Here is a 57671-nt window from a genome sequence, read left to right as displayed (position 1 = left end):
GCGGAATACGACGCGGCGAAGGAAAAGCAGGGTTTTATCGAAGGCCGTATTGCCGAGATCGAATCGAAGCTGGCCGGCGCGCAGGTCATCGACCCGGCGGCGGTGGAAGCGGATGGTCGGGTAGTGTTCGGCGCCACGCTCGAACTCGAAGACCTCGATTCGGGCGCCAAGGTCAAATACCAGATCGTCGGCGACGACGAAGCGGATATCGACCATGGTCTCATCTCGATCAGCTCGCCCATCGCGCGCGCGCTGATCGGCAAGTCGGAAGGCGACGTGGCGTCGGTGCAGGCACCGGGCGGCGTGCGCGAATACGAAATCATCGCGGTTAGCTACGTTTGAAGGCGGCGCCGGTGTCCTTGCTGCCGCATCGGGTGTTCTCCCTGCTGACGGTCGTGTGGGTCGGTAGTCTGCTGACTATCGGCTATGCCGTAGCACCCGTGCTGTTCATGTCGCTCGACCGGATTGCAGCAGGCGCCGTTGCGGCGCAGTTGTTTCGCATCGAAGGTTTTGTCGGCGTGGTGTGCGGCGTGTTGCTGCTGGGGCTGGCGAACCGTTTCGTTCGTGGCGGCGCCCAGGCTTTCCGGCGTTTGCGCTGGGTGATCGTCGGCATGCTGGTCTGCGTGCTCGTCGGGTACTTTGCGCTGCAACCGTTTATGAATGCCATGCGAGTTGCCGCGCTCGAAGCGGGCAGTGACGTCGGGCATTCTGCTTATGCGACGCGCTTTGGCATTCTGCACGGTGTTTCGAGTCTGTTCTATCTGATCGAGAGCGTGCTGGGCCTGATGCTGGTGTGGAAGCTGCCGGCGCGTATCGAGGCAGCGCGTGCTGGAACTTCTTCAGACGCGGCAAGCGCGGGGAGCGTGGTTCGCTAAGCGGCGCTTCGCCGATCAAGTTCAAGGTGCGGCCCATGGCGCGCACCTCTCATCACCGGTTATTTCGACGACTGATGCCCGCGCTTCGCGCTGGTCTGGCGTTTTTTGGCGCGCTTGATATTGCCGCCCTGCGTGACGCGCTCGTTGCCGCGAACCACGACCGCCTTGGCCTTGGGCTTGCGCATCGGAATTTCGCTCGGCTTGACCACCGTGACCACGCGCGGCGCGCGCCCCTTACCGGGTTTGGCTTCAACCGCGGCTTCGCGTGCGCTCGGCAGGGCGCCGCGCTTGGCCTTCACGGCCGGTTGCGTCGATTCCGGCTTCCAGATGACCAGCAGCTTGCCGATGTGCTGGATGGGCGCGGCGTTCAGCGTGTCGCAAATCTGTTCGTAGATGGCGATGCGCTCTTCGCGCTCGTCGCCGAATACACGGATCTTGATGAGTTGATGCGCACCGAGGTGGACCTTGATCTCGGCGAGCACGGCGTCGGTCAAACCTTCGGCGCCGACGAGCACGACCGGTTTGAGCGCATGTGCCTGGGAGCGCAACTCGGCGCGTTGGTCGGAAGAAACTTTGAGGGCGGGCATGGAAAGTAGAAGACTCGACTAAAATGGCGGCACTGCGTAACCGACCGATCGGAACAATCACTCCGGTTCGGATCGGTTGGCTCAATCGGGTCGAACAGGCTGGCGACTGCAGGCAGTCGCAACCGGCTCCTGATTGGGCTGGATTTACAGGCGGCGCGTCAGAACAACAGAATCGCGGATAAAGCCAATTTGGCGATGGCCGCGCGAATTAACCGCGTATTATCCGCTAAAGCGCGACATCACGCAGCAAGAGTTCAACGTTTAATGGCAAAAAACAAGTTCAATACCGCGTGGCTGCATGACCACATCAACGATCCGTACGTGAAAATGGCGCAGCGGGAAGGCTATCGTGCCCGCGCCGCCTACAAGCTCAAGGAAATCGACGAGCAGGACAAGCTGATCCGCCCGGGCCAGGTCATCGTCGATCTCGGTTCTACGCCAGGCAGCTGGAGCCAGTACGCACGCAACCGGCTCGCCAAAGGCTCGCAGCGCAACGCCGAGCATGCAGGCGGCATCGACGGCACGATCATTGCGCTCGACTTGCTGCCGATGGAGCCGGTCGCCGACGTCCATTTCATTCAGGGCGACTTCCGCGAAGACGCGGTGCTGCATCAGCTGGAAGAATTAGTCGGCGAGCGGCAAGTGGACCTTGTAATTTCGGATATGGCGCCCAACCTGTCGGGAGTCGCGCTGGCCGATGCGGCGCGAATCGAGCATTTGTGCGATATCGCGCTGGAATTTGCACAGAATCACCTGAAACCGGATGGTGCCCTTTTAGTCAAATGTTTTCATGGCAGCGGTTACAGCCAGATTGTCGAAAAGTTCAAGCGTCAGTTCAAGGTGGTGGGCGCCCGCAAGCCCAAGGCTTCGCGGGACAAGTCGTCTGAAACGTTTATTTTGGGTAAGCATCTGAAGCGTCCTGCTTGAAGGGCCTCCGTCAAGCGCCTTCATAAGGGGCACTGCAGAACGGTTCGGCATCTGCCGATATTCTGCTGACGGTGCCGAAAACTGGCGCCGTGGTGGTCGGCCGCACGATTTAAGTGGCCGCGAAACCTTATGGCAGGGGTCTGCGGACTGGATTAGAATGCTTTCGTGGTGCCGCAAGGCAAATGTAGGCGCCCGTCTAAGTGAAGGAGTGGTGCTTTGAACAACAATATGTTTTCGAAGGCGGCAGTGTGGCTGGTTATCGCACTGGTGCTGTTTACGGTGTTCAAGCAGTTCGACAAGCCCCGTGTCCAGGAAGGCGTTTCCTATTCGCAGTTCATGGACGACGCAAAAAGCGGCAAAGTCAAGAACGTCATTGTCCAGGGGCGGAACCTCACGGTCACTCCAGCAGACGGCCAGAAGTACCAGATCGTATCGCCCGGCGACATCTGGATGGTCGGCGACCTGATGAAGTACGGCGTTCAGGTCAGCGGCAAGGCCGACGACGAACCGAATGCGCTGGTATCGGCGTTGTACTACCTGGGACCTACCATCCTGATCATCGGATTCTGGTTCTACATGATGCGACAGATGCAGGGCGGCGGGAAAGGCGGTGCGTTCTCGTTCGGTAAATCCCGTGCTCGTCTCATCGACGAAAATAACAACGCTATCAATTTCACCGACGTCGCCGGTTGCGACGAGGCCAAAGAGGAAGTTTCCGAACTGGTCGACTTTTTGCGCGATCCGCAGAAATTCCAGAAGCTTGGTGGGCGAATCCCTCGCGGTGTGCTGCTGGTCGGGCCGCCGGGAACGGGTAAGACTTTGCTGGCGCGAGCCATCGCAGGCGAAGCCAAGGTCCCGTTCTTCAGCATCTCGGGTTCGGATTTCGTCGAAATGTTCGTCGGCGTGGGCGCGGCACGCGTTCGTGACATGTTCGAGCAGGCGAAGAAGCACGCACCCTGTATCGTGTTCATCGACGAAATCGACGCGGTCGGTCGTCATCGCGGCGCCGGCATGGGCGGTGGTAACGACGAACGCGAACAGACGTTGAATCAGATGCTGGTCGAGATGGACGGTTTCGAAGCGAACTCGGGCGTCATCGTGATCGCTGCAACCAACCGCTCCGACGTGCTCGACAAAGCGCTGCTGCGTCCGGGCCGCTTCGACCGTCAGGTGTACGTCGGTCTGCCGGATATCCGCGGCCGCGAACACATCATGAAGGTTCACCTGCGCAAGGTGCCGATTTCGAACGATGTCGACGCAGCCGTGATTGCACGGGGCACGCCGGGCTTCTCAGGCGCCGACCTCGCGAATCTGGTCAACGAAGCGGCTTTGTTCGCGGCTCGCCGTGGCAAACGCATCGTCGAGATGAACGACTTCGAAGACGCGAAAGACAAGATATTCATGGGTCCGGAGCGTAAATCGGCCGTTATCCGCGAGGAATCCAAGCGAGCGACGGCTTATCACGAGTCGGGCCATGCGGTCATCGCCAAGCTGCTGCCGAAGGCCGATCCGGTTCACAAGGTCACTATCATCCCGCGTGGTCGTGCGTTGGGCGTCACCTGGCAGTTGCCGGAGCACGACAACGAAACGTATTCGAAAGATTACCTGCTGGATCGCCTCGCCATCCTGTTCGGCGGCCGCGTTGCGGAAGAATTGTTCCTGAACCTCATCAGCACGGGTGCATCGGACGACTTCAACAAAGCAACGCAAACGGCGCGTGCGATGGTCGCTCGCTTCGGTATGACGGACGCGTTGGGGCCGATGGTCTACGTCGACGACGAGAACGACGCCACTCCGTTTGGCCGTGGCTTCACTCGCACCATTTCGGAAGCGACGCAGCAGAAGGTCGACGCGGAAATCCGCCGCGTGCTCGACGAGCAGTACAACCTGGCGAAGCGCCTGCTGGACGAAAACCGCGACAAGGTCGAAGCCATGACCGCCGCCTTGATGGAGTGGGAAACGATCGACGCCGATCAGATCAACGACATTATGGCTGGCAAGCCGCCGCGCTCGCCGAAGAGTTCGCCGCCGTCGGCTAGCGACGCCTCCTCGGGCGGTAGCCCGGGCACCGAGGTCAAGCCGGGCAGCGCGACAGCGCCGGCCTGACAGGCGACCTGAAGAAAGTGCGGGCCGGTGTGTTTCACACCGGCCCGTTTTGCATTCTTGCAATTTTTTGCAATTTCCCGTTTTGTGATTGACCGCTCCGTGTCGAACGTCGAATTACCATCCCAATCTTTTCCAGCGCCGCTGCGCTGCGGCCGCTTCACGCTGAGCTTCGAACGTCCGCTGGTCATGGGCATTCTGAACGTCACGCCCGACTCGTTTTCCGATGGCGGTCAGTACGCGATGCATGGCGACGCGCTGCGTCAGGCCGAACTCATGCTGCTCGATGGCGCCGACATCATCGATATCGGCGGCGAATCGACCCGGCCGGGTGCGCCGCCCGTGCCGCTCGACGAAGAACTCGCGCGCATTCTTCCGCTCGTCGAGATATTGCGCGGCGCCAACGTCCCTCTGTCGATCGACACCTACAAGCCCGAAGTCATGCGTCACGCGTTAAGCGCGGGTGCGGACCTGATCAACGATATCTGGGGTTTCCGGATGCCCGGCGCGATCGACGCAGTACGCGACAGCAACTGCGGCCTGTGTGTGATGCATATGCTGGGTGAACCACAGACTATGCAGCTCGGTGAGCCTACTTATGGAGACGTCGTCGGCGCGGTCCGCGAATTTCTTGAAGAGCGGGTAGCAAAGCTTCAGCAGGCGGGCATTGCCCGCGAAAGAATCAGTGTCGATCCCGGTTTCGGCTTCGGCAAAGCGGTGGTCGACCACAACTACGCGCTGCTCGCGCAACTGCGCGACACGGCGCCCAGAGCGGAACCGTCGTACCCGATTCTGGCCGGCATGTCGCGCAAGTCGATGATCGGCGCGGTAGTCGGGCGACCGGCCGGCGAGCGTATCGCCGGCAGTCTCGCGGCGGCTGTGTGCGCGGCCGAACGTGGCGCCGCGATCCTGCGGGTACACGATGTGGCTCAAACGGTAGATGCATTGAAAGTGTGGGCAGCCATGCGCGACGCGGCGAACCTAAGCCGTGCGCGCGGTTGAACCCATTAGCCAAGGAGGAAGATAAAACATGGCACGTCGTTATTTCGGAACGGACGGCATTCGGGGCAAGGTCGGCGAAGGACCCATCACGCCGGAGTTCGTGCTGCGGCTTGGCTACGCGGCCGGCAAAGTGCTCGCGGGTGCGGACCGTTGGGCGCGCACGGGCTCGCGCCCGACCGTCCTGATCGGCAAGGACACGCGCGTCTCGGGCTACATGCTCGAGGCGGCGCTCGAAGCGGGGTTCTCCGCGGCCGGGGTCGACGTAATGCTGGCGGGGCCGATGCCGACGCCCGGCATCGCCTATCTCACCCGCGCGTTGCGGCTGGCGGCGGGCGTCGTGATCAGCGCTTCGCACAATCCGTACTATGACAACGGCATCAAGTTTTTCTCGGCAGACGGCAACAAGCTGCCGGATGAAGTGGAGTCGCAGATCGAAGAGCAGCTCGACCTGCCGCTCGCGTGTGCAGCCTCCGAGCAACTGGGCAAGGCGCGCCGTCTCGACGACGCGGCCGGCCGCTACATCGAGTTCTGCAAGAGCACCTTCCCGGCCGCGTACGATCTGCGCGGCCTGAAGCTGGTGGTCGACTGTGCGCACGGTGCCGCGTACGACGTCGCGCCGCACGTGTTCCACGAACTCGGCGCGGAGGTCATTCCCATCGGCGTGGCGCCAAACGGATTCAACATCAACGACGGCGTCGGCGCCACCGCGCCCGACGCACTGGTGCGCGCGGTGCGCGCAAATCACGCGGACCTCGGCATCGCGCTCGACGGCGACGCCGACCGTCTGCAGGTCGTCGATGCAGCCGGCCGCCTGTATAACGGCGACGAACTGCTGTACGTGCTGGTAAAAGACCGCATCGCCACCGACGGCAAGGTGGACGGGGCAGTCGGCACCTTGATGACCAACATGGCCGTCGAGGTCGCGTTGCACGAAGCCGGCGTGAAATTCATCCGTGCGGCGGTCGGCGACCGTTATGTGCTCGAACAATTGCGCGAGCACGGCTGGCAACTCGGCGCGGAAGGCTCCGGCCATATCCTGTCGCTCGACCGTCATTCGACTGGCGACGGCATCGTATCGGCACTGCTGGTGCTGGCCGCGATGAAGCGCAGCGACAAGACGCTCGCCGAACTGCTCAACGGCGTGACGTTGTTCCCGCAAAAGCTCATCAACGTCCGGATGAAACCGGACGCGGACTGGAAGGGCAGCGACACGATCAAAAAGGCGATTGGCCACGCCGAAGATGCGCTGAAAGGTCGCGGCCGCGTATTGATCCGCGCATCCGGCACGGAGCCCGTGCTGCGGGTGATGGTCGAAGCCGAGCAGGTCGACGACGCCCTGCGTCACGCCGAGGCCATTGCGGGCGCGGTCAAACTGGCAACGGCATAACTGCCTGAATCGAAAACAAAAAGAGCGACGGTGCCCGACACCGTCGCCGTTTCCCCAGCCGTTCACATCCCGATTCAAACCCCGGTTTAAACCCCGCCCCGCCTTTCACTCCGTAACCCCACTGTCACATCAGCTTCACCATCCGTCACGTTACTGTCACATTGAGACTCTAAGCTTCGCGGTGTTCGTGTTAATCGCTCACACCGCTCACACCCTGGAGGTCTCATGAAATTGATGCAAACCGTGTTCGCTGGCGTCGCTGGCGCGCTTTTCGCACTCTCAGCGCAAGCCGCAGACATCACCGGCGCGGGCAGCACCTTCGCAGCACCGATCTACATGAAATGGGCCGATGCCTATCAGAAATCCGGTGGCGGCAAGGTGAACTATCAAGGTATCGGCTCGTCGGGCGGTATCAAGCAGATCGAAGCGAAAACAGTCGATTTCGCCGGTTCGGACGCACCGCTCAAGGACGACGAGCTGGCTAAAGCCGGCCTGTTCCAGTTCCCGACGGTGGTCGGCGGTATCGTGGCCGCGGTCAACGTGCCGGGCGTGAAGCCGGGCGAACTGACGCTGTCGGGCGAAGTGCTCGGCGACATCTATCTGGGTAAGATCAAGAAGTGGAACGACCCGGCAATCGTCGCGTTGAATCCGAAGCTGAAGCTGCCGGATACCGACATCGCCGTGGTTCGCCGCGCCGACGGTTCGGGCACGACGTTCATCTGGACGAACTATTTGTCGAAGGTCAACGCGGACTGGAAGTCGAAGGTCGGTGAAGGCGCAACGGTCAACTGGCCGACGGGCACGGGCGGCAAGGGTAACGACGGCGTCGCGGCATTCGTGCAACGTCTGCCGGGCGCGATCGGCTACGTGGAATGGGCGTACGCGAAGCAAAACCACATGACGTACACCGCATTGAAGAATGCAACGGGCGCCGTGGTCGAGCCGAAGACGGAAACCTTCAAGGCAGCCGCAGCCGGTGCGGACTGGTCGAAGTCGTTCTACCAGATCCTGACGAACGAGCCGGGCAAGGACGCATGGCCGGTCGTCGGCGCAACGTTCGTGCTGCTGCACAAGGCACAGGACAAGCCGGCGCAAGGGACGGAAACGCTGAAGTTCTTCGACTGGGCGTTCAAGAACGGCACGCCGGCCGCGAACGAACTGGACTACATCTCGCTGCCGGAATCGGTGACGGCTGAAATCCGCACGCAGTGGAAGTCGGCCGTGAAGGACGCATCGGGCAAGTCGGTCGCGGAATAAATCCGGCCGTATCGTCGCGAGTTGCATCATGTAACGCGCCGGCCGTCCTCGTGTGAGGATGGCCGGCGGCATTGCTGCCGCAGGACAACGGTCTTGCGGTTACTGGCACCCGCCAGCAGGCACCGTCCGGTTCCTCTGGTTCATCAGGTCCATCAGGCTCTCATGTCCGATATTCAATTAGCGTCTGGCGCGCGCAAGTCGACACCGCCGGGCCGCGCATCGCAGCAGAAAGCGCCTGGCCGCGCCGGCGATGTCATCTTCGGCGGTCTCGCGCGTCTGGCCGCCATCATTACGCTGTTACTGCTGGGCGGCATCATCGTGTCGCTGATCGTGGCCTCGTTGCCGTCGATCGAGCAGTTCGGCCTCAGTTTTCTGTGGACCGCCGAATGGGATCCACCTAGCAAACACTTCGGCGCGCTGGTGCCGATCTACGGCACGATCGCCACCTCGCTCATCGCGCTCATCATCGCCGTGCCGGTCAGTTTCGGCATCGCACTGTTTTTGACCGAACTCGCGCCCGCGTGGCTGCGTCGGCCGCTCGGCATCGCCATCGAACTGCTCGCGGCAATCCCGTCGATCGTCTACGGCATGTGGGGCCTGCTGGTGTTCGCACCGATCTTCGCGACGTGGTTCGAAAAGCCGCTCGGCACCGTGCTCGGCGGCATTCCGTTCGTGGGCGCGCTGTTTCAGGGCGCGCCGATCGGCATCGGCATTCTGTGCGCCGGCGTCATTCTCGCGATCATGATCATTCCGTACATCGCCTCGGTGATGCGCGACGTGTTCGAAGTCACGCCGGTTCTGCTGAAGGAATCGGCCTATGGCATCGGCTGCACGACGTGGGAAGTGATGTGGAAGATCGTGCTGCCGTTCACCCGCAGCGGTGTGATCGGCGGCGTGATGCTCGGCCTCGGCCGCGCGCTCGGCGAGACGATGGCGGTCACCTTCGTGATCGGCAATACGAATCTGCTCGACAACGTGTCGCTGTTCTCGCCGGGTAACAGCATTACCTCGGCGCTCGCCAACGAGTTCGCCGAAGCCGATCCGGGCCTGCACACGTCGGCGCTGATGGAGCTCGGCCTGATCCTGTTCGTGATTACCTTCATCGTGCTGGCGATTTCGAAAGTCATGCTGCTGCGCCTCGAAAAAGGGGAGGGCGCGAAATGAACCAGTCCATGCTGAACATGCCGGGGTCGAACGATCCGGCTGCACTCGAAGCCATGCGCGTGCGTCTGCAAGGACGCCGCCGCACGAAGAACGCCATCGCGTTGACGATGTCGCTCGCCGCGATGGCCTTCGGCCTGATCTGGCTCGTGTGGATTCTCTATACGACGCTGCGCCTCGGTCTCGGTGGCCTGTCGATCGCGTTGTTCACGCAATCGACGCCGCCGCCGAACACCGATGGCGGCGGTCTCGCGAATGCGATCGTCGGCAGCGGCATGCTGATCGGCCTCGCCACTTTCGTCGGTACGCCGATCGGCATTCTGGCCGGCGTGTACCTCGCCGAGTATGGCCAGAAGGGCTGGCTCGCCGGTCTCACGCGCTTCATCAACGACATCCTGCTGTCGGCGCCGTCGATCGTCGTCGGTCTGTTCGTCTATGCGCTCGTGGTTGCGAAGATGGGTCACTTCAGCGGCTGGGCCGGCGTGTTCGCGCTCGCGTTGCTGCAGATTCCCATCGTGATCCGCACGACGGAAAACATGCTGAAACTGGTGCCGAACGCGCTGCGCGAAGCGGCCTTCGCCCTCGGCACGCCGAAGTGGAAGATGGTGCTGTCGATCACGTTGAAGGCCTCCGTCGCCGGTATCGTCACCGGTGTGCTGCTCGGCGTTGCGCGCATTGCCGGCGAAACGGCGCCGCTGCTGTTCACCGCGCTGTCGAATCAGTTTTTCTCGCTGGACATGGGTCAGCCGGTCGCCAATCTGCCGGTCACGATCTACAAGTTTGCGATGAGCCCGTTCGCGCAATGGCAGTCGCTCGCCTGGGCCGGCGTCTTTCTGATCACGCTCGCGGTGTTGGGACTCAACATCGTCGCGCGCACGATCTTCTCGAACAAGTAAGGGCGGAGTGTAATCCGATGAATATGGCAGAAACTCAACTGAATACGATCGAGCGCCCGAGCGCGCCCGCCGGCTTCGAACCCGCCCAGAACGGTCCGGCCGCCGAGGCGTCGCGTCCGAAGATCGAGGTCAACGACCTGAACTTCTTCTACGGCAAGTATCACGCGCTGAAGAACATCAACCTGCGTATTCCGGAAGGTAAGGTGACGGCGTTCATCGGCCCGTCGGGTTGCGGCAAGTCCACGCTGCTGCGCACCTTCAACAAGATGTACGCGCTGTATCCCGAGCAGCGCGCCGAAGGCGAGATCCTGATGGACGGCGAAAACCTGCTCACGTCGAAGCGGGATATTTCGCTGCTGCGTGCGCGCATCGGCATGGTGTTCCAGAAGCCGACGCCGTTCCCGATGTCGATCTACGACAACATCGCATTCGGCGTGAAGATGTTCGAAACGCTGCCGCGTTCGGAAATGGACGACCGCGTGGAATGGGCGCTGACCAAAGCCGCCTTGTGGAACGAAGTGAAGGACAAGCTCGGGCAGAGCGGTTACGGTTTGTCCGGCGGTCAGCAGCAACGTTTGTGTATCGCACGCGGCATCGCGATCCGTCCTGAAGTGCTGCTGCTCGACGAGCCGTGCTCCGCGCTCGACCCGATTTCGACGGGCCGTATCGAAGAGCTGATTGCCGAGCTGAAGAGCGATTACACCGTCGTGATCGTCACGCACAACATGCAACAGGCGGCACGCTGTTCGGACTACACTGCGTACATGTATCTCGGCGAACTGATCGAATTCGGCGACACGGAAAAGATCTTCATCAAGCCGGTCCGCAAGGAAACCGAAGACTACATTACCGGCCGCTTCGGCTGAGTCGACGAGCACAATAACGGAGTACGTCATGTCCGATAAACATTTGTCCAGCCAGTTCGATGCCGACCTGAACCTCGTTTCGTCGAAGGTCCTCGAAATGGGCGGCCTCGTCGAATCGCAGATCGTCAATGCCATGCAGGCGCTCAACGAGTTCGACCTCGACATCGCCGAGCAGGTGATTCTCGCCGAAGACCGTCTGAACAAGATGGAAGTGGAAATCGACGAAGAGTGCAGCAACATCATCGCGCGCCGTCAGCCGGCGGCACGCGACCTGCGTCTGCTCATCGCGATTTCGAAGACCATCACGAATCTCGAACGCGCCGGCGACGAAGCCGAAAAAATCGCCAAGCGCACCAAGCGTCTGATGGAAGACGGCGCGTCGCGCACCATCAACATCGCCGAGATCAAGCTCTCCGGCGAAATGGCCGTATCGATCCTGCGCCGTGCACTCGATGCGTTTGCGCGCCTCGACACGGTGGCCGCCGCGCAGATCGTGCGCGACGACAAAGCCATCGACGAAGAATTTCGCGCGTTCGTGCGCAAGCTGATTTCGTACATGACTGAAGATCCGCGCTCGATTTCCGTGGGCCTCGACTTTCTGTTCATCGCCAAAGCGATCGAACGGATCGGCGACCACGCGAAGAACATCGCCGAGTTCATCATCTACATCGTCAAGGGCACGGACGTGCGGCACAAGTCGCGCGACGCGCTCGAACGCGAAGCACTCAGCTAACTCCATCAGAATAAGGACTAGAGGTGCCGATGCCCAGCAGCATTCTCGTCATTGAAGATGAGCCCGCCATTTCCGAACTCATTTCGGTCAATCTTCAACACGCCGGACACTGCCCGATTCGCGCGTACAACGCGGAGCAGGCGCAGAACCTGATCAGCGACGTGTTGCCCGATCTGGTCCTGCTCGACTGGATGTTGCCGGGCAAATCCGGCATTGCGTTCGCGCGCGACCTGCGCAACAACGAGCGCACCAAGCACATCCCGATTATCATGCTGACCGCGCGTGGCGACGAACAGGACAAGGTGCTCGGCCTCGAAATCGGCGCGGACGACTACGTCACCAAACCGTTTTCGCCGAAAGAACTGATGGCGCGTATCAAGGCGGTGCTGCGCCGCCGCGCGCCGCAGCTCACCGAAGATCTGGTCGCGATCAACGGCCTCAAGCTCGATCCGGCCACGCATCGCGTCGCCGCGAACAACGAAGGCAGCGAGATCAAGCTCGATCTCGGTCCGACCGAATTCCGTCTGCTGCATTTCTTCATGACGCATCCGGAGCGCGTGCATAGCCGCACGCAACTGCTCGATCAGGTGTGGGGCGATCACGTGTTCGTCGAAGAACGGACGGTCGACGTGCATATCAAGCGCCTGCGCGCGGCGCTCAAGCCCGCCGGGTGCGATGCTATGATCGAGACGGTGCGCGGTAGCGGCTACCGGCTCGCCAAGAGCGCCTGAACCGCGGCGGCGCTCGCGCCGCCCGCGTTTGTTTTCCTCTTCGATCGCTAGACCATGAACATCATCTGGGCGCGCTCCATCGTGTCGGTCGTGCTGCTGGGCGTTCTGTGCGTGGTGGTCGGCGCACTCGTCAACGTCGAAACAGGACTGTCGCTTGCGGTCGTTCTGTTACTGGCGCAAAGCCTGTTCGGCACGTTTCATAAACAGCGGTTGTGGCGTCTGCTCGACGCACCGGTCTACGGCGAAGTGCCGAGTGCTCCCGGCATCTGGGGCGAAATCTACTACCGTTTGCACAAGCTCGCGAAGCGCTGGCATGCGCAGGTGCGTCAGGTGGAGCAGCAACATTCGCGTTTCATACAGGCGATTCAGGCGTCGCCGAACGGCGTCGCGATGCTCGACGATCACGACCAGATCGAGTGGTGCAACGCGATCTCCGAGGTGCACTTCGGCCTCGATGCGAAGCGTGATTTACGTCAGCACATCACGCATCTGGTGCGTCAGCCGGACTTCGTGCGCTACCTGAATTCGCATCGCTATGAAGAGATGCTGATCATGCGCGGTATGGGCGAGAAGCGGCAGAACGTGTTGTCCGTGCAGGTGTTTCCGTACGGCGAAAATCGCAAGCTGGTGCTCTCGCAGGACATCACCGAACTCGAGCGCACCGACGCGATGCGGCGCGACTTCGTCGCCAATGTTTCGCATGAACTCAAAACGCCGCTGACCGTACTGTCGGGTTTTCTCGAGACCATGCGCGAGCTGCCGTTAAGCGAAGCGGAGCGCGCGCGCTATCTCGATCTGATGGAGCAGCAGTCGTCGCGCATGCGCCACATCGTCAACGATCTGCTGGTGCTCGCGAAACTGGAGGGCGACAACAAGCCGGCCAGCGATCAGATGATCGACATGCGCGCAGTGCTGCGGCATTTGCAGGACGATGCGGAGAGCCTGTCGAGTCAGCATCACCGGATCGTGTTCGATGCCGACGAGGGGCTCACCGTGACCGGCGTTGAAACGGAGATTCTCAGCGCGTTCGGCAATCTCGTGACCAATGCCATCCGCTATACGCCGGACGGCGGCGCCATCAAGGTCGTGTGGCAACTGCAGGGCGGCAGTGCGATGTTCGCCGTGACCGATAGCGGCCTCGGCATTCCGGCTGCGGATATTCCCCGGCTCACCGAACGCTTCTATCGCGTGGATCGTAGCCGCTCGCGCGATACCGGCGGAACCGGGTTGGGCCTCGCGATCGTCAAGCACGTGTTGCAACGGCACGATGCGCAACTCGAAGTGACGAGCGAAGAGGGACGCGGCAGTACGTTCACGGTGCGGTTCCCGGCGGTGCGCACGGCGCGGCGACTGCCTGCGCCGGCTTGATGTCACGCATAAAAAAGCCCGCCGGTCGCATGACCTGGCGGGCTTTTCAGCATCGAGTGCGAATTCCTACGAGCAGTACTTTCCCAATAGACTCATCTGCGCATTGCGCGACGATTTTCCGGGACGCCTGCGCCGGTAATGACCGTCGCTCTGCATCAGCCAGGCGGCCTGGTTATCGCCGAGAAACGCCGACAGACCTTCGGCGATCACGCGCCGTTTGAGTCGCCGGTTGTTGATGGGAAACGCCACCTCTACGCGCCGGAACAGATTGCGATCCATCCAGTCCGCGCTCGACAGATACACCTGCTCCTTACCGCCGTCGTAGAAGTAGTAAATGCGATGATGTTCGAGAAAGCGCCCGACGATGGAGCGCACCGTGATGTTCTCCGACAGTCCCGGCACACCGGGCTGCAACGAACACACGCCGCGCACGATCAGATCGATTTTCACACCCGCTTGCGACGCCTCGTACAACTCGGCGATCACCGTCGGTTCGAGCAGCGCGTTCATCTTCGCGACGATGCGGGCCTTCTTGCCGGCGCGCGCATTGTCGGCTTCCACGCGAATGGCTTCGACCAGCTTCGGGTGCAACGTGAACGGCGACTGCCACAACTCGTGCAACCGCAATTCGCCGCCGATGCCGGTGAGTTGCTGAAACACGTGATGCACGTCCTCGCAAATTTTCTGGTCGGCGGTCATCAGGCCGAAGTCGGAATACAGACGTGCGGTGCGCGGATGGTAATTGCCCGTGCCCAGATGCACATAGCGTTTGAGCGTGCTCTTGCCGCCCGCCGACACGCGCCGCACGATCAGCATCATCTTCGCGTGGCATTTGTGACCCACCACGCCATACACGACGTGCGCGCCGACGGCTTCGAGTTGCGAAGCCCAGTTGATATTGGTTTCTTCGTCGAAGCGTGCCAGCAGTTCGACCACGACCGTGACTTCCTTGCCGTTGCGCGCGGCCTGCATCAGCGCGTCCATGAGCGGCGAGTCGGTGCCGGTCCGGTAAATGGTCTGCTTGATCGCGACGACGTGCGGATCTTTGGCCGCCTGCAGCAGCAACTCGAGCACCGGCTGAAAACTTTCGTACGGATGATGCAGCAGCACGTCGCCCTGATCGATCACGTCGAACATGCTCGCACTATTGGCGATCTGCGCGGGAATCGACGGAATGTGCGGCACGAATTTGAGGTCGGGCCGGTCGACCATCTCCGGCAACTGCATGAGCCGTACTAGATTGACCGGACCGTCCGCGTAATAGCAGTCCTTGTCGCTCAGACCGCTTTCGTCGAGCAGGCGCCGCACGACGTGAATCGGCGTTTCCGCGGACACTTCGAGACGCACCGCATTGCCGAGATGGCGCGCGGGCAACTCGCCCTGCAACGCGACGCGCAGGTTGGTGATTTCGTCTTCATCGACGAACAGTTCGCTATTACGCGTGATACGAAACTGGTTGCAACTGCGCACCACGAGATTCGGAAACAACTCGCCGACGAAGCGTTGCAACAGCGAGCTAAGCAGAACGAAGCCGTGCGGATAACCCGACAACGCTTGCGGCATGCGCACCAGTCGCGGCAACGCGCGCGGCGCCTGGACGATGCCCATCATCGCCTGCCGGCCGAAGGCGTCCTTGCCTTCGAGTTCGACCACGAAGTTCAGGCTCTTGTTGAGCACGCGCGGAAACGGATGGGCCGGATCGAGGCCGATGGGCGTGAGCACCGGAAGCAGTTCGTCGAAAAAATAGTTGCGCGCCCAATCGCTTTGCGCTTCGTTCCACGCTTCGGTGCCGTGAAAATAGATGCCTTCTGCTTCGAGCGCCGTGAGCACGGTGTCGTGCAGCATCGTGTACTGACGATGCACGAGCTTCTGCGCCCGCTCGACCACGAGGTCGTACACGTGTTGCAGCGACATGCCGTCCGGCGCCAGCGCGCCAGGATTGTCGCGCATCTGCTCCTGCAGACCGGCCATGCGGACTTCGAAGAATTCGTCCAGATTGCTACTGGTAATACAGATGAAGCGCAGGCGCTCGAGTAACGGCACAGCGGGGTCGGCGGCTTGCGCCAGGACCCGCTCGTTGAAACCAAGAATGCCCAGTTCGCGATTCAATAACGGGTAGCGGATGGACATCGGCAGCGAGAAGGGAGTGTCGGAAAGAGAGGCGTAAAGGCCTTCTGAAATTCTCACAGTATGATGACGTTGTTATGACAATCCTGAATTTTCGATTCTACGCCGTATTCGTTGCGTGTCGTCAACATGACGCAGTGCGTATGGGACCATAGCGCTTCCCCTTACTGCAAGGTGACATCGTGAGCCACGGTACGCTTAGAATGCAGTCTTTGAACAGCAGCGCGGCCGGGCCGAAGTCACCCAGGGAACCCAAGGTTCCCAAGCCACCCAGGCCGGAGACAGTGCCCGGTGCATCCTCCGGGTCCACCGTTTCCACCGCATCCACCGCCGCCGCGCTTCGCCGCATGGAGTCCGCCTACCCGATGGTCAACACCCCACAACTCCTCGCCGCCGTCGATCTCGGCTCGAACAGCTTCCGGCTGATCGTAGGCCGTGTCGAGGAAACCGACGCGGGCAGCCAGATTTTTCAGGTCGACGCCCTACGTGAACCCGTGCGCCTCGCCGCAGGTCTGTCGCGCGACAAGATGCTCGATCGTGCTTCACAGGTGCGCGGTTGGGACGCATTGAAGCGCTTCGGCGAACGGCTGCGCGACTTCGACCCCGAGCATGTCCGGGCCGTCGCCACTAACACGTTGCGCATCGCCAAGAACGCTCACGAGTTCCTCGGTGAGGCGCAAGCAGCGCTCGGTTTTCCGATCGAAGTGATCGCCGGACGCGAAGAAGCACGGCTCATCTATGCCGGTGCAGCACACTCCGTGCCCGCGAGCGCGGGCAAGCGCCTGGTGGTGGATATCGGCGGCGGCTCGACGGAATTCATCATCGGGTCGCACTACACGCCGCTCAAGATGGAAAGTCTGTATATCGGCTGCGTGAGCCATAGCCGTGCGTTCTTCCCGGCCGGCAATGTCGACGAGTACACGATGCGGCAAGCCGAACTCGCTGCGGGCCGCGAAATCCAGATCATTTCCGCCGAGTACAAGAAGACCGGCTGGGAGCAGGCCATCGGTTCGTCGGGCACCGCGCGCGCGTTGGCGGAACTGGTCGAAGCGAACGGCTTCAACGATCCGGGCATCACGCATGGCATCTCGCGCGGCGGGCTGGAGCGACTCAAGCGCGCGTTGATCAAAGCCGAAAACGTCAATCGTCTGAAGCTGGTCGCGTTGAAGGGCGATCGCATTCCGGTGCTGGCGGGCGGCCTGTCGATCATGATCGCGGTGTTCGACGAACTCGGCGTCGATTATGTCGATACGACGGACGGCGCGTTGCGTCTGGGCGTGCTGTACGACCTGCTCGGGCGCTCGCAACACGAAGACATGCGCACGGTCACGGTGGAAGGTTTCATGCGCCGCTATGGGGTCGATCGCGCGCAGGCGGGGCGTATCGGCGAACTCGCGGTGAGCTTCTACGATCAGTTCGCCGAGCCCGACAACGACCGTCGCGTCGAAGATCACATGTTCCTCGGCTGGGCGGCGGCGTTGCACGAAATCGGTCTGTCGATTTCGCACAGCGCCTATCACAAGCATTCGGCGTATATAGCAAGCAATGCGGATATGCCGGGCTTTTCCCGCACGGATCAGGCGCGCCTCGCGGCGCTCGTGCTCGGCCATGCGGGCAAGCTCGGCAAGCTGTCGCAAACCCGCGAAGTGGAGTGGCCTTTGCTGTTTTGCGTGCGGCTGGCGGCATTGTTGAGCCGGCGGCGTACGGATGTCGGTTTGCCTGGTATCGCGGTGTCGCGGGTCAATGGCGGCTACGAAGTACGCTTGCCCAACGAGTGGGTCGCTAACAATCCGCTGACCGATTACAGCCTGATCCAGGAAGCGGCGGAGTGGGAGAAGGTCGGGATTCCGTATCGCGTCGTGTATACGGATTGAAGCGCGGATTGAAGCGCGGATAGAGAAGCGCGGATAGAGAAGCGCGGATTGAAGCGCGAATCGAAGCGCGGATTGAAGCGCGCCGCAAAGCATCGACAGTGAAGCAGAAAGCCCGGCTATGCGCCGGGCTTTTTTATGCGCCGCGTCTTCTCAGCGCGGCAGTGCGTCGCCGAGAAAATGTTTGGCGTAGCGCGCGTTGATATCGGCGAGACGGAACAGCGTCAGGAAATCCGCCGTATTGAAGTCGGGATCCCATGCCGGTGCGCCGCAGATTTTCGCACCGAGCCGCAGATAACCTTTGACGAGCGGCGGCGGCGCGACATCGGCGCCGGTTTGCAATTCGTCGATCGGCAGGGGCGTGTGCGCGAACGCGCGATACTCCGGCGGGGTCAGCGCATGCTCGCGCAGCGCGCAGTACAGGTTCGCCGCGTAGTGTCCGCCGTCGGCCATCGCGACGCTCGCGCAGCCGAGCATCGTGTCGTAGCCGTTGTGTTTCATGTAGGCGGCAAGGCCGGCCCACAGCGACATGATCACCGAGCCACTGCGATAGTCGGGATGCACGCAGGAGCGTCCCACTTCCACCATCCGCGCGCGCAGATGCGTGAGCCGCGACACGTCGAATTCGCTCTCCGCATACAGACGGCCAATGCGCGCAGCCTGATGCGGCGGCAACGCGCGGTACGTGCCGACCACTTTCAGCGTATCCAGATCGCGCACCAGCAGATGGTCGCAGTAAGCATCGAATGCATCGACGTCGAGACCGGCGGGGCCGGTCAGACGCGCGCCCATTTCATCGGCGAACACGCGATAGCGCAGGCGTTGCGCCTCGCGGAGTTCTTCATCGGTCCGTGCCCAGGTGACCTGCAGGCGATGCTGTGCGGTGACCGTTTCCTCGGCGCGTGGCAGACGACGTGCTTCGTGGTTCGAAGCGGGGCTGGCGGCGAGGTTCGAAGTGGGCGTCGGCAGATCTCGCATGGGGGGTCCTGGTCGAAGAAAGAATGGTTTCTTTTTTCGCCAATGTAGTAACGCCCGGTGACGCTCGCATGGCACGGCCATGACGATTGGATGACGGGTCGTAAGCCCGCCACGTGCCGCTTGTAATGTCGATGAGAGATTCGCGCAATATTTTTTGCGCCTGCGCGGAGCAGGGTGGAGCGATTCAGGCCTTCACACCAGATCAGGCGTGATCGCTGCGCGCAGCACCGCATGGTCGTCGCCGTCGTCCCCGCGCTCGCGGCCGGCAATCCACACGACGCCGGCCTTCTTCACTGGCCAGCTACCTTCGCTGTTGCCGAGCAGCCGTGCCGCCACGTGACCGAGCGTCGGTTGATGACCCACGATCACCACCGTTTGCGCGATGCCCTTAGGCCAGCCGGCGGCAGCGAGCACGTCGTTCGCGCTCGCGTTCGGCGCGAGTTCGCGCATCACGCGGTATTGGTCGCTCAAGGTTTCCGCGGTCTGAATGGTGCGGACCGCCGGGCTCGCCAGCACGACGGCATGCTCGGGCAAACGCGTGCGCAGCCACTTGGCCACGTTCTGCGCCTGCTTGCGGCCGCGCGTGGTGAGGGCGCGGGCAAGGTCGCTCGCGGCGAAGTCTTCGGCTTCGGCGTGACGCCAGAGGATCAGATCCATACGTGTCTCCTGATTCCGGTCGTGGCCGTGCGACGAACGGCCACTCCCGGCGATTTGACCTATCGTTCACGGCACCTTGGGGCATGCGACTGCGGTGTGCGTCGGCCAAAAAGCAAAAACCCGCGAAGCCGATGGCGACGCGGGTTCCGTACTGCTTTTTTCGTGGTCGGAGCGATAGGATTCGAACCTACGACCCTCTGATCCCAAATCAGATGCGCTACCAGGCTGCGCTACGCTCCGACGAATCCGAGATTCTAAGGGGCATAGGGTGCCAGAGTCAATCGCGATTTGTCTGGCGATCAAAGCGCGCTCGAAAAAAACGTGCGGACGCAGTGCGAACGCTGTCTGAACGCGCGGCGTTATATGCGACCCATCAACAGCAGAATGATCACGATGATCAGCACCACGCCGACCAGCCCCGTCGGTCGATAACCCCAGCCGCTGCTATACGGCCAGCTCGGCAAAGCGCCGATCAACAGCAGGATGAGCACGATAAGCAGGATGGTTCCGATAGTCATTCGAGTTCTCCTGGCTGCCCCGCGCGGAGCCGGGGCGCATAGTTGGTAAATTGGGCCGCACTTCAGCCTCGAGACAATCGACGCGACCGGTGCACCCAGTGCATGACGTGCATCGCTTGCGTCGAGCAATCAGCAAGGCATGTGCCCGTCAGGCTGTCGAAGATGTAGGGGAAAGCGCTTTGCGGTTAGACTTCCGGCGCTTCGAGGCAGGTGTGCACGGCGATTCGTGAAAAGCGCGAATCGTGAACACGCCGGCCTCGCGTTTCGACCTCAACCGTTTCGAGAGACCTTTGCGATGATTCGTGTTCTATTGACTGTGTCGTTCGTGCTTGCCGGCGTAGCAGGGATTGCCGGCTGTGCCGACACGCCATCCGGCCATCATGGCGGACCGCCGCCGCAAGACCCCGCGGATTACCACGGTGTCCCGACCGATACTCATCCGCCGGCTATGGTTCCTGCTCCGGTCACGCCATGAGGTTGGCGATGAAGATATCGAGGCGGGAAGGCGAAGCGTCGACGCGGGCACGCCAACGCTTCTGACCCGCACACACTGTTCGCGCGGAGCGTGCGGGCTGCGCTCATTCTAGGGAACTGCGCATAGCGCATCTGTATGCGCTTGTATCAAGCCGTAACCGGCATACCCTCCATGCCACGCGATACGCGCGGCAGATAGCACGCCAGCGCGACGCCTCGCGCGGCCATGAAGGCCAGCATCGCGGCCCACAAACCGTGATTGCCGTACATCGCCGAGAGAATCCACGCGGCGCTCATGAACACCGCGAACGACGCCACCATCGACGTCATCAATTCGCGCGTGCGAGTGGCGCCGATGAACACGCCGTCCAGCACGAAGCCGCCCACCGAAGCGATCGGCAGGATGGCGGCCCATGGCAGATAAATCTCGGCGGCCGCGCGGATGCCGGGCTGATCGGTCAGCCGCTCGACGATCCACGCGCCCGTGCCGAAGTAGATCAGTGAGAAACCCAGCGCACCGATGGCGGACCACAGCGCCGTTATCTTGACCGCCTGAGTAAAAGCATGCCGGTTGCGCGCGCCGATCGCCGCGCCGACCAGCGCCTCGGCGGCGTGGGCGAAGCCATCGAGTCCATAGGACATGAAGGTCTGAAAATTCAGCAGCAGCGCATTGGCGGCGAGAATCGCGTCGCTCTGCCGCGCGCCCAGATGCGCGAACCAGCCGAACGATGCCAGCAGACACAGCGTGCGCACGAAGATATCGCGATTGAGCGTGAACAGTCGCCTGAGCGCCGCCGGGTCGAGCAACGCGGCGCGGTTCAGCTTCGGCAGACCACGCGGCCAGCCATGCCACAACAGGAAAGCGCCGAGCACGAAGCCGAGCGCATCGGCGGTGGCGGTGGCCGCACCAATGCCCGCTATGCCCCACCCGAAGCCATACACGTAAAGCAGTACAGCGACGATATTCACGCTATTGATAAACACCTGCGAGACCAGCGCGAGCCGCACGCGTTGGGTGCCGAGCAGCCAGCCCAGCACGACATAGTTGCCCAGCGCCGCCGGCGCGGCCCAGATGCGCGCATCGCAATAGGCTCGTCCCTGGCGTTGCACCTCGGCGCTGCCGCCGATGGCGCGCAACGCATAGTCGATCAACGGAATTTGCAACGTCAGCACGAGCGCGCCGATGAAGGCGGCGAGCAACAGCGCGCGCACTACGTCGTTACGCAAGCGGGCGTGATCGCTTGCGCCATGCGCCTGCGCGACGAGGCCCGTGGTTCCCATGCGCAGGAAGCCGAAGCCCCAGAACACGAAGTTGAAAAACAGTCCGCCGAGCGCGACGCCGCCGAGATAGGACGGCCCGTCGAGGTGGCCCGCGACGGCAGTGTCGACCACGCTGAGAATCGGCTGGGTGAGGTTGGCGAGGACGATGGGAAACGCCAGCGTCAATACGCGCCGGTGCCAGTGAACGGGCAGGGCAACTGTCTCTGCCACGCCGGGTGTCGCGTCGTTCAACTGCGTTCCTGCACGCATACCCACGGCGATACCACGACCGCCCACAGGTCGGGATCCCGCGCGGCGAAGTCCGCGGCGGTTTCCGCCTGCACCCGTTCAACGAGTCCCGCGGACAGCCATTGCGTGACCTGCGCGGTGTCGTCGCTGGCAATCGCCTCGGCGACGCTCACGAGGTCGAGGTCGCGCGCCACGCGCAGCAGAATGCCGCGCGCAAAAAAACGTTCGAGTTCCGACCAGCCGATCTTGGCGGTTTCGGCGAGCAGCTTGGTGTACAGCGGGCCGGGAGTGGCGTCGGGGGCGTCTGGGGAAGTCATCGTAAGCAGATTCTGACGGGGGAGCTACTATAAACCATCGGCGCTTGCCGCCGTGGCGGCGCGCGTTCCGGTACGCTTCGGGTCTTTCGACATCATTTCCGAATTGTCATTCATGTCACAGGATTCAACGACCCCGGGCTCGCACGCGAATCGCGTGAGCGAAGCGACTCTCACGCGCGCCGACGTGGAGCGACTCGTCGCGGCCAACGCTCAGGGCCGGCAGGAAGCGCTGCATTTTACCGACTGCGATTTCGAAGGTGCGGATCTCTCGCGACTCGACTTGCGCGGCGCCGAGTTTCATCGCTGCACGATTGCCGAGACGTCGTTTTTCGCCGCGACGCTCACGCATTCGCGTTGGGTCCGTTGCCGCGGACGTCAGGCGGATTTCGCATCGGCCGATCTGGTCGACGCGTCGTTCGAATCGAGCGATCTGAACAATACCGGATGGCGCCGCGCGAAGCTCGCGTCGGCATCGTTCCGCGGATGCAAACTGACGGGCGCGAATTTCGAGGCTTGCACGGCGCTCGGTTTGAGCTTTGTCGAGACCTTGCTGGTCGGCGCGCATTTGCGCGGCCTGTCGTTTCGCAAAGCCACGCTGCAGCAACTGGACTTCTCCGACGCCGATCTCGCAGGCGTCGATTTTCGTGAAGCCGTGTTCGACGGTGGCAGCCTGAAGGACGCCAATCTGAAGGGCGCGCGCTTCGACGGCGCGGATTTGCGTGAAGCCGATCTGAGCGGCGTGCGCCTCGTCGACGCGGCGCTGTTCAAGGGCGCGACGATTTCGCATCAGCAGGCCGCTGTGCTGGTGACCGAACTCGGTTTGCTGGTCAGGTGAATGCAAACCAGCCGAAGTTAATTGTCTATCCAGCAGGCTGGAAATAATTCGTAAGCGTGCTTATCATGTGATTTGTCGAATCAATCAAATAAGCCGCAGAAATTCCGTCATTCGCCAATTGCGAATTTTAATCAGTCGAATTGGAAAATAATTTATTCCGGTCGATATTGGTTAATGTGTTCCCAATGTGTGTTGGCACACTAAACTTATTTCTCTGGTCGGACGTATTGTTTATGCGGAATCGGGCTAGAGGAAATCGGCCAGTCGAACCGGGGCGCCTGTTTCAGGCGGGTTTCACGCAGAACCACGCCCCATGCGGCGGCGCGCTAGCGCATCGATTACGGCTTGCGCTCATCTAGCGTTTAATTGAGCGTAATGCCGTGCAATTTTCGCCAGCTAAATTCCGCCAATCCGGCGCGTTTCGATGCGGAATCGGTGCGCCGGATCACACTGACTACGCAATTAATAGATTGCGCTCGTATAAGCGGGTTGTTAGATTCCGTTCTGGCGCATGGTGAACCGGTCCTTTGCCGATATGCGCCGAACCCCCGTTAGCCCGGCCTCGTGCCGGGCTTTTTTTTTGATCGACGGATATCGAGCGGGCGCGAATCGACTGCGGATTGAAATGCGCATTTCGAAGCGGGAATTACGCCGTCTTTGCTGGCGATTTCACTTCGGCGTCACTGCCGATTCACACGTCAAGCGGATGATGAAGCACGATTTTCACTTTCCGCCGACCATGAACTGGCTGCTCGTATTTCTCGGCGTCTGGCCGATTGCGTTCGGTGTGCTGCTGGCGTTCGCCGCGCGCATCGACCCGCGTTCCGGCCAATGGGCGGCGCGAACCGACACTCCCGCGGGCTGGGCGCGCCAGTGCGCCGCTTACTGCTTGCAGCGAACCACCATCGAGCGGTTCTTGACGTTCGCGCCGAAGATGCCCGCCACCGTGCCGCCCGAGGTCGCGCCGTTGTCGACATCCTTCGACACGACGTCGTAGCCGTAATTGCCGCATACCTGACCGGCCTGCTTGTAGCATTCGGCCCAACTGGAGCTGGCGTCGCTGCCGCTGCAGTTGATGGCGAAGCCGGTGTCGCCGCTCGGCAGATAGGTCATGGTCGTCGTGCTGGAGCAGCCGCCCAGGCTGCCGAGTGCCAGCAAACCGAGGCCGATCGTGGTGGCGGTCGCGATGGACGCAAATGCGCTCTTCATTGCAGGTTCCTTACAGATGCGAAAAGAGTGGCGATGCCACGTCGGGTTCCGGATGGTGCGGGTTATAGCACGCCGGGCTGTCGCAACGCGGTTGCAGGCGGCGTGCCCGCTGTCGCCGAACGCCTGGACCGTGGCGTGCGGCGCCTGAGCGCCGGGCGGCCGAACAGCCTGACGCCGGACTCAACGCGGCGGCAGCGCCCGTGACGGGTCGATCGAGCGGCCTTCATAGCGCAATTCGAAATGCAGCATCACGCGGTCGGTGTCGGTGTCGCCCATCTCGGCGATTTTCTGGCCGCGCGCGACCGATTGACCTTCCTTCACCATCAGCGCGCGGTTGTGCGCATAGGCCGTCAGATAGTCGCTGTTGTGTTTGAGGATCAGCAGATTGCCGTAGCCGCGCAGTCCGTTGCCCGCATAGACCACGGTGCCCGCCGCCGCGGCGACCACCGGCGTGCCGGCCGCCGCCGAGATATCGATTCCCTTCGAGTTGCCGCCGTCGAAACGCCGGATCACGGTGCCGTCGGCGGGCCATACCAGCGAAATGGTCGAAGCCGGCGGAGCGCTCGGCGCGGTGTCGGCCGGGGCGGGGCGCGGTGCGGCGGGTGTGTTCTGAGCCCCGCTGCTGCGGATCGCGCCGCTGGTCGAGCCGTTGGCCGAAGCAGCCCCACCCGGCGGCGCGACTCGCAGCACCTGACCGACTTCGATGCTGTCCGGATTCGTGAGATTGTTCCAGCGGACGATGCTTGGCACCGACTGCCGGTTGCTGCGCGCGATCTTCGAAAGCGTATCGCCCCGTTCGACGCGATAAAAGCCCGGCCCCACCGGCGCGGACCCGCACGCGGCGAGTACGGCCAGCAACGACGCGCAGGCGAGTCGTTTGATCATTCTTGTCGTTCCCAGCATGGGACCCCGTAAAGCGCTGCCGCCTCGCCGTTGCGGCAAGGCGGCAGATGGCTGCAAAGCGTCCGATTCTAACGGTTTTGCGCTGCACCATCGGAAAACGCGGTAGTCCGGTGCCACTCCGCCTTCTAGTCGCCCAGTCACTGTCCCCGGCAATCAGGCGACGCGCTCAAGCCAGCGCACTCACGCTGATGCGCAACGTCGCCGTTTCGCTCTGACCGGGTTCGACCCAGCGCAGGCCCATGCCGTTGTGAATCGCATCCGGCAGGCCGAGCCACGGCTCCACGCAATAGAAGTCCGACTCCGGGGCTTCGGTCCACGTCGTGACCGCGTACCAGGGTAGCGAGCCGGGGCGTTGCAGATCGATGCTGATCAGCCGGTTCAGCGCCGGCACACTCAGCCGTACGGGTTGATCCGGTTCGCCGACCAGACAATGGAAACGGTCGAGGATGCGCGCCTCGTCGAGCGTGTAGCGCGGTTCGCCCGGCTCCGCTGCGCTGATCGAGCCATCTGCCTGCTGGAAGCGGCGCTCCGTGGGCGGCAGGTCCAGCGTCGTCGACGCGCGCTGGGTATGCGGCAGCGTGAAATAGAAATGATGGCCAGCGTAATAAGGCAGACGCGTGTCGCCCGTATTGGTCGTGCTCAGCGACACCTCTAGCGTGTGCGTATCGACCAGACGATAAGTCGCTTCGAAGCGGAAGCCGAACGGATAACCGCCGCGCGTCGCCTCGCTGTCTGTCAGCACCATCCGCAAGCCGGCGCCTTCGACGTCGGCATGGGCTTCAAAGGGCAGGTCGCGCGCGAAGCCGTGCATCGGCAATTCGCGCACCGTGCCCGCCGCGTCGCGCCAGTAGCCGATCTTGCCGTCGACGCGATGTCGGCCGAGGAACGGAAACAGCAGCGGGTTACCGCCGCGAATGCGGGCCGGTTGACTCCAGTCGGCGTGCTCGGGCCAGTGGATCACTTCTTCGCCGTCGATGGTCCACGACAGCAAACGGCCACCGGTTTGCGGCGCGAAACGCAGCACGGAGTTGTCCTGGGCGATTTCGAGAATGTCCGGTTGCGGGGAGAGGGGCATGGGCGCTCGCAGATGAGTGAGAAGTGGAGGGAAAGCGCCCCGAAGAAAGGGGTCGGCTTGCGCAAGACGACGATTTTGCGCTGCTTTGTGCTACGGGGAAACCCTTCTCGGGAAATTGCGGGTGTTCAGCAGGCGCCATCGTTGCCGATAATTCTTTCAACGGCTCGATCAATTCGCGATTCCCTCGCGACCGGTAGCTCGCTCAGGAGGCTTTATGGATCTCGCAATGGCAATGGGTGTGGCGTTGTTCGGCATGTTTGGCGCGAGCACCGTGTATTTCTTCTACAAGCTCGACCGCTGACCAGACACTTGGCCTTGCGCCGCGCGGCCGACCGGTCGAGTCGACCCGAACTATCTTTCACTGCATGAAGCCGCCGTTCCGGGCGGCTTTTTTCTTTACTGCGTCCGCCGTTCTGCGCGGGTTGGCCCACAGTCACCCGCGATGACGCGGCGCACAATATTTCCCCTGTGGCGATTCAAACGCTTGGCGCTGACATTGCAGCCAGGCATAATCGGTGCGCCTTCGACGCGCCGCAGGCCTGCCTGCGGCGCGCTTTTCCCCGACATTTCCCTTACGAGGACGCCGCGTGAACCTGTCGTTTCTGATCTTCCTGAGCGTGCTGCAAGGCGTCACCGAACTGTTTCCGGTGAGCAGTCTTGGCCACACCCTGCTGGTTCCCGCCTTGTTCGACATGCATATCGACAAGCACGCGCCGCAACTGCTGCCGTTCCTCGTCGCCTTGCATCTCGGTACGGCCATCGCGCTGCTGTGGTACTTCCGCAAGCGCTGGTGCGAACTGGTCCGGGGCTTCTTCGCTTCGCTCGGCGGACGCCGCAACGACGACGCGCACATGATGTGGGCGGTGATCATCGGGACCATTCCGGCGGGCATCGTTGGGCTGCTGCTGGAAAAGCGGCTCGAGTTGCTGTTTCACGACCTGCGGATCGTCGCCATCGCGCTGATCGTCAACGGCGTGCTGCTGTGGTTCGGCGACCGCCTGCAACGCTCGCGCGTGCATCTGACGCCCGAGAAACTGAGCTTTCGTCAGGCGTTTTTCGTCGGCCTCGCGCAGATCGGCGCCTTGATTCCGGGTTTCTCGCGCAGCGGTTTGACGATGATCGCCGGTAATGCGGCGGGACTCACGTCCGAGAAGGCCGCTGAGTTTTCGTTCCTGCTCGGCACGCCGATCATTCTCGCCGCCGGTGTGCTCGAATTGCCGAAACTGCTTCACGCGCCGGGACAACTCGGCGATGCCGTGCTCGGCGGCGTGCTGACGGCGATTGCCGCGTATCTGAGCGTGCGCTTCCTGATGCGTTATTTCGAAGGCCGCGGCCGGCTGGCTTCGTTCGGCGTTTACTGCGTGATCGCCGGCATCCTGTTCCTCGGCTGGTTCATGCTGCATCCGCAACCGGTCTGAGGGCTTTCTTCCGGGCGCCGCTGGCTGGCGCACGGGGACCGATCGGTTATAATCCGGGCCCGGCAGCGATTGCCGGGCCCGTCTGTTTTGGCGCTTGCAGTAAAATTCCTGCTTTCTGCCCTTAGCTCAACTGGATAGAGCACGCGCCTTCTAAGCGCGAGGTTACTGGTTCGATTCCAGTAGGGCAGGCCATCAAAGCGCCTGCGTCAAAGCGGGTAGCACCTCGAACAGATCACCCACGAGACCGTAGTCGGCAACGCCGAAGATAGGTGCATCCGCATCCTTGTTCACGGCGACGATCACCTTCGAATCCTTCATACCCGCCAGATGCTGGATCGCCCCCGAGATGCCGAAGGCGAGATAGACATCCGGCGCGACGATCTTGCCGGTCTGGCCGACTTGCCAGTCGTTCGGCGCAAAGCCCGAATCGACGGCGGCGCGCGATGCGCCCAACGCCGCGCCGAGTTTCTCTGCCAGAGGATCGAGCAGTGCGAAATTTTCCCTGCTGCCCAGCCCGCGTCCTCCCGACACCACCACGCGTGCGCCGGTGAGTTCGGGCCGCTCGCTCGTCGCGACTTCGCGGCGGATGAAGGTCGATAGCCCGGAATCGCCGACTGCCGGCAGCGTTTCGATCGGCGCAATGCTGCCGTCGGGTTTGGCCTCGGCCACGGCCGCCTCGAACGCCGTCGTGCGGATGGTCGCCACTTTCACCGCATCGGCCGACTGCACGGTAGCGATCGCGTTGCCCGCATAGATAGGGCGCTGGAACGTGTCGGCAGACTCGATAGCGATCACATCCGATATCTGCGAGGCATCCAGCTTTGCGGCCACGCGCGGCGCCGTATTCTTGCCGGCCGCCGTCGCGGCAAAGAAGATATGCGTGTAGCCGTTCGCGATGGACAGCACCTGGGCGGCGACGTTTTCCGCCAGCCCATCGGCGAGATGCGGTGCGTCGACGTAGATGACCTTGTCCACGCCCGCGACCCGGCGCGCGGCCTCGGCCGCCGACTGCGCGCCGCTGCCGGCGACCAGCACGTGCACCCCGTTCGAGAGTTGCAGCGCGGCGGCAATCGTATTGAGCGTCGAATTCCGCAGCCGCGCGGTTCCGCCTGAAGGCGCCTGACCGGCGGCATCGTGTTCGGCAATCACCAGCGTCGTCATTGAATCACCTTGGCTTCGTTCCTGAGTTTGTCGATCAGCGTCGCGACGTCCGGAACCCGAACGCCTGCGTTGCGCACGGGCGGCTCCGCGACCCTCAGCGTTCTGAGACGCGGCGTGGGGTCGATGCCGAAGTCCGAGGGCCTCACCACGTCGATCGGCTTTTTCTTCGCCTTCATGATGTTCGGCAAGGTGACGTAGCGCGGCTCGTTCAGGCGCAGATCCGTCGTCACGACAGCCGGCAAACGCAGCGACACGACTTCGAGACCGCCGTCGACTTCACGCGTGACCGTCGCGCGGCCTGCAGCGGCGTCGATGTCGATGCTGCTGGCGAACGTCGCCTGCGGCCAGTCGAGCAGCGCTGCGAGCAACTGGCCGGTCTGCGCGGCATCGTCGTCGATGGCCTGCTTGCCGAGAATGACCAGTTGCGGCTGTTCGCTGGCGATCACCGCCGCAAGCAGTCTGGCGACCGCGAGCGGCTGCAACCCGGCGTCCGTTTCCACCAGCACGCCACGATCCGCACCGATCGCAAGCGCGGTCCGCAAGGTTTCCTGGCATTGCGGACCGCCGCACGACACCGCGACGACCTCGCTCGCTATGCCCGCTTCTTTCAGACGGGTGGCCGCTTCGACGGCGATCTCGTCGAACGGGTTCATCGACATCTTGACGTTGCCGAGATCCACGCCGCTGCCGTCGGCCTTCACGCGCACCTTCACGTTGTAGTCGACCACGCGCTTCACCGCGGTGAGCACTTTCATTGACTGTTCCTCTTGATTGACGGGCGACGCGTCTCAGGACACCGCACCGAGACCATATTTGCCGACCAGCAATTCGCCGGTCGAAAAACGTTCGATGGAATAGGGCTTGAGCGACACGTCGGTCGGCAGGCCGAGTGCTTCCTGCGCCAGCACGCGGCCGACGGTCGGCGAGAGTTTGAACCCGTGACCGGAGAAGCCATAGCCGACCACCAGTCCTTCGATGCCGGGCAGTTTGCCGAGCACGGGATTCCAGTCGGGCGTCACGTCATAGACACCGGTCCACGACGACGCGATGCCGGCCGTTTCGTATTCGGGGAAGCGCTCGGCGACCTGGGCGCCGACTTCGACGACATAGTCCATCGGAATGTCGCCTTGCTCGACTTCGTTGGTGTTGAGTTTTTCGCCCACTACGCCTTCGCTGACGAGCATCTGCGTGCCGCCGTAGCTGCGGTAATAGAGCATGCCCGGCGAGGCGAGGTCCTTGAAGACCGGCATCGAGAACGTGTACTTCGCGGCCGCGCATTCGAGCGCGAGCACCGCGTGGCGCTCGGGGACGACCGGCAGCGAGCGGCCCGTCCAGCCGGCGAGTTCCGGCGTCCAGATGTTCTGCGTGCTGATGACGGTCGAGGTCCTGAATTCGCCGATGCTGGTGGCCACGCCGACCACCTTGCCGTGCTCGATGAGCAGCCGCTCGACCGACACGTTCTCGCGAATCGTCACGCCGCCGCGGCGTGCCGCGCGGGCGAAACTCGTCGCGACCAGATAGGCATCGGCGAAACCCGCTTCGGGTTCATAACCGATCAGCGCGGCATCGTCGAAGCGGGCGATCGGGAGCAGTTCGGCTGCCTGTTTCGCGTCGAGCAGTTCGAGCGGGATGCCTTGCTCTTTCTGCTGCGCGAGCGACGCGCGCAGCGGCTCCAGCTTGTCGCCTTCGGCGGCGGCAATCATGTAGCCGCACTTGACGAGCCCGCAGGAGGCTTCCTCGTCTTCGAGCGCGGCGGCGAAATGATTGAACACGTCCCATGATTTGCGCGCCAGCTCGACGTTTTCCTTCACCGAGTAGTGCGTGCGCAAAATGCCCGACGACTGCGAAGTCGTACCGGCGCCGATCGTGCCGCGCTCCAGCACCAGCACGTTTTTCGCGCCCAGCCTGGCGAGCTGGAACGCGACCGAGCTGCCGATCACGCCCGCGCCAATCACGACCACATCGTATGTTTTCACTGTCAGCTTCCTGTCGAACAAGGTGTGGCTGAAGTGTGCGGTGGCAAAAAGCGGAGTCGCGCAATATAAGCGACTCCGATTCTTAGCAGAAGCGATTGCGGAGACGGGAGGCGGGAGTTTGCTCTTACGCGCCCGGTTGCACCTCGATCGACACCCGGTCCGGATAGAACGCCAGATATTGCGCGATCTCCTTGACGGCGGAGTACGGCGATTCATACGTCCACACCGCATTGATTCCCTGCTCCCCGGCCAGCGCAATGCTGTAGTACGCGCAGTTGCCTTTGTACGGACAGTAGGTGGTGTGGCTCGTGCGCGCGAGCAGCGTCATTTCGACGTCGTTGCGCGGGATGTAATACACCGGCGGATAGGACGCTTCGCGCAGCACGAGGGCCTTGCGGGTATCGGCGATCACCTGGCCGGCAACGGTCACGACGACGTGCGCGTCGTCGGGTTCGACGGTGATCGGATGATCGGGACCGGGCACCTTGATGGTTTTTTCAGTCATGCTGTCGAACTCCTGTGAGTGGGCAGGCTTGCAGTACCAGGTCGCGGTGCCCGGCGGTATCGACGGAAACGGGCGCGACCTGTCGGTGGAAGCATACGCTGCTCGTGTGAACGTGTCGTATCGCTGCTTCGTCGGCTCGTGCCGTGGATCGCCTGAGAATGGCGAAAGGGCGGCCGAAGCCGCCCTCACTGGGTGGTCGACTGGTGCGGTCGACCTCCATGGTCATCTGCCCGCGCTCACTGCCTGATGTCGAGCGCGGCCGTCAGGTCGCCCATCGGCTTGCTGCCGTTGCTGACCAGCGCGGCGTCGCGCGCGGCGATGCCCGGCAGCGTCGGCAGCGAGAAGCGATGCGTGATGAAACGCAGAATCGACGTGGTGTCGTACTGCGTGTGATCGACGAAACCCTTCTTCGCGAATGGCGACACGATCAGCGCCGGAATGCGCGTGCCCGGACCCCAGCGGTCGGCTTTCGGCGGCGCGACGTGATCCCAGAAGCCGCCGTTTTCGTCGTAAGTCACGACCACCAGCATGTTGTTCCACTGCGGGCTCTTCTGCAGATGCGAGATGAGGTCGGCAATGTGCTGGTCGCCCGATGCGACGTCGGTATAGCCGGCGTGCTCGTTCAGGTTGCCCTGCGGCTTGTAGAACGACACTTGCGGCAGCGTGCCGCTGTCGATCGCTTTGATGAACTCGGCGCCCGCGAGACCGCCGTCGAGCAGATGCTGCGAGCGGTTCGTGCTGCCCGGCGCGAGGTCGGCGAAGTAGTTGAACGGCTGGTGATGCGGCTGGAAGTTAGGCGCCGTGAGGTTCGCGCCGTAAATCACGTTGGTCGCACCCGTTTGCGCCGCCGACACCGCCGCGCCCCATGCGCCGCCGTACCATGCCCACGAGACTTTCGCGTTGTTCAGCAGGTCGCCGATATGCGTCTGCGTTTGCGCGGGCAGCGTGGTGGCCTGGGTCGGATCGGCGAGATTCGCGTCGCCGCCGCTGGCCGCCTTGTTGCCGCTCGGCTGATACGGCGGCTGCATCGTGTTGATCGCGTAGAAGTCCGGCGTCAGGTTGCCCGACAGCACGTACTTCGGCGGTCCGCTCAGCGCCGAAGCCGGCGAGTTGGTAGCCAGCTTCAGGGTCTTGCCGTCGCTTTCCACCGAAGATATCGACCCCGCCGCCGGGCTCTTGTCCGCGTTCGGATAAGTCGGCGTGCACGCGCACACCAGCCACTGGTGGTTCAGGAACGAGCCGCCGAAAGCGCCCATGAAGAAGTTGTCGGCAAGTGTGTATTGCTGGGCGATCTTCCACAGCGGCAGCTTGTCGGCGTCCAGCGTGTAATGGCCCATGACCAGGCCACCCGAATCCGCCCACGCGGCAAACTTGTCGTTCTTGCCGCCGTTGATCTGCATCTGGTTCTCGTAGAACCGGTGATACAGATCGCGCGTCGTTGCCGTGATCGGCGTATTGAAGCCTTTCGGATCGTCGATGGCGAACGGGCTGTTCGGCAGATTCGCCGTCATCGCCTCGGTAATCACCGGCGTCACGCCCGTTTGCGTGAGGCCGTTCCAGACCTTCGGCAGCGTCGCAAGCGTCGAGCCGTCTCGATCCACCTGCGTGGAACTGGCCGCCGTCACGTTCTGCAAACCGTTCGCGCCGGGGAAGTTGCCATACAGATTATCGAAGCTGCGGTTTTCCGCGTAGATCACGACGACGGTCTTGATCGACGAAATGTCCGGCTGGTTGACCTCGCTGCCACCGCAGGCATACAGGGTGAGCGCTGCGGCGATCGCGATGGGCGTCGCGCAGATCAGTTTTTTGTTCATTGGGTGTGGGTTCTCTCTGTCGCGTTGAGGACGGGCCGCGTGCTTTGCCTCGCACATCCGGCCGCGATGAAAGTTTGGAGAAGGAATTTGACAGAAAGATGTAATAACTTACGAATTGCCTGTTTCTTCGATTTTTAGGTATGGCAACTGTCATTTAACCGACATGCAAATGAAATACGCTCGCGGACTTCACTATGGCAAGCACAGATCATTCATATGCAGGGTTTGACGGAAATTCGGACGGCGGCGCTGGCGCTCATCGCGCTCACCACTTTTATGCTCGCGGCTTGCGATGGCGGCAAGCCGGAGGCGGTGGCTGCGGGAGCTGCCGCTGCCGCCAGCCCTGGCTCGGGCAGCGCCGCGCAAGCCGTCAAGGCGCCCGCCAGTAGTCCGGTCCAGCATCAGGGCGGGCAGACGCGCGCGGAGGTCTATGAGTCCGTGCGGCAGATGTCGGCGCTCGGCAAGCAGTTGTTTTTCGACGCGTCGTTATCCGGTTCGGGCAAGCTCGCCTGTGCGTCGTGCCATAACCCCGAGCATGGGTTCTCGCCCGCTAATTCGCTGGCGGTGCAACTCGGCGGCAGCGACATGCACCGCACCGGCATGCGCGCCGCGCCGACGCTCAAGTATCTGCAATCGGTGCCGGCGTTCGCCGAGCACTTCCACGAGTCCGACGACGAAGGCGACGAAAGCGTCGATGCCGGTCCCACCGGCGGCCTCACGTGGGACGGCCGGGTCGATCGCGGCGCGGATCAGGCGCGGATTCCGCTGTTGTCGTCGTTCGAGATGGGCAGCACGCCGGCGAAAGTCTCGCGCGCGGTGCAGGCCGCGCCCTATGCGAACGCGTTTCGTGTGGCGTTCGGCGAGCACATTTTCGAGAACGACGATGCGACCTTCAAGGCCGTGCTGCAGGCGCTCGAAACGTTCGAGCAGACGCCCGAAGTCTTCTATCCGTACAGCAGCAAATACGACGCTTATCTGGCGGGCAAAGCGCAGTTGACGCCCGCCGAACGCCACGGGCTCGAAGTGTTCAACGACGAGAAGAAGGGCAATTGTGCGAGCTGTCACATCAGCCAGCGAACGATGGACGGCGCGCCGCCGCAGTTCAGCGACTTCGGTTTGATTGCGATCGGCGTGCCGCGCAATCGCGCGTTGCCGGTGAATCGCGATCCGCATTTCTACGATCTCGGCGCTTGCGGACCGGAGCGCACGGATCTACAGGGACGCGCGGAGTTTTGCGGCATCTTCCGTACGCCGACCCTGCGCAACATCGCGTTGAAGAAACGCTTTTTTCACAATGGGATTTACGCGTCGCTGGCGGAAGTGCTGCACTTTTACGCCGAGCGGGATACGAATCCGGAAAAGTTTTATCCGGTCGTGCACGGCAAGGTCCAGAAATTCGACGATCTGCCGCAGCAATACTGGGTCAATCTGAATACCGATCCGCCGTTCGACCGGAAGCCGGGAGAGAAGCCTGCGCTCGACGAGGCCGAGATCAAGGACGTGATTGCGTTCCTGAATACGCTGACCGATGGTTACCAGACCAAGGTGGTCGCGGCGAAGTGATGGAAGGGTGGTGTAGGGCAGTTGGGCCCGGGATGATTCAAAGACCGGCGCCGGTGAGAATCGCGTAGCAGGCGCCCAGCAGCAACGCGAAAGACAGTAGCAGGCACGCGAAGCCTGCGCGTGTCAGCCAGTTGGGCCAGCGGGTGAGAGGGAGTTTGTCGAGTTGCACGATGCGCCGTGCAAAGCCGGGATCGATATGGATGGAAACCGGCACGAGCGCGATACACAGCAGCGCAAGGGCGACGGCCAGGGTTTCGAGGGCGAGGTAAAGGTTCATGAGCGCAGGGTGTCGAAGTTGGCGTTGAGCTTGTAGGGCGCTTGGCACGCAGTACGACGATCTTAGGAATATAGACTGCGCAGACATATGAGATAAGTCCTAAAGATCGGACGGCATGGCGGTCAGCCCCTGTTTGCGTTGGACGGATCGGCGGGACGGGGCGAGCGGCATGCTATGCTTTTGGGGTCCAGATCATTAGCCGCGGCTGGCGGGCGCCACGCCCTGCGAGACCGCCGGAAACCCTTCTCGAGGAGCACTTCATGTCGATGCGAACGCACGTCCTGTGTCAACTTGCCGCCGGTAGCCTGCTGCTCGGCGCGGCGCTCGGCGCGCAAGCCGCGAATCTCGGATTCCTGAACGACACGCCCATCAGCTACCTGAAGCAACGCGACACCGATTCCATCAAGAAGGCCGTGTTTGGCGCGCTGGACAACAAGCAGGACGGCGAGAGCACCAGCTGGGACAACACCGGCACGGGCAATAGCGTAAAGATCGACGCGACCATCACGGTCGCCAGCACGGCCAAGGACGGCGCGCGCACCTGTCGCGACGTCGGTGTCGTGTTGAATGCGAAAGGACAGTCGATGAACCTGCGGCCGCAATTCTGCAAACAGGGTAGCGGCAGCTGGCAATTGCAGAAACGGCATTGATCGTGCAGCGCGGCTCGATTGGCGACGGGTGTCCCGGCGGCCGGCGTCCCGGCAGCGGGAGCCAGACGCGATGAGCGGGCGCGTCGTTTCCTGCGGCGTGGTGCTGCTCGATCCGTCCGGGCGCGTTTTGCTCGCTCACGCCACCGAGACATCGCATTGGGACGTCCCGAAAGGGCATGGCGAAGAGGGCGAAGCGCCGCATGTGACGGCGCTGCGCGAGATGGTCGAGGAGACCGGCATCGTGATCGAACCCGAGCGGTTGAAAGATCTCGGCCGCTTCGTCTACCGGCGCGACAAGGACTTGCATCTGTTTGCCGCGCGCGCCGGGGACCATGAGCTCGACCTCAGTTCGTGCACCTGCACGTCGCTATTCCCGCGCCGCTCGGACGGCACGATGATCCCCGAAATGGATGCGTACCGGTGGGTGGCGCCCGATGAAGTCGAGCGCTATGCGAGCCGCAGTCTCGCGCGCCTTTTCGAGACCGTGTTGTCGCTCGAAGACTTGCATCGCACGTTGTAACCACCACGCGCGTGCGAGGCGCGGTCAGTCCAGCGCGGCGTCGTTCGGATGGGCGAACAATGCGCGGTTCTCCTGCGACATTGGAAAATTCAGGTTGATGTTGCGCGGTGGAATCGGCTGCATGAACCATTGCTGGTAGAGACGCTCCGCATCGCCGGACGTCTGGCCGCGCGCGATGACGCCGTTCACCAGGTCGCGCAGCGCGGGGTCGCCTTTGCGAAACATGCACGCATAGACTTCGTGACCGATCGGCGTGCCGGTCACCACGAAATCTTCCGGGTGCGCCGTGGATGCCTTGAACCCGTAGACGATCGGCTCGTCCATCAGAAAAGCCACGCCGCGCGCATTCGCAAACGCGGCAAATGCATCCGCGTGATCAGGGGCGCTCGTGATCCGCATATTCAGATTGTGCTCGGCGTTCAGGCGACGCAGTTGACGTTCGACGGACGTGCCAGCCGTGGTCACCACGGGTTTGCCGGTCAGTTCCGCGAAATCTTTAACGCCGCTGTTTTTGCGCGTGATCATGCCCACGTCGTAGACGAAGATGCTGTCGGAGAACGCCGATTTCTGCTCCCGGTCGCGCGTGTGCGTGGTCGAGCCGCATTCCAGATCGATCTGGTTATTGAGCAGCATCGGCGTGCGGTTCGACGAGGTGACGGTGACTTCGCGGACCCGCAGGTTAGGGAGATCGAGCGTTCTTCTGATCTCGTCGACAATCTGCAGCGCAATGGTTTGCGAATAGCCGACCGTGTGATGGCCGTCGAAATACGAGAACGGCGCCGAGGCCTCGCGTACGCCGAGCACGATCACGCCGTCGTCGTGAATTTTCTTGAGCGTGCCCGAGAGTTCGTTCGCGTGAGCCGGGGCGAACACCGCCGCGGAGGCTGCGGCGAGTGTGATGAGCAGAGCGCGCAGCCAGCGAGGCTTGCGCTCTTCGTGCCGCACGGCTGCTTTGACCGAAGCTCTGGGGCGAGACATGCTCAGGCCGGCTTGCCCCAACTGTCGCGCAGGCTCACGATCCGGTTGAACACCGGTTTGCCCGGCTGCGAATCGACACGGTCGGCGACGAAGTAGCCATGACGTTCGAACTGATAGCGCTGTTCCGGCAGCGCGTCGCGGGCGCCCGGTTCCAGATAGGCCTGTACTACACGCTTCGAATCCGGATTCAGCGCGTCGAGGAATTCACGGCCGCCCGCATCCGGTTGCGGTTCCTTGAACAGACGGTCGTAGATGCGAACTTCCGCCTGGTACGCGGCAGCCGCGCTGACCCAGTGGATGTTGCCCTTCACCTTGTAGTTGTTCGCGCCTTCGGTGCCCGATTTGCTGTCGGGGAAATAGGTGCAGTGGACGGCCACGATGTTGCCGTTCTCGTCCTTGTCCGCGCCGGTGCACTCGACCACGTAGCCATAACGCAAGCGCACCTTGTTGCCCGGGAACAGTCTGAAATAGCCCTTCGGCGGCGTTTCGCGATAGTCGTCGCGCTCGATCCACAATTCGCGCGAAATCGGAAACTCGCGCACGCCGTGTTCCGGATGATGCGGATGAACTGGCGCACTGCACGGCTCGCTCAGGTCTTCCGGGTAGTTGTCGATGATCAGCTTGACCGGGTCGAGCACGGCTGCGGTGCGCGGCGCTTTCTCATCCAGATCGTCGCGCAGCGCGCCTTCGAACACACTCATGTCGATCCACGAATCGACCTTCGTGACGCCGATGCGTTCGCAGAACAGTTGAATCGCTTCCGGCGTGAAACCGCGCCGGCGCACGCCGACGATGGTCGGCATGCGCGGGTCGTCCCAACCGTCGACATGGCCTTCGTTCACCAGTTGCAACAGCTTGCGCTTGCTGGTGATCGCGTACGTGAGGTTAAGACGCGAGAACTCGATTTGCTGCGGCAACGGACGCGTGAAAATGCCGGCCTCGGCGAGCTCGTTCAGAATCCAGTCGTACAACGGACGATGGTCTTCGAATTCGAGCGTACACAGCGAGTGCGTGATGTTTTCCAGCGCGTCAGAAATGCAGTGCGTGTAGTCGTACATCGGGTACACGCACCACGTGTCGCCCGTGCGGTAGTGATGCGCGAAGCGGATGCGATAGATGACGGGGTCGCGCATGTTGAAGTTCGGCGAGGCCATGTCGATCTTCGCGCGCAGTACGTGCTCGCCTTCCTTGAACTGGCCCGCCTTCATGCCGCGGAACAGGTCCAGATTTTCCTGCACGGAGCGTTCGCGGAAGCGCGACGGCGTGCCGACTTCGGTGGCCGAGCCGCGGTTGGCGCGCATTTCTTCGGCCGACTGGCTGTCGACGTAGGCCTTGCCGCGCTGGATCAGCAGTTCGGCGAATTCGTACAGCTTGTCGTAGTAGTTGCTGGCGTAGTACAGATGGTCGCGGCCGTCTTTGTCCCACTCGAAGCCGAGCCAGCGGACCGCGTCGATGATCGAGTCGACGTATTCGACGCTTTCCTTCTCGGGGTTGGTGTCGTCGAAACGCAGGTGGCACACGCCGCCGTAACTGCGCGCCACACCGAAGTTCAGACAGATGCTCTTGGCGTGGCCGATATGCAAATAGCCGTTCGGCTCGGGCGGAAAGCGCGTTTCGACGCGCTGGCCCCACTTGCCGGTGCGGTTGTCGTCGTCAATGATGTTGCGGATGAAATTGGATGCCGCTGGCGCGTCGTTGCGTTCGGTAGTCATGCGAGAAGATGAGTGTCTGTCCGGGGCGCGCAGTGCGCCCACTTATCTGACAATTCTACCTGACGCGTTCTCTCCCGACAGCCCGGGTGCGGCGCACAGCCAACGTTCAAGCGGTTTTAGCGGAAGTTTCCGGCTGAGATTCAGCCGCGGCTCAATGGTTAGTAGCGCGGTGGGAAGCCTGCCTGAAAGCCCGCCTGAAAGCCGGGCGAATGCGCTGTAACAGGAGGTAAAACGCTTTGTCCGCAGCGCGGCCGCCGACTTACGATGCGCGACGGCGCGCCAGTTGCCGCCCCTCTTTTGTCGTGTTGCACGATGCGCCTGCGCTCGTGCAACATGGCGCCCTCGGTTCCCGGAGTTCGTCGGATGTTCGTCTCGAAGCAGGCCGCGCCGCGCGCGTTTTTCACCTTGTCGTTTTTCGACTCGTCTTTAACCTCGTTGCTTGCTACCCGGCTCGTCATGGTCTGCGCGCTTGCGCTCGGCGGGGGGGTGCTGGTTTGTGCGCCGATTCCCGTGCTGGCGAAGACGCCGCCGCCCAAAGCCGTGTTCGATGCGTCCGCGGTAGCCGTGGCAGATCGCTACGGTGCCGACGCCGCGCAGCAGATCTTCGCCGCCGGCGGCAACGCGGTGGACGCCGCCGTGGCGATTGCGTTCACGCTCGCCGTGACGGACCCGGATGCCGGCAATATCGGCGGCGGCGGGTTCATGACGGTGTTCATGGACGGCAAGCCGTATTTTCTCGACTATCGCGAGCGCGCGCCGCAGCAGGCGACCCGCGATATGTACGTGGACGACAAGGGCAACCCGGTTGCCGGCATGAGCACGATCGGCCACCGCGCGGTCGGCGTGCCGGGTACCGTCGAAGGCATGTGGGAGGCGCAGCAGCGCTTCGGCAAGCTCAAGTGGAAGCAGGTGCTGGCCCCCGCGATCCGCTACGCCACCGAGGGTTTCCAGGTGCAACCCGGGCTGCAGCAGCGCCGCGATACGGCGGCGAAGAGCTTTACCGGCAAGACCAACTTCGACGCTTACTTCTCGAATCTGAAAGCGGGCGTGACCTACCGTCAGCCGGAACTCGCGCAGACGCTCACGCGTATTGCCGGCGACGGCGGCCGCGAGTTTTACGAAGGCCAGACCGCCGACCTGATCGCCCAGCAGATGTATGGCCACGGTCTGATCACCAAACAGGATCTGGTGCAGTACAAGGCGGTGTGGCGCCAGCCGTTGACCGCGGACTGGAACGGCTACCAGGTGGTGACGGCGCCGCCGCCCAGTTCGGGCGGTGTCGGCCTGATCCAGATGCTGAAGATGAAGGCCGATCTCAAGCAGGCGTTCGATGGCCTCGAGTTGAACTCCGCACCGTATATCCATCTGGTCGCGCAGATCGAAGACCGCGTGTTCGCCGACCGGCAGCAGTATCTGGACGATCCGGACGCAGTGAAGGTGCCGGTCGACAGACTGATCGACGACGCCTATCTCGCGCCGCGTGCCGACGAAGTGAAGCCCGACGAAGTGCCGGGCGCGACACCGGTCAAACCCGGACTCGGCGATGCCGCAGCGGAGAAAGCGCAGACCACGCATTTCTCGGTGGTGGACAAGTGGGGTAACGTGGTGTCCAACACCTACACGCTGAACGGGTCGTTCGGCTCCGGGGTCGTCGTGGATGGTGCCGGTTTCCTGCTCAACGACGCGATGGACGACTTCGTGACGAAGCCCGGTGTCGTTGCCGCGAGCGCTGGCGCAGCCACTGGAGCGGATGACGCTGGCGGCGAACTGAACACCATCGCGCCGGGGCGCCGCCCGCTCTCGTCGATGACGCCGACCATCGTGCTCAAGGACGGCAAGGTATCGCTAGTCATCGGCACGCCCGGCGGCTCGCGCATTCTCACGACGATCTTCCAGGTGATGACGGACCTGTACGACTTCAACATGCCGCCCGCCGACGCGCTGGCTGCGATGCGGGTTCACCACCAGTTGCTGCCGCAGAAGACGCTTTACTTCGAACCCTTCCACCCGGCGCCGGCCGATCTGGCCGAGCAGTTGAAGGCCAAGGGCTACACGCTGGAGACGCAGTCGTTCAATGGCGACGTGCAGATGATCCGCGTGCAGGGCACGACGCCCGAGCCGGCCGCGGACCCGCGCGGCGTGGGGGTGGGGCGGGTGATTCGTTGAGTCGGCGTTGAGGCGGCGTTGAGGCGGTGTTGAGGCGGTTGAGTCAGCGTTGAGTCGGCGTCGACCCGGCGTTAATCCCGCAAGGTCGGCAACACCCCGACCCTCACCCCTCACTTCAAATCACCGACTGCGCTCGTAACGCCGCAATACGTTCTTCGTCATAGCCGAGCACATCGCGTAGCACGCTGTCGGTGTGCTCGCCGAGCGTGGGCGGATGCTTCAGCGCTTCGGGTGGCGTCGCGCTCATGTTGATCGGGTTGCGCACCAGCTTGACCGTCCCGCCCGAAGGATGCGGCAGATCCACCTGCAGGCCGCGCGCCACCACCTGCTCGTTCTCGAACACTTCGCCGAGGTCGTTGATCGGTCCGCACGGCACGCCCGCCGCTTCGAGCGCGGCAATCCAGGTCTGCTTGCCCTGCAGTCGCACCATCGCGGCGAGCAGCGGCACGAGAGTCTCGCGGTTGCGCACGCGCGCCGGGTTGGTGGCAAAACGGTCGTCGGCCGCGAGTTCCGGCTGACCGCCCACCTCGACGAATTTGCGGAACTGGCCGTCGTTGCCCACGGCGACGATGATCCAGCCGTCGCTCGTCTGGAAGGTCTGGTAGGGCACGATGTTCGGATGCGCGTTGCCCCAGCGCACCGGCGGCTGTCCGCTCGCCAGATAATTCGAATTCATGTTCGCGAGCATGGCCACCTGTACGTCGAGCAACGCCATGTCGATGTACTGGCCTTCGCCGGTCCGGTCGCGGTGCGTGAGCGCGGTAAGCACGGCGACCGTCGAATACATGCCGGTCATCAGGTCGGCGATAGCGACGCCGGCTTTTTGCGGGCCACCGCCGGGCTGGCCGTCGCGTTCGCCGGTAATGCTCATGAAGCCGCCGATTCCCTGCACGATGAAGTCGTAACCGGCCCGCTGCGAGTACGGTCCGGTTTGTCCGAAGCCGGTGACCGAGCAGTAGATCAAGTCGGGCTTCACTTCTTTGAGCGACGCGTAATCGAGCCCGTACTTCCTGAGTTGCCCGACCTTGTAGTTCTCCAGCACCACGTCGCTTTGCGCGGCCAGTTCGCGAACGATTCTCTGGCCTTCGGGCGATGCGATGTCGAGCGTGACCGAGCGCTTGTTGCGATTTGCCGCGAGGTAGTAGGCGGCTTCGCGGGTGTCTTCGCCCTGCTGCGTTTTCAGATAGGGCGGCCCCCAGTGACGCGTATCGTCGCCGACCTCGGGACGCTCGACCTTGATCACGTCGGCGCCGAAGTCGGCAAGTGTCTGGCCGCACCACGGTCCGGCGAGTACGCGCGTCAGATCCAGCACGCGAATATGACTGAGAGCGCCCATATTCTTCGAAGTCTCCTTGTTGGTTGTGGCAGCGCGGGGGAGCCGCGAACTGGAGGCATCTTAAGCGATTCCCGCGGACCGGTGCAGTCGGCCGAACGGCATAGGACAAGCTTAGGACGGTGCCTGGGTCGACGCCTGCGCCATCCCGTGTCCCGTCGTGCGCGTGCAAACCTGGCCGAACGGCCAACGCCACAGGCCGCGCCGTCGCGGGTTTGCCGATCCCGTATAATCAGTCGTTTAAGAAACAAACAGTTGGCGCATCTCACGATGCTGCCGGTAACAGCCAGGGAACTGGCAAACCCCGTCCCCCGCACGCTATGAAAGCCGCCGAAATCCGCGAGAAATTCCTTAAATTCTTCGAATCGAAGGGCCATACGATCGTTCGCTCGTCGAGCCTCGTGCCCGGCAACGACCCGACGCTGCTCTTCACCAATTCGGGAATGGTGCAGTTCAAAGATGTCTTCCTCGGCGCGGAATCGCGCCCGTATTCGCGTGCCACGACCGCGCAGCGCAGCGTGCGTGCGGGCGGCAAGCACAACGACCTGGAAAACGTCGGCTACACCGCGCGTCACCACACGTTCTTCGAAATGCTGGGCAATTTCTCGTTCGGCGACTACTTCAAGCGCGACGCCATCCATTACTGCTGGGAATTGCTGACCAAGGTCTATCAACTGCCGGCCGACAAGCTGACGGTCACGGTCTATCAGGAAGACGACGAGGCGTTCGCCATCTGGGAAAACGAAATCGGCGTGCCGAAAGAGCGGATCATCCGCATCGGCGACAACAAGGGTGCACGCTACGCCTCCGACAATTTCTGGACCATGGGCGACACCGGCCCGTGCGGACCGTGTTCCGAAGTGTTCTACGACCACGGCCCGGAAATCTGGGGTGGCCCGCCCGGGTCGCCGGAAGAAGACGGCGACCGCTTCATCGAGATCTGGAATCTCGTGTTCATGCAGTTCAATCGCGACCCGCAAGGCAACATGACGAAGTTGCCCAAGCAGAGCGTCGACACCGGCATGGGTCTCGAGCGTCTGGCGGCCGTGCTGCAGCACGTGCATAGCAACTACGAAATCGACCTGTTCCAGTCGCTCATCAAGGCTGCGGCTCGCGAAACGGCAACGTCGGACCTCACGAACAATTCGCTGAAGGTCATCGCCGACCACATCCGCGCGTGCTCGTTCCTGATCGTCGACGGCGTGATTCCGGGCAACGAAGGCCGCGGCTACGTGCTGCGCCGTATCGTGCGGCGCGCCATCCGTCATGGCTACAAGCTCGGCAAGAAGGGCTCGTTCTTCCATCGCATGGTGCCCGACCTCGTCGAGCAGATGGGCGCGGCGTATCCGGAACTGAAGGAAGCCGAGCAACGCGTGACCGACGTGCTGCGTCAGGAAGAAGAGCGCTTCTTCGAGACCATCGAGCACGGCATGTCGATTCTCGACAGCGCGCTGGCCGACCTCGACGCCAAAGGCAGCAAGACGCTCGACGGTGAACTCGCGTTCAAGCTGCACGACACATACGGCTTCCCGCTCGACCTGACCGCCGACGTCTGCCGCGAACGCGAAGTCACGGTCGACGAAGCCGCGTTCGACGAAGCCATGGCGCGGCAGCGCGAACAGGCGCGTGCGGCCGGCAAGTTCAAGAGTGCGCAAGGGCTCGAATACTCGGGCGCGAAGACCACGTTCCACGGTTACGAAAAAATCGCGTTCGACGACGCGAAAGTCGTCTCGCTGTATGTGGACGGCTCGTCGGTGAATGAAGTGCAAGCCGGCCAGCAGGCCGTCGTCGTGCTCGACCACACGCCGTTCTACGCGGAGTCGGGCGGTCAGGTCGGCGACCAGGGTGTGCTCGGCAACGCGAGCGTGCGCTTCGCGGTGGCGGACACGCTCAAGGTGCAGGCCGACGTAGTCGGTCATCACGGCACGCTCGAGCAGGGCACGCTGAAAGTGGGCGATGTCGTGAAAGCGGAGATCGACACGGTGCGCCGCGCGCGCACACAGCGCAATCACTCGGCCACGCATCTGATGCACAAGGCGTTGCGCGAAGTGCTCGGCTCGCACGTGCAGCAAAAGGGTTCGCTCGTCGACGCCGACAAGACCCGCTTCGACTTCGCGCACAACGCGCCCATGACCGACGAGCAGATCCGCCGGGTCGAAGAAATCGTCAATGCCGAAGTGCTGGCGAACTCGCCGGGCGTGGTCCGTGTGATGTCGTTCGACGACGCGGTGAAGGGCGGCGCCATGGCGCTGTTCGGCGAGAAGTACGGCGACGAAGTCCGTGTGCTCGACCTCGGCTTCTCGCGCGAACTGTGCGGCGGAACGCACGTGCAGCGTACCGGCGACATCGGCCTGTTCAAGATCGTAATGGAAGGCGGCGTGGCCGCCGGTATCCGCCGGGTGGAAGCCATCACCGGCGACAATGCCGTGCGCTTCGTGCAGGACCTCGATGCGCGCATCAATGCGGCGGCAGCGGTGCTGAAGGCGCAACCTTCGGAACTGACGCAACGCATCACCCAGGTTCAGGACCAGGTGAAGTCGCTCGAAAAGGAATTGAGCGCGTTGAAGTCGAAGATGGCGTCGAGTCAGGGCGACGAACTCGTTGGTCAGGCAATCGACGTGGCCGGCGTGCAGGTGCTGGCGGCAACGCTCGAAGGCGCGGACGTGAAGACGCTGCGCGAGACTGTCGACAAGCTGAAGGACAAGCTCAGGAGTGCCGCCATCGTGCTGGCTTCGGTCGAAGGCGGCAAGGTCAGCCTGATTGCCGGTGTCACGGCGGATGCGAGCAAGAAGGTCAAGGCCGGCGAACTCGTCAACTTCGTCGCGCAACAGGTGGGCGGCAAGGGCGGTGGCCGGCCGGACATGGCGCAAGCGGGCGGCACCGAACCGGCGAATCTGCCGGCCGCTCTCGCCGGCGTGAAGGCCTGGGTCGAAGCACAGCTTTGATCCGGCAGTAAGCCGGAATCGTTCCTCCAGAAGCGCTTCGAGACCGGTTCAGATCGAAGCAGAAAAGGCCCCGCGGGATGCTGAAAATTTCAGCATCCCGCGGGGCCTTCCCGCGTGGCCTTCCCATTTGCGAACCGTGAACGCGACCGGCGAACGCCCGGAGCATCAATTCACACCCACGGCCGCCGTCGCGACACCCGGCGATCCAACCGCCTCACTCCCCGCCAGCAAACTCTGCTTCAACGCATTCAGCGCAGAAGAAAAATGTCCACGCCGCCAGACGAGCAGCGTCTCGATCGGCGCGACGTCGGGCAGTTCGTGCACGGCGATATTGCTCGTATCGGTTTGCATGTTCATCACCGAGCGGGGCGCTACCGCCACGCCCGCACCCGCGGCCACACACGCCACGATCGCGTGATACGAACCGAGTTCCAGCACGCGGGCCGGCCTCACGCCATGCTCGACGTACCACTTCTCGATGTATGAGCGGTAAGCGCAGCCATGCTCGAACGCGATCAGCGTCGACAACGCGATGTCGCGGACTGCCTTGATCGGCCGATGCCCGCGCGGTGTCAGCATCACCAGTTCTTCGCGGAATACCGGCACCGTTTCGAACAGGTCGCCGAACGCACCGACGATGTCCAGCGGCGTCGCAATCAGCGCGGCGTCCACTTCGAATTCGCGAACCCGTTCGATCAGCTTGTCGGTCGTGCCGGTTTCCAGTTCGAGCGCGACGTCCGGCCATTGCTGATGGTATTGCGCGAGCACGCCGGGTAGACGGGCGGCCGCGACGCTCTCCATTGCGCCGAGCCGCAAGCGGCCGCTGGGACGATCTTCGCGCACTGCGTGACGGGCTTCGTCGGCGAGGGCGAGCAGGCGTTCGGCGTAGGGCAGCAGGGTTTCGCCCGCGGGCGTCAGCACGAGACGCCGTCCGTCGCGGATGAACAGGTCCGTGCCCAACTGTTCTTCGAGCTGCTTGATACGCGTCGTCACGTTCGACTGCACGCGGTTGAGCTTCGCCGCGGCACGCGTGACACCGTTTTCGCGCACCACGGCGCGAAAAATAGCCAGAGCGGCCAGATCCATAGTTCTCTCCTGACGATGGATAGCATCCGAATTATTCATTTTAAGTGATTGAAAGGTCAAGCTAAGATCCAACGTATCGCCGGGGTATGCCGTTCCGGCAACCGGCCATCACCTCGAATCGGACCGATCATGAACGATCTCACTTCCACCGCACACGTCGTCGCCGTCGACCGGCATGCCGCCCGCCGCGCCGCCCTGGCCTGTATGGTCACGCTGGCTGTGGCGCTCGGTATCGGACGCTTCGCCTTCACGCCGCTTTTACCGCTGATGCTGCATGGCGGTGCGGCCGGCAGGCCCCTGCTGGACATTCAGCACGGCGGCTGGCTCGCCTCGTTCAACTACGCGGGCTATTTCGTCGGCGCCGTGGCCTGCGCGGCGCTGCGGGTCAGCGCGGCGCGAATGGTCCGGCTGGGTCTCGTCCTGACGGTTCTGCTCACGCTCGCAATGGGCGTCACGAACCAGTTCTGGGTCTGGGCGATGGTGCGTTTCGTCGCCGGTGCGGTCAGCGCGTGGACCTTCGTGTTCGCGTCGCAATGGGGTTTGCAGCGCCTCGCGGAACTCGGCGCGCATGGCTGGAGCGGACTGATTTACACGGGGCCGGGATTCGGCATCGTCGGGACGGGCTTGCTGGTCAGCGCCGCGGGTAGCTATGGCGCGCGCGCCGGGTGGATCGGTTTCGGGATCATCGGGGCGGTGTTGGCCATTATGGTGTGGCCGCTTTTCGGCGGGCACGCCGGCACCGCGAGCAGCGCAGCAACCAGCGCAACGAGCCCGACCAACGCCACCCACGCCACCCACGCCACCCACGCCACCCACGCCACCCACGCCACCCACGCAGCAAAAGCACCCACGCCATCCAAACCACGCCACAACGCCGACACCATCTGGCTCATCCTGCTCTATGGCGTGCCGGGCTTTGGCTACATCATCACCGCGACCTTTTTGCCGGTGATCGCCCGTCACGCGTTGCCCGGCTCGGCCTGGCCCGATCTGTTCTGGCCGATGTTCGGTGCGGCGCTGGTGGTCGGCGCGTTGCTGGCGGCGCGACTGCCGACCTATTGGGATAACCGGCTGCTGCTCGCCGGCTGCTACGTGCTGCAAGCGGCGGGCATCGCGCTCGGCATCATCTGGCCGACGGCCGGTGGGTTCTCGCTCGGCAGCATGCTGATCGGGTTACCGTTCACCGCCATCACGATGTTCGCCATGCGCGAGGCGCGGCGTCATCACGGCGATTCCGCCGCCGGGCTCATGGGCTACGCGACGGCCGCCTACGGCGTCGGGCAGATTCTGGGTCCGCTGGTCGCCGCACCGATCGCGAGCCACACCGGCTCGTTCTCGCCCGCGTTGTGGCTGGCGTCAGGGGCGTTGCTCGCGGGTGCATTCGGTTTGATCGCCGTGAGCGTGCCGCGTGGCCGAGGACGACACCGAGGCGAACCTCAAGACCAACCCCAAAACCAACCCAAAAACCAACCCCAACGCTGAACCCGAACCCGCATGCCCGACTGCGGCTGCCAGTAACCGGTTTTCACGGGCCCAACCCAAGCCCAACCCAAGCCCAACCCAAGCCCAACCCAAGCCCAACCCAAGCCCAACCCAAGCCCAACCCAAGCCCCGCCGAACCCCCAGCCCCGTCCCGCGAAAACCCAAACCTCCCACCGGCACACTAGAATGACCGCTTTCCCGTCATCCCAGCGCGCCGGTCGACGGCCGCGCCGCCCGCCATGCAACATTTCGCGTCCGATAACTACGCCGGCATCTGTCCCGAAGCGCTCGAGGCGCTCATCACCGCCAACAACAGCGGCCACGAGCCCGCTTACGGCGACGACTCGTGGACCCATCAGGTTTGCGACCGGCTGCGCGATCTGTTCCAGACCGACTGCGAAGTGTTCTTCGTCTTCAACGGCACGGCGGCCAACTCGCTCGCGCTGGCGTCGTTGTGCCAGTCGTATCACTCGGTCATCTGCCACGAACTCGCGCATATCGAAACCGACGAATGCGGCGGTCCCGAGTTTTTCTCCGGCGGCTCGAAACTGCTGACCGCGCCGGGCGTCGGCGGCAAGCTCACGCCCGATGCGATCGAAGCGGTGGTCACGCGCCGTGCCGACATCCACTATCCGAAGCCGAAGGTCGTCACGCTGACGCAATCGACGGAAGTGGGCACCGTCTACAGCGTCGATGAAATCCGCGCGATCGCGGCCATCGCCAAGCGGCGGCATCTGAAAGTCCATATGGATGGCGCGCGTTTCGCGAACGCGGTCGCGGCGCTCGACGTGCATCCGTCGGAGATCACGTGGCGCGCGGGCGTGGACGTGCTGTGTTTCGGCGGTACCAAGAACGGCTTGCCGGTCGGCGAAGCGGTGGTGTTCTTCGACCGCGCGCTCGCCGACGACTTCGCCTATCGCCTCAAGCAGGCCGGCCAGCTCGCCTCGAAAATGCGCTTTATTTCCGCGCCCTGGCTGGGTCTGCTCGACAACGACGTCTGGTTGCGCAACGCCCGCCACGCCAACGCGATGGCCGAACTCCTGCAAACCCGCTTGCAGGAGATTCCTGGCGTCGGCATCATGTTTCCGCGCGAATCCAACGCGGTGTTTGCGCAGTTGCCCGCAGCGGCGGCCAAAGTTATGCGAGCGCGCGGCTGGAAGTTCTACGAGTTCATCGGCGCGGGCGGTTGCCGGTTGATGTGCGCGTGGGACACGCAACCGGAAACGGTCGAGCGCTTCGCCGCCGAAGTGCGCGCCTTGTGCGCGGCCTGACGCGTGCTCGCCGTAGCCGCATCGCAACCGCAACCGCAACCGCAACCGCAACCGCAACCGCAACCGCAACCGCAACCGCAACCGCAACCGCAACCGCAACCGCAACCGCAACCGCAACCGCACCGACCGATATAAACAAAAGACCGCCGCAGCGCGAGCCTCGCTCGACGGACGACGCCCCTCACGACCCCGCTCCAATAAAAACGTCCCAACGCCATGACCGACTACCGATTTTGCCCACGCTGCGCCACGCCGCTGATCGAGCGCGCCGACGCCGAACACGAGGGCGGCCGCATCCGCCAGACCTGTCCCGATCCCGAATGCGGCTACGTGCACTGGAACAATCCGCTGCCGGTGGTGGCGGCGATCGTCGAATACGAAGGCAAGATTCTGCTCGCGCGCAACGCCGCGTGGCCCGAAGGCATGTTCGCGCTGATCACCGGTTTCCTCGAAAACGGCGAGACGCCGGAAGAGGGCATCGCGCGCGAAGTGCTCGAAGAGACCTCGCTGCATGCGGACAGCGTCGAGCTGATCGGCGTGTACGAGTTCATCCGCAAGAACGAGTTGATCATCGCGTATCACGTGAAGGCGCACGGCACCGTGGCGCTGTCGCCGGAGTTGCTCGAATACCGGCTGATCGAGCCGGCCAAGTTGCGGCCGTGGCGCGCGGGCACCGGCCAGGCGCTCGGCGAATGGATGCGCCGGCGCGGCTTGCCGTTCGAATTCGTTGAACGGCCAGGACAGTAAAACCGGTTTTCACCTTCGCCTCAAAGCCACTTCACGACGCCCAGCCAGGCCACGATGAACAAACCTGCTCCCGCCGCGCGCGCGGCTTACCCGCATTTCCTGTCGATCCCCACCCGCTGGATGGACAACGATGTCTACGGTCACGTGAACAACGTCGTCTACTACAGCTACTTCGACACTGTGGTGAACGAGTACCTGATCCGTGCCGGCGTGCTCGACTACGACCGCGGCGCGACTATCGGACTGGTGATCGAAACGCAGTGCAACTACTTTGCGCCGCTGGCCTTTCCGGAACGGATCGATGCGGGTTTGCGGGTCGTGCGGCTCGGCAATTCGAGTGTGCGCTACGAAGTCGGCCTGTTCCGCGAAGGGGCGTCGCAACCCGCCGCTCAGGGTCATTTCGTGCATGTGTACGTGGATCGCGCCACCCGCCGTCCGGTGAGCTTGCCGGAAGCGCTGCGCGCCGCGCTCGCCCCGCTGGTCGCGCCGGACAACGCGCCGGACAACGCGCCGGACAACGCGCCGGGCGATGCAGCGACCGACGCGCCTGCGCAGACGGACTAGCCGCGTGCAATCCGTCGTCGTCAATCTGCTCAACGGCGTCAGTTACGGCCTGCTGCTATTCATGCTATCGGCCGGACTGACGTTGATTTTCAGCATGCTCGGCGTGCTGAACTTCGCGCATGCGAGCTTCTACATGCTCGGCGCTTACGTGGGCTTGTCGGTCGCGAAGTACGCGGGATTCTGGAGCGCGCTGGTGCTCGCGCCGCTGCTCGTCGGCGCGCTCGGCGCGGCGCTCGAACGCTGGCTGTTGCGCCGCGTGCGCAGGCACGGGCATGGCCATCTCGCCGAGTTGCTGCTGACTTTCGGCGCGGCGTATCTGCTCGGCGAACTGGTCAAGCTCGGCTGGGGTCTGGGGCCGTTGAGCGCCAGCGTGCCCGCCCTGCTCGACGGGCCGTTGTTCACGATCTACGGCGCGGCGTTCGCGCGCTATCGGGTGTTCATGATGGCCGTCTCGCTCGCCATGCTGGGTATTCTCTACGCGGTATTGCGGGTGTCGAAGGCGGGGCTGATCGTGCGGGCCGCGCTCACGCACGCGAGCGCCGTCGAAGCGCTCGGTCACGACGTGCCACGTGTGTTCACCGGCGTGTTCGCGGCCGGCACGGCGCTCGCGGCGCTGGCCGGGGTGATCGGCGCACCGCTGTTCGTGATCGAGCCGGCCATGGCGGACTCGCTCGGGTCGATCGTCTTCGTGGTGGTCGTCATCGGTGGACTGGGCTCGCTGGGCGGCGCGCTGGCAGCGTCGCTGCTGGTGGGATGCGTGCAAACCTTTGCGGTAGCGAGCGAGCTGTCGCTAGGCGAACTCTGGCCGACCTTCGGCGGCGCGTTGCCGCCCGAGTGGGACGCGCTCACGCTCGCGCAACTCGCACCGCTGATTCCCTACGTGCTGCTGGTGGCGATGCTCGCGGTGCGTCCGCGCGGCCTGTTCGGGCAGCGTGACGACCATGCGTGAGCCCGCGTGGCGGCGTGCTGCGCCATGGCTCGCGCTGATCGCGTGGCTCGTGGTGCCGCCTTCGATCTGGCCGCAAAGCTGGCTGCTCGCCTGGCTGTCGCAAACCGCGGCGATGATCGTCTTTGCGCTGTCGTACAACTTGCTGCTCGGCGAAACCGGGCTGCTGTCGTTCGGCCACGCGGCGTACGCCGGACTCGGCGCGCTGATCGCCGCGCAGATTTTCAACCGGTTCGCCGTGCCGCTCGTGCTGCTGCCTTTGATCGGCGGACTGGGCGCTGCGTTGTGCGGTGTCGTGTTCGGCTTCGTCTCGACCCGCCGGGCCGGCACGGCCTTCGCGATGATCACGCTCGGCATCGGTGAACTGATCTCGGCGGCCGCGTGGACGCTGCCCGACTGGTTCGGCGGCGAGGCGGGCGTCGCCATCGATCGAACCCATGCAGCGGCGCTCGCAGGCTGGACGTTTGGCCCGGCGCGCGAAGCGTATGGGCTGATCGCGTCGTGGTGTCTGCTGGCGAGCGTCGCGATGTTCGGTCTGTCCCGCACGGCCTTCATGCGGCTCGCGAATGCGGTGCGCGACAACCCGGCACGGGCCGCGGCGATCGGCTGCTATCCGCGCCGCGTGCGCCATGGCGTCGTGGTGCTGGCGGCGTTTTTTGCGGGCATCGCGGGGACGTTGGGGCTGATCGACGTCGAACTGGTATCCACCGAAAGCGTTGGCATGATGCGCTCGGGCGCCGTGCTGATTGCAACGGTGATCGGCGGCACGGCTTCGTTTTTTGGGCCGGTGGCGGGCGCCATCGTGCTCACCTTTTTCAGCGTGGTGGTGGGCAGCATGACGCGGGCGTGGCTGTTTTATCTGGGACTGCTGTTCATCGTCATCGTGATGGCTTCGCCGGATGGACTCGCCGGCTTCGCGCGACGCCACGGTGCTCGAATCGATGCATGGGGATGGCGCGGGTGCCGCGGCTTTTATCTGTGGGCTTCGGCTGCCGTGCTGTTGCTCGGCGCGGCAGTGGTGGTCGCGGTGCAGTGGGCGTATGCCGTGCAGTTCGGCGCGGACGACGGCACGGTGGTCGCCGGGCTGTTCACGTTGCCTGCGTTGCCTGCATTACCCACATTGCCCGCGTCTGCACAGTCGATCGCCTCAGGCTCCGGCGCATGGACACTCGGCCTCACACTGACGGCACTCGCCGCGTCGGGCGCCTTCGCGGCGCATGCCGCGCTGCGCGCACGCGCCCGACTCCATGCTTCCACGGGCTTACGCGCACACGCATCGCAATCCACCGACGGGGACGCGCCATGACCCCCGCGCTCGCGCTCTATGGCATCGAAAAGCGCTTCGGCGCCACGCAGATCCTGCGCGGCGTCGATCTCACGATCGAACCCGGCGAACGTCATGCGTTGATCGGACCGAACGGCGCGGGCAAATCCACGTTGTTCAATCTGATTGCCGGCGGTGCGCGGCCGGACGCCGGGCGCATCGATCTGTTCGGCGCGGAGATCACGCGGCTCGCGCCGTCGACGATCGCGCGTCGCGGGCTGGCGCGCAGCTTCCAGACCACCAGTGTGTTCGCCCGGCTGAGTGTGCGCGACAACCTGCGTTGCGCGGCGCTGCTTGCAGAGCGTGACCGGCTGCGCTGGTGGCAACGGTTGAGCGCTTCGCGCGCCGTCGATGCGCGCGCGGACCAGGTGCTCGACGCCGTCGGTCTGAGCGGGCGCCGGCATGCCGCGGCCGGCGCCCTGAGCTACGCCGAACAACGCGCGCTGGACCTCGGACTCGCCCTCGCGGGCGGCGCGCACACCTTGCTGCTCGACGAGCCGACGGCGGGCATGAACCGCGCCGAAGCAGCGCGGGCGATCGAGCTGATCCGCGAGGCCACCGCGGGCCGCACGCTGCTGATGGTCGAGCACGACATGGACGCGGTATTCGCGCTCGCCGATCGCATTTCAGTGCTGGTGCAGGGCAGGGTGATTGCGAGCGGCACGCCCGCCGAGATTCGCGCGGATGCGGCCGTGCGCGCCGCCTATCTCGGCGAAGGGTTCGACGCATGAGCGCCTTGCTCGACATTCGCGGACTGAACGCGTGGTACGGCGCGAGCCAGGTCTTGCACGGCGTGACGCTCGGCGTCGCAGCGGGCGAGGTGCTCGCGCTGGTCGGCCGCAACGGTTCGGGTCGCTCGACGCTGGCGCGTGCCGTCATGGGACTCGTGCGCAGCGAGGGCGAGCTGCGTTTCGCGGGCACGGCGCTCGGCGGCCTGCGGACCTTCGAGATCGCGCGGCTCGGGCTCGGCTACGTGCCGGAACATCGCGATGTGTTTCCGACGCTTACCGTTCACGAGAATCTGCAGCTCGGCGTCGCGCCGCATGGGCGTGCGAGTGTGCGTGGTCGTGCGCCGCGCTTCGGTTTCGACGACGCCTACAGTCTGTTTCCCGTGCTGCTGGAGCGCCAGCGCACGCGCGCGGGCGCGCTGTCGGGCGGCGAGCAGCAGATGTTGACGCTCGCGCGGGCGCTGCTCGGCGACCCGGATCTGCTGGTGATCGACGAACCCGGTGAAGGGCTCGCCAGTCTCGTGATGACGCAGGTCGCGCGCTGCTTGCGCCTGCTGCGCGATCGGGGCGTCGCCATGCTGCTGATCGAGCAGCAGCTGACGCTGGCGCAGGAACTCGCCAGTCGCGTCGCCGTCATGGGTCATGGACAGATCGTGTTCGATGGAGAATTGGCGGATTTCATAGAGCGGCGCGACGTGATGCAGGAATGGCTCGGCGTAGGCTGATACGCGCGCCGGGCTGCGTCGATTGGGCCGTGCCGTATTCGAAATGACGTGCTGGTTTCTACTGATACGGTGCGTGGCGCGGCCGTTCATCGCGCCGGTGCCTTCCCATCTGCCCTAATCATGCCGTTTGAATTCGGTGCGCCCGCGGGCCGCCAACGCAGAATGCGCGCGGCTTTCCCGGGACCCAGCGTAGCGATTCAAACGCTTGATCGTTTGGTGAGCGTCCTCCAGAAATCTTGTCGGCAGCGCGCGGACAAATCAAGACAATCAGGTGAAAGACGCGCGCCGTCGGCTTGCTGTTTAAAGCCGGTGTATGCGTGACGAACCATGTCGGCCCGGCGTGCCAGAGGCGCATCGCGGCTAGAGGAGGAGACATCATGAGAAAGACTGGCGAACAGGCTGAAAAGACGCTGCGGACGATGCGATTGCAACGCGGGCAGTCGGGCGGCAATGGATGGCGCAGGCCGATGGGTGCCGGTCTGACCGTCCTCACGGCCGCGTTGCTGATGTCCGCTTGCGCCGATGCGAGTTCCACCACGGGCGCTGGATCGGCGAGTGGGGCAAGTGCCGTGAATGCCCTGAGTGCTGTGAATGCGCCGGCGGCTGCCGGGCAGAACGACGCGGGCGCGGCGGCTGGCAGCAACAGTGGGGCAAGCGACAGCCGCGAGGCGGCGAACGCCCATCCCGATGTTCCGGCTTCCGGCAACGCGGCGCAACGCGATGCCGCGGCGGCCCGCACCTCGCTCGAAGTCGCAAAGGCCAAACAACTCGCTGCCGAACGAAGCGTCGCCGCGCGGGTGCCGTCGGCGAGCGGCATGGCCGAGCGGCGTGTGCGCCCGCTGACCTTGCGCGACTCCGGTATCGACGGCTCGCTGATGTTCGCGCGCGATGTCGATTTCCGCGTGACCGGCGACATCGGCTTCATGATTCACGACATGGCGGCCACGCTGACGCCTTCGCATCCCGGGCAGCCGATCGTGTTCGACGATCCGACCAGCGTGACGATCAACGTGCATCGCGGCGAAGTCACGCTCGACAGCGCCAAGCTCACGGCAATTTTCAACCGTTATCTGTTCCAGTATCAGGGTTCGCCGTTGCGTAACATGCGCGTCGTGCCGCAGGACGGCGGCACGCTGCGTATTACCGGTGAGATGCATCGGGACACGTGGGTGCCGATCGTGCTCGGCGGTTCGATGTCGATGCGCAGCGCCGGCGAACTCGTGTTCCACGCCAACCATATCGAAGTGGCCGGCGTGGCCGCGGACAAGTTGATGCAGGCCGCGCACGTGCGGATGGCCGATCTGCTGAAAGTCGACACGCCGATCGCGCGTCTCGAAGGCGACGACGTCGTGATGCAGGTGGCCAAACTGACGCCGCCGCCCGCGCTGAACATGACGATCACGCAGATCGATACGAGCGCGGCCGGCGTGCGCTTCACGCTCGACGACCACACGGTGCCGAAGATCGACTGGCCCGCGACGATGCCGCCGCGCGGTTTGCTGGTGCAGGGCGGCGACGTGAAGTTCATGCGTTCGATGCCGATGAATATCGACATGGCCTTGACGCCGACCGAGGCGAACGCGCCGTTCGTGCTGGATCTTTATCACTATCGCGATCAGATGGCGGCGGGCTATTTCACTTTCGACGAAGCGGGTGCGCTGGATGTGCATCTGCCTTCCTATACGAGCCTGGCGAGTGCCGGGGCTGCTGCGGCCAAGGAATCGCCGGGGCAGGTGGGTAGCGCAAGTGCGCGCTTTAACGACAGCATCATTCGCGCGCAGCAGGCGGCGCTGGCGCAGGCCCGGCAGGTCTGGCAGCAGGTGCCGGGCGGTCTGCGCACCGCGTCGGCAGGTCAGAGCGCGTCGTCTTCGGCGCGGATGATGCCGGTGAGCACGCGTGCTGCGCTCTCTGGACCGGGTCTGGCGACGCCCGGTTCGGCGCTCGTGGATGAGCGGCATTCTGCCGGGCCGGCTCCGCTGATTCACGTCGAGAACGTCGACTTCTACGTAGCGGGGCGGATCGGTTTTCACGTGCGCTCGCTCGATGCGCAGATGGTGCCGAAGAAGCCGGGTCAACCGGTCGATCTCGACGATCCGGATCAGTACGATATCCGGATCGTCGGTGGCGAGGTGGTCGAGCCGTGGCCGGCGATGGCGGCGCTTTTCAACGACTATCTGCTCGATTACGAGCCGCGCTCGCTCAACGATTTGCAGTTGAAACCGGTGGACGGGCAGCTTCAGGTTTCCGGCGGGATCAAGTTGTGGAATCACTTTCCCGGCGTGTGGTTGCCGACGACGATGAGCGGCTCGATCGTCGCCGCCGATGAGCGGCATCTGGTTTATCAGCCGACTTCCGTGAAGGTGTTGGGGGTACCGCAGGCTGGGCTGTTGCGGGCGTTGGATATTCCGTTGGCTTCGTTGACGCCTTTCACGCGCAAAGGTGTGGCTCTGAAGGGGAATGAGCTTGTGTTCGATCAGTACACGGTGTTTCCGCCGCCGGTTTTGCAGGGGCGGCTTGCCAGTGCGACGGTGACCGATGACGGGCTGGTTTTGAAGTTCAAACGGGAGGCGGGGGTGGCGGTGGCGCGGCCGCCGGCCGATGCCGGGAAGAGCTTCGTCTGGATCGAAGCCGGGGATGTGAAGATGTTTAATTCGTTGGTCACGAATACTCGGACTTTTATTAAGGATTCTTCTAATCCTGGGGTGATGAAGTTCGATCTTTATGGGTATCGAAGGGATGTTTCCAAAGGGGTCGTCAGGATGGGGGGGGATGGGAGTTTGAATGTGGATTTGGCCGGTCGGCGGTGAGGGTTTTTTCGTTGCTCTGGCTTTTTGGGCCTTTGGCCTTTCCTTGCATTGTTAGTGGTCTATTAGCGTTCCCCCTGTGCGGGGGGGGCACTTACTTCTCTTTGCCGCCGCAAAGAGAAGTAAGCAAGAGAAAGCGGCTCACACCGCTAACCATTAAGCGGGCCCCGCGGCATTTCCTTGGTAGTGGTGCATCTGGAATCCGTGTTCCCGCACACTCCGCTCTTGTGACAAGGCAGTCATTCTTCCGGCGGCGCTTCGCGCGCCCCCGGGTCGTTCTACAACCGTCGGTTTTTCGACTTCCGTGGTGTTCCCATCCGCGACGCACGCAGTGCGGAGTGGGCGCTGATGAGTGCTTTGTCACTACCGCATAATGCGCGGGGGACCGGATTCCAGATGCACCACTACCATGAATCTCGCGCGGTTCCCATTTAAGAGTTAGCGGTGTGAGCCGCTTTCTTTTGCCTACTTTTCTTTGCGGCGGCCCCTCCATGTCAGGCTAGTTGTCGCCTCACCCGAACCGATTGATGTAAAGATTGGGGGGCGGACAGCGAATGGAAGATGAAACGCTATTCAGCAGAGACCCGGGAATGGGTAATTCAACAGATGA

At 63.3% G+C, this 57671-nt stretch carries 51 protein-coding genes and 2 tRNA genes (1 of these 53 running past the window's edge); 32 read left to right on the top strand and 21 right to left on the bottom strand.

Annotation, left to right across the window (positions count from 1 at the left end):
* Positions 1-342: the 3' portion of a transcription elongation factor GreA gene (greA, locus tag FQ746_RS09295; protein WP_054036257.1), read on the top strand. The gene continues 135 nt to the left of window position 1, outside the view; only the last 342 of its 477 coding nucleotides appear in the window; the start codon falls outside the window, past its left edge; its stop codon occupies positions 340-342.
* A 20-nt stretch (positions 343-362) separates the two neighbouring features.
* Positions 363-875, top strand: a complete 513-nt coding sequence (locus FQ746_RS09290; RefSeq protein WP_144108915.1) for a DUF4149 domain-containing protein — start codon at positions 363-365, stop codon at positions 873-875.
* Positions 876-934: 59 nt separating this feature from the next.
* On the opposite strand, the gene FQ746_RS09285 is transcribed toward FQ746_RS09290, so the two are convergent.
* Entirely contained in the window at positions 935-1462 is a 528-nt protein-coding gene (locus FQ746_RS09285) for a YhbY family RNA-binding protein (protein WP_144108719.1), read from the bottom strand.
* A 264-nt stretch (positions 1463-1726) separates the two neighbouring features.
* Here FQ746_RS09285 and FQ746_RS09280 point away from each other — a divergent pair, with 264 nt between their 5' ends.
* From FQ746_RS09280 to phoR, 11 genes are all read left to right on the top strand, one after another.
* Positions 1727-2389: an RlmE family RNA methyltransferase gene (locus tag FQ746_RS09280; RefSeq protein WP_144108913.1), complete on the top strand. Its 663-nt coding sequence runs from the start codon at positions 1727-1729 to the stop codon at positions 2387-2389.
* Positions 2390-2605: 216 nt separating this feature from the next.
* Positions 2606-4495: an ATP-dependent zinc metalloprotease FtsH gene (gene ftsH / locus FQ746_RS09275; RefSeq protein WP_144108717.1), complete on the top strand. Its 1890-nt coding sequence runs from the start codon at positions 2606-2608 to the stop codon at positions 4493-4495.
* 99 nt (positions 4496-4594) lie between these two features.
* Positions 4595-5494, top strand: a complete 900-nt coding sequence (gene folP, locus FQ746_RS09270; protein WP_409932388.1) for a dihydropteroate synthase — start codon at positions 4595-4597, stop codon at positions 5492-5494.
* Positions 5495-5522: 28 nt separating this feature from the next.
* Positions 5523-6881 carry a phosphoglucosamine mutase gene (gene glmM, locus FQ746_RS09265; protein WP_144108715.1) on the top strand — a complete coding sequence of 453 codons (1359 nt, stop codon included), beginning with the start codon at positions 5523-5525 and terminating at the stop codon, positions 6879-6881.
* A gap of 225 nt (positions 6882-7106) precedes the next feature.
* Complete coding sequence (gene pstS, locus FQ746_RS09255; protein WP_144108711.1) at positions 7107-8138, top strand: phosphate ABC transporter substrate-binding protein PstS; 1032 nt, start codon at positions 7107-7109, stop codon at positions 8136-8138.
* 162 nt (positions 8139-8300) lie between these two features.
* Positions 8301-9302 (top strand): phosphate ABC transporter permease PstC, encoded by a 1002-nt coding sequence (gene pstC / locus FQ746_RS09250; protein WP_144108709.1) that lies wholly within the window; start codon positions 8301-8303, stop codon positions 9300-9302.
* Positions 9299-10195, top strand: a complete 897-nt coding sequence (pstA, locus tag FQ746_RS09245; RefSeq protein WP_144108707.1) for a phosphate ABC transporter permease PstA — start codon at positions 9299-9301, stop codon at positions 10193-10195. Before pstC ends, pstA begins: the two co-directional genes overlap by 4 nt.
* 17 nt (positions 10196-10212) lie before the next feature.
* Positions 10213-11061, top strand: coding sequence for a phosphate ABC transporter ATP-binding protein PstB (gene pstB / locus FQ746_RS09240; RefSeq protein WP_144108705.1), 849 nt, complete (start codon positions 10213-10215; stop codon positions 11059-11061).
* A gap of 28 nt (positions 11062-11089) precedes the next feature.
* A complete protein-coding gene (phoU, locus tag FQ746_RS09235) occupies positions 11090-11794 on the top strand; it encodes a phosphate signaling complex protein PhoU (protein ID WP_144108703.1) in 705 nt (234 codons plus the stop codon).
* Positions 11795-11823: 29 nt separating this feature from the next.
* Entirely contained in the window at positions 11824-12525 is a 702-nt protein-coding gene (gene phoB / locus FQ746_RS09230) for a phosphate regulon transcriptional regulator PhoB (protein ID WP_144108701.1), read from the top strand.
* A gap of 54 nt (positions 12526-12579) precedes the next feature.
* A complete protein-coding gene (gene phoR / locus FQ746_RS09225) occupies positions 12580-13893 on the top strand; it encodes a phosphate regulon sensor histidine kinase PhoR (protein WP_144108699.1) in 1314 nt (437 codons plus the stop codon).
* A gap of 66 nt (positions 13894-13959) precedes the next feature.
* Here the strand turns inward: phoR and ppk1 are convergent, their stop codons facing one another.
* Positions 13960-16023: a polyphosphate kinase 1 gene (ppk1, locus tag FQ746_RS09220; RefSeq protein WP_144108696.1), complete on the bottom strand. Its 2064-nt coding sequence runs from the start codon at positions 16021-16023 to the stop codon at positions 13960-13962.
* A gap of 200 nt (positions 16024-16223) precedes the next feature.
* Here ppk1 and FQ746_RS09215 point away from each other — a divergent pair, with 200 nt between their 5' ends.
* Positions 16224-17894: a Ppx/GppA phosphatase family protein gene (locus FQ746_RS09215; RefSeq protein ID WP_144108694.1), complete on the top strand. Its 1671-nt coding sequence runs from the start codon at positions 16224-16226 to the stop codon at positions 17892-17894.
* Positions 17895-18044: 150 nt separating this feature from the next.
* Here the strand turns inward: FQ746_RS09215 and FQ746_RS09210 are convergent, their stop codons facing one another.
* The 4 genes from FQ746_RS09210 to FQ746_RS09195 all read right to left on the bottom strand — a co-directional run bounded on the left by FQ746_RS09210 (position 18045) and on the right by FQ746_RS09195 (position 20044).
* Positions 18045-18869 (bottom strand): GNAT family N-acetyltransferase, encoded by an 825-nt coding sequence (locus tag FQ746_RS09210; RefSeq protein WP_144108692.1) that lies wholly within the window; start codon positions 18867-18869, stop codon positions 18045-18047.
* Positions 18870-19061: 192 nt separating this feature from the next.
* Positions 19062-19526, bottom strand: coding sequence for a phosphohistidine phosphatase SixA (gene sixA, locus FQ746_RS09205; protein WP_144108690.1), 465 nt, complete (start codon positions 19524-19526; stop codon positions 19062-19064).
* Between the two features lie 163 nt (positions 19527-19689).
* Positions 19690-19766: transfer RNA gene (locus tag FQ746_RS09200), tRNA-Pro, on the bottom strand.
* A gap of 119 nt (positions 19767-19885) precedes the next feature.
* Complete coding sequence (locus tag FQ746_RS09195; protein ID WP_144108688.1) at positions 19886-20044, bottom strand: DUF3309 family protein; 159 nt, start codon at positions 20042-20044, stop codon at positions 19886-19888.
* Between the two features lie 295 nt (positions 20045-20339).
* On the opposite strand from FQ746_RS09195, the gene FQ746_RS35140 reads away from it, so the two are divergent.
* Complete coding sequence (locus tag FQ746_RS35140; RefSeq protein WP_144108686.1) at positions 20340-20519, top strand: hypothetical protein; 180 nt, start codon at positions 20340-20342, stop codon at positions 20517-20519.
* A 146-nt stretch (positions 20520-20665) separates the two neighbouring features.
* Here the strand turns inward: FQ746_RS35140 and FQ746_RS09185 are convergent, their stop codons facing one another.
* Together FQ746_RS09185 and FQ746_RS09180 are read right to left on the bottom strand one after the other, a co-directional pair.
* Entirely contained in the window at positions 20666-22030 is a 1365-nt protein-coding gene (locus FQ746_RS09185; protein ID WP_260853956.1) for an MATE family efflux transporter, read from the bottom strand.
* On the bottom strand, positions 22027-22344 hold the full coding sequence (locus FQ746_RS09180) for a DUF2288 domain-containing protein (protein WP_144108681.1): 318 nt from the start codon (positions 22342-22344) through the stop codon (positions 22027-22029). Before FQ746_RS09180 ends, FQ746_RS09185 begins: the two co-directional genes overlap by 4 nt.
* Before the next feature lie 112 nt (positions 22345-22456).
* On the opposite strand from FQ746_RS09180, the gene FQ746_RS09175 reads away from it, so the two are divergent.
* Positions 22457-23179: a pentapeptide repeat-containing protein gene (locus FQ746_RS09175; RefSeq protein ID WP_144108679.1), complete on the top strand. Its 723-nt coding sequence runs from the start codon at positions 22457-22459 to the stop codon at positions 23177-23179.
* Positions 23180-24061: 882 nt separating this feature from the next.
* On the opposite strand, the gene FQ746_RS09165 is transcribed toward FQ746_RS09175, so the two are convergent.
* The 3 genes from FQ746_RS09165 to FQ746_RS09155 all read right to left on the bottom strand — a co-directional run bounded on the left by FQ746_RS09165 (position 24062) and on the right by FQ746_RS09155 (position 26366).
* Positions 24062-24388: a hypothetical protein gene (locus tag FQ746_RS09165; protein WP_144108677.1), complete on the bottom strand. Its 327-nt coding sequence runs from the start codon at positions 24386-24388 to the stop codon at positions 24062-24064.
* Positions 24389-24568: 180 nt separating this feature from the next.
* Complete coding sequence (locus FQ746_RS09160) at positions 24569-25291, bottom strand: peptidoglycan DD-metalloendopeptidase family protein (protein WP_144108676.1); 723 nt, start codon at positions 25289-25291, stop codon at positions 24569-24571.
* 166 nt (positions 25292-25457) lie between these two features.
* Positions 25458-26366, bottom strand: coding sequence for an aldose epimerase (locus FQ746_RS09155; protein WP_144108674.1), 909 nt, complete (start codon positions 26364-26366; stop codon positions 25458-25460).
* A 587-nt stretch (positions 26367-26953) separates the two neighbouring features.
* On the opposite strand from FQ746_RS09155, the gene FQ746_RS09150 reads away from it, so the two are divergent.
* Entirely contained in the window at positions 26954-27784 is an 831-nt protein-coding gene (locus tag FQ746_RS09150; protein ID WP_144108672.1) for an undecaprenyl-diphosphate phosphatase, read from the top strand.
* Positions 27785-27899: 115 nt separating this feature from the next.
* Positions 27900-27976: transfer RNA gene (locus FQ746_RS09145), tRNA-Arg, on the top strand.
* Here the strand turns inward: FQ746_RS09145 and FQ746_RS09140 are convergent.
* The 5 genes from FQ746_RS09140 to FQ746_RS09120 form a co-directional block, all read right to left on the bottom strand.
* Complete coding sequence (locus FQ746_RS09140; protein WP_144108670.1) at positions 27977-28945, bottom strand: electron transfer flavoprotein subunit alpha/FixB family protein; 969 nt, start codon at positions 28943-28945, stop codon at positions 27977-27979.
* Positions 28942-29700: an electron transfer flavoprotein subunit beta/FixA family protein gene (locus FQ746_RS09135; RefSeq protein WP_144108668.1), complete on the bottom strand. Its 759-nt coding sequence runs from the start codon at positions 29698-29700 to the stop codon at positions 28942-28944. The genes FQ746_RS09140 and FQ746_RS09135 overlap by 4 nt, the downstream gene beginning before the upstream one ends.
* A gap of 33 nt (positions 29701-29733) precedes the next feature.
* Positions 29734-30921, bottom strand: coding sequence for an NAD(P)/FAD-dependent oxidoreductase (locus FQ746_RS09130; RefSeq protein ID WP_144108666.1), 1188 nt, complete (start codon positions 30919-30921; stop codon positions 29734-29736).
* Between the two features lie 124 nt (positions 30922-31045).
* Positions 31046-31426: a DUF427 domain-containing protein gene (locus FQ746_RS09125; RefSeq protein WP_144108664.1), complete on the bottom strand. Its 381-nt coding sequence runs from the start codon at positions 31424-31426 to the stop codon at positions 31046-31048.
* 236 nt (positions 31427-31662) lie between these two features.
* Positions 31663-33240 (bottom strand): acid phosphatase, encoded by a 1578-nt coding sequence (locus FQ746_RS09120; protein WP_144108662.1) that lies wholly within the window; start codon positions 33238-33240, stop codon positions 31663-31665.
* Between the two features lie 216 nt (positions 33241-33456).
* Here FQ746_RS09120 and FQ746_RS09115 point away from each other — a divergent pair, with 216 nt between their 5' ends.
* The gene (locus FQ746_RS09115) at positions 33457-34803 is read left to right on the top strand and encodes a cytochrome-c peroxidase (protein ID WP_144108660.1); all 1347 of its coding nucleotides are present in this window, start codon (positions 33457-33459) and stop codon (positions 34801-34803) included.
* A gap of 37 nt (positions 34804-34840) precedes the next feature.
* On the opposite strand, the gene FQ746_RS09110 is transcribed toward FQ746_RS09115, so the two are convergent.
* The gene (locus FQ746_RS09110) at positions 34841-35080 is read right to left on the bottom strand and encodes a hypothetical protein (protein WP_144108658.1); all 240 of its coding nucleotides are present in this window, start codon (positions 35078-35080) and stop codon (positions 34841-34843) included.
* 260 nt (positions 35081-35340) lie between these two features.
* Here FQ746_RS09110 and FQ746_RS09105 point away from each other — a divergent pair, with 260 nt between their 5' ends.
* Complete coding sequence (locus FQ746_RS09105) at positions 35341-35730, top strand: RT0821/Lpp0805 family surface protein (protein ID WP_144108656.1); 390 nt, start codon at positions 35341-35343, stop codon at positions 35728-35730.
* Between the two features lie 70 nt (positions 35731-35800).
* On the top strand, positions 35801-36250 hold the full coding sequence (locus tag FQ746_RS09100) for an NUDIX hydrolase (protein ID WP_144108654.1): 450 nt from the start codon (positions 35801-35803) through the stop codon (positions 36248-36250).
* Between the two features lie 24 nt (positions 36251-36274).
* Here FQ746_RS09100 and FQ746_RS09095 read toward each other — a convergent pair whose 3' ends face one another.
* Positions 36275-37228 (bottom strand): transporter substrate-binding domain-containing protein, encoded by a 954-nt coding sequence (locus FQ746_RS09095; RefSeq protein WP_144108652.1) that lies wholly within the window; start codon positions 37226-37228, stop codon positions 36275-36277.
* Between the two features lie 2 nt (positions 37229-37230).
* Complete coding sequence (locus FQ746_RS09090) at positions 37231-38940, bottom strand: glutamine--tRNA ligase/YqeY domain fusion protein (protein WP_144108650.1); 1710 nt, start codon at positions 38938-38940, stop codon at positions 37231-37233.
* Between the two features lie 363 nt (positions 38941-39303).
* Between FQ746_RS09090 and ggt the strand changes: the two genes are divergently transcribed.
* Positions 39304-41106, top strand: a complete 1803-nt coding sequence (gene ggt, locus FQ746_RS09085; RefSeq protein WP_144108648.1) for a gamma-glutamyltransferase — start codon at positions 39304-39306, stop codon at positions 41104-41106.
* A 115-nt stretch (positions 41107-41221) separates the two neighbouring features.
* Here the strand turns inward: ggt and FQ746_RS09080 are convergent, their stop codons facing one another.
* Positions 41222-42442, bottom strand: a complete 1221-nt coding sequence (locus tag FQ746_RS09080; RefSeq protein ID WP_144108646.1) for a CaiB/BaiF CoA transferase family protein — start codon at positions 42440-42442, stop codon at positions 41222-41224.
* Between the two features lie 317 nt (positions 42443-42759).
* Between FQ746_RS09080 and alaS the strand changes: the two genes are divergently transcribed.
* Positions 42760-45384 carry an alanine--tRNA ligase gene (gene alaS, locus FQ746_RS09075; protein ID WP_144108644.1) on the top strand — a complete coding sequence of 875 codons (2625 nt, stop codon included), beginning with the start codon at positions 42760-42762 and terminating at the stop codon, positions 45382-45384.
* Positions 45385-45549: 165 nt separating this feature from the next.
* Here alaS and FQ746_RS09070 read toward each other — a convergent pair whose 3' ends face one another.
* The gene (locus tag FQ746_RS09070; RefSeq protein WP_144108642.1) at positions 45550-46470 is read right to left on the bottom strand and encodes a LysR family transcriptional regulator; all 921 of its coding nucleotides are present in this window, start codon (positions 46468-46470) and stop codon (positions 45550-45552) included.
* A gap of 129 nt (positions 46471-46599) precedes the next feature.
* Between FQ746_RS09070 and FQ746_RS09065 the strand changes: the two genes are divergently transcribed.
* The 9 genes from FQ746_RS09065 to FQ746_RS09020 all read left to right on the top strand — a co-directional run bounded on the left by FQ746_RS09065 (position 46600) and on the right by FQ746_RS09020 (position 57064).
* Positions 46600-47952 carry a YbfB/YjiJ family MFS transporter gene (locus FQ746_RS09065; RefSeq protein WP_144108641.1) on the top strand — a complete coding sequence of 451 codons (1353 nt, stop codon included), beginning with the start codon at positions 46600-46602 and terminating at the stop codon, positions 47950-47952.
* A gap of 239 nt (positions 47953-48191) precedes the next feature.
* Entirely contained in the window at positions 48192-49223 is a 1032-nt protein-coding gene (locus tag FQ746_RS09060; RefSeq protein WP_144108639.1) for a threonine aldolase family protein, read from the top strand.
* A 216-nt stretch (positions 49224-49439) separates the two neighbouring features.
* On the top strand, positions 49440-49970 hold the full coding sequence (locus FQ746_RS09050; RefSeq protein WP_144108635.1) for an NUDIX domain-containing protein: 531 nt from the start codon (positions 49440-49442) through the stop codon (positions 49968-49970).
* Positions 49971-50024: 54 nt separating this feature from the next.
* Complete coding sequence (locus FQ746_RS09045) at positions 50025-50534, top strand: acyl-CoA thioesterase (RefSeq protein ID WP_144108633.1); 510 nt, start codon at positions 50025-50027, stop codon at positions 50532-50534.
* A 4-nt stretch (positions 50535-50538) separates the two neighbouring features.
* Positions 50539-51483, top strand: coding sequence for a branched-chain amino acid ABC transporter permease (locus FQ746_RS09040; RefSeq protein ID WP_144108631.1), 945 nt, complete (start codon positions 50539-50541; stop codon positions 51481-51483).
* Positions 51476-52786 carry a branched-chain amino acid ABC transporter permease gene (locus FQ746_RS09035; RefSeq protein ID WP_144108629.1) on the top strand — a complete coding sequence of 437 codons (1311 nt, stop codon included), beginning with the start codon at positions 51476-51478 and terminating at the stop codon, positions 52784-52786. The genes FQ746_RS09040 and FQ746_RS09035 overlap by 8 nt, the downstream gene beginning before the upstream one ends.
* The gene (locus FQ746_RS09030) at positions 52783-53535 is read left to right on the top strand and encodes an ABC transporter ATP-binding protein (protein WP_144108627.1); all 753 of its coding nucleotides are present in this window, start codon (positions 52783-52785) and stop codon (positions 53533-53535) included. The genes FQ746_RS09035 and FQ746_RS09030 overlap by 4 nt, the downstream gene beginning before the upstream one ends.
* Positions 53532-54257 carry an ABC transporter ATP-binding protein gene (locus FQ746_RS09025; RefSeq protein ID WP_144108625.1) on the top strand — a complete coding sequence of 242 codons (726 nt, stop codon included), beginning with the start codon at positions 53532-53534 and terminating at the stop codon, positions 54255-54257. Before FQ746_RS09030 ends, FQ746_RS09025 begins: the two co-directional genes overlap by 4 nt.
* Before the next feature lie 419 nt (positions 54258-54676).
* The gene (locus FQ746_RS09020; RefSeq protein WP_144108907.1) at positions 54677-57064 is read left to right on the top strand and encodes a hypothetical protein; all 2388 of its coding nucleotides are present in this window, start codon (positions 54677-54679) and stop codon (positions 57062-57064) included.
* Positions 57065-57671: the final 607 nt, after the last annotated feature.

The sequence above is a fragment of the Paraburkholderia sp. BCC1886 genome (assembly GCF_900996245.1).
In the GTDB taxonomy this organism is placed as follows: domain Bacteria; phylum Pseudomonadota; class Gammaproteobacteria; order Burkholderiales; family Burkholderiaceae; genus Paraburkholderia.
Note: the sequence above shows the minus strand (reverse complement) of the source record. Positions and strands in the feature narration are given on the sequence as shown.

Bases quoted from the DNA above. Each gene is read 5' to 3' on its own strand.
- FQ746_RS09125 (WP_144108664.1), bottom strand. From the start codon at position 31,426: ATGACTGAAAAAACCATCAAGGTGCCCGGTCCCGATCATCCGATCACC.
- FQ746_RS09280 (WP_144108913.1), top strand. From the start codon at position 1,727: ATGGCAAAAAACAAGTTCAATACCGCGTGGCTGCATGACCACATCAAC.
- pstB (WP_144108705.1), top strand. From the start codon at position 10,213: ATGAATATGGCAGAAACTCAACTGAATACGATCGAGCGCCCGAGCGCG.
- FQ746_RS09285 (WP_144108719.1), bottom strand. From the start codon at position 1,462: ATGCCCGCCCTCAAAGTTTCTTCCGACCAACGCGCCGAGTTGCGCTCC.
- pstS (WP_144108711.1), top strand. From the start codon at position 7,107: ATGAAATTGATGCAAACCGTGTTCGCTGGCGTCGCTGGCGCGCTTTTC.
- FQ746_RS09095 (WP_144108652.1), bottom strand. From the start codon at position 37,228: ATGTCTCGCCCCAGAGCTTCGGTCAAAGCAGCCGTGCGGCACGAAGAG.
- FQ746_RS09025 (WP_144108625.1), top strand. From the start codon at position 53,532: ATGAGCGCCTTGCTCGACATTCGCGGACTGAACGCGTGGTACGGCGCG.
- FQ746_RS09090 (WP_144108650.1), bottom strand. From the start codon at position 38,940: ATGACTACCGAACGCAACGACGCGCCAGCGGCATCCAATTTCATCCGC.
- phoR (WP_144108699.1), top strand. From the start codon at position 12,580: ATGAACATCATCTGGGCGCGCTCCATCGTGTCGGTCGTGCTGCTGGGC.
- FQ746_RS09120 (WP_144108662.1), bottom strand. From the start codon at position 33,240: ATGAACAAAAAACTGATCTGCGCGACGCCCATCGCGATCGCCGCAGCG.
- FQ746_RS09100 (WP_144108654.1), top strand. From the start codon at position 35,801: ATGAGCGGGCGCGTCGTTTCCTGCGGCGTGGTGCTGCTCGATCCGTCC.
- FQ746_RS09105 (WP_144108656.1), top strand. From the start codon at position 35,341: ATGTCGATGCGAACGCACGTCCTGTGTCAACTTGCCGCCGGTAGCCTG.
- FQ746_RS09160 (WP_144108676.1), bottom strand. From the start codon at position 25,291: ATGCTGGGAACGACAAGAATGATCAAACGACTCGCCTGCGCGTCGTTG.
- FQ746_RS09110 (WP_144108658.1), bottom strand. From the start codon at position 35,080: ATGAACCTTTACCTCGCCCTCGAAACCCTGGCCGTCGCCCTTGCGCTG.
- pstC (WP_144108709.1), top strand. From the start codon at position 8,301: ATGTCCGATATTCAATTAGCGTCTGGCGCGCGCAAGTCGACACCGCCG.
- FQ746_RS09030 (WP_144108627.1), top strand. From the start codon at position 52,783: ATGACCCCCGCGCTCGCGCTCTATGGCATCGAAAAGCGCTTCGGCGCC.
- ggt (WP_144108648.1), top strand. From the start codon at position 39,304: ATGTTCGTCTCGAAGCAGGCCGCGCCGCGCGCGTTTTTCACCTTGTCG.
- phoU (WP_144108703.1), top strand. From the start codon at position 11,090: ATGTCCGATAAACATTTGTCCAGCCAGTTCGATGCCGACCTGAACCTC.
- FQ746_RS09155 (WP_144108674.1), bottom strand. From the start codon at position 26,366: ATGCCCCTCTCCCCGCAACCGGACATTCTCGAAATCGCCCAGGACAAC.
- FQ746_RS09080 (WP_144108646.1), bottom strand. From the start codon at position 42,442: ATGGGCGCTCTCAGTCATATTCGCGTGCTGGATCTGACGCGCGTACTC.
- FQ746_RS09060 (WP_144108639.1), top strand. From the start codon at position 48,192: ATGCAACATTTCGCGTCCGATAACTACGCCGGCATCTGTCCCGAAGCG.
- FQ746_RS09065 (WP_144108641.1), top strand. From the start codon at position 46,600: ATGAACGATCTCACTTCCACCGCACACGTCGTCGCCGTCGACCGGCAT.
- FQ746_RS09135 (WP_144108668.1), bottom strand. From the start codon at position 29,700: ATGAAAGTGCTCACCGCGGTGAAGCGCGTGGTCGACTACAACGTGAAG.
- FQ746_RS09195 (WP_144108688.1), bottom strand. From the start codon at position 20,044: ATGACTATCGGAACCATCCTGCTTATCGTGCTCATCCTGCTGTTGATC.
- FQ746_RS09215 (WP_144108694.1), top strand. From the start codon at position 16,224: ATGCAGTCTTTGAACAGCAGCGCGGCCGGGCCGAAGTCACCCAGGGAA.
- glmM (WP_144108715.1), top strand. From the start codon at position 5,523: ATGGCACGTCGTTATTTCGGAACGGACGGCATTCGGGGCAAGGTCGGC.
- FQ746_RS09020 (WP_144108907.1), top strand. From the start codon at position 54,677: ATGCGATTGCAACGCGGGCAGTCGGGCGGCAATGGATGGCGCAGGCCG.
- FQ746_RS09165 (WP_144108677.1), bottom strand. From the start codon at position 24,388: ATGAAGAGCGCATTTGCGTCCATCGCGACCGCCACCACGATCGGCCTC.
- ppk1 (WP_144108696.1), bottom strand. From the start codon at position 16,023: ATGTCCATCCGCTACCCGTTATTGAATCGCGAACTGGGCATTCTTGGT.
- FQ746_RS09140 (WP_144108670.1), bottom strand. From the start codon at position 28,945: ATGACGACGCTGGTGATTGCCGAACACGATGCCGCCGGTCAGGCGCCT.
- pstA (WP_144108707.1), top strand. From the start codon at position 9,299: ATGAACCAGTCCATGCTGAACATGCCGGGGTCGAACGATCCGGCTGCA.
- FQ746_RS09210 (WP_144108692.1), bottom strand. From the start codon at position 18,869: ATGCGAGATCTGCCGACGCCCACTTCGAACCTCGCCGCCAGCCCCGCT.
- FQ746_RS09180 (WP_144108681.1), bottom strand. From the start codon at position 22,344: ATGACTTCCCCAGACGCCCCCGACGCCACTCCCGGCCCGCTGTACACC.
- FQ746_RS35140 (WP_144108686.1), top strand. From the start codon at position 20,340: ATGATTCGTGTTCTATTGACTGTGTCGTTCGTGCTTGCCGGCGTAGCA.
- FQ746_RS09175 (WP_144108679.1), top strand. From the start codon at position 22,457: ATGTCACAGGATTCAACGACCCCGGGCTCGCACGCGAATCGCGTGAGC.
- FQ746_RS09045 (WP_144108633.1), top strand. From the start codon at position 50,025: ATGAACAAACCTGCTCCCGCCGCGCGCGCGGCTTACCCGCATTTCCTG.
- FQ746_RS09070 (WP_144108642.1), bottom strand. From the start codon at position 46,470: ATGGATCTGGCCGCTCTGGCTATTTTTCGCGCCGTGGTGCGCGAAAAC.
- FQ746_RS09035 (WP_144108629.1), top strand. From the start codon at position 51,476: ATGCGTGAGCCCGCGTGGCGGCGTGCTGCGCCATGGCTCGCGCTGATC.
- FQ746_RS09050 (WP_144108635.1), top strand. From the start codon at position 49,440: ATGACCGACTACCGATTTTGCCCACGCTGCGCCACGCCGCTGATCGAG.
- FQ746_RS09115 (WP_144108660.1), top strand. From the start codon at position 33,457: ATGCAGGGTTTGACGGAAATTCGGACGGCGGCGCTGGCGCTCATCGCG.
- alaS (WP_144108644.1), top strand. From the start codon at position 42,760: ATGAAAGCCGCCGAAATCCGCGAGAAATTCCTTAAATTCTTCGAATCG.
- sixA (WP_144108690.1), bottom strand. From the start codon at position 19,526: ATGGATCTGATCCTCTGGCGTCACGCCGAAGCCGAAGACTTCGCCGCG.
- phoB (WP_144108701.1), top strand. From the start codon at position 11,824: ATGCCCAGCAGCATTCTCGTCATTGAAGATGAGCCCGCCATTTCCGAA.